54 protein-coding genes, 4 tRNA genes and 2 pseudogenes are annotated in these 51,955 nt (G+C 62.6%); 46 read left to right on the plus strand and 14 right to left on the minus strand.

What is annotated here, in order from left to right; genetic code table 11:
• Positions 1-191: 191 nt before the first annotated feature.
• A complete protein-coding gene (locus tag B597_RS43690) occupies positions 192-755 on the minus strand; it encodes a hypothetical protein (protein WP_003294712.1) in 564 nt (187 codons plus the stop codon).
• Between the two features lie 29 nt (positions 756-784).
• Positions 785-1,636, minus strand: a complete 852-nt coding sequence (locus B597_RS43695; RefSeq protein WP_003294713.1) for an SIR2 family protein — start codon at positions 1,634-1,636, stop codon at positions 785-787.
• Between the two features lie 418 nt (positions 1,637-2,054).
• Here B597_RS43695 and nifH point away from each other — a divergent pair, with 418 nt between their 5' ends.
• The 15 genes and pseudogenes from nifH (at position 2,055) to B597_RS43765 (ending at position 13,959) form a co-directional block, all read left to right on the plus strand.
• Positions 2,055-2,936 carry a nitrogenase iron protein gene (gene nifH / locus B597_RS43700; RefSeq protein WP_003294714.1) on the plus strand — a complete coding sequence of 294 codons (882 nt, stop codon included), beginning with the start codon at positions 2,055-2,057 and terminating at the stop codon, positions 2,934-2,936.
• 116 nt (positions 2,937-3,052) lie between these two features.
• Positions 3,053-4,534 carry a nitrogenase molybdenum-iron protein alpha chain gene (nifD, locus tag B597_RS43705; protein WP_003294715.1) on the plus strand — a complete coding sequence of 494 codons (1,482 nt, stop codon included), beginning with the start codon at positions 3,053-3,055 and terminating at the stop codon, positions 4,532-4,534.
• 102 nt (positions 4,535-4,636) lie between these two features.
• A complete protein-coding gene (gene nifK, locus B597_RS43710) occupies positions 4,637-6,208 on the plus strand; it encodes a nitrogenase molybdenum-iron protein subunit beta (protein WP_003294716.1) in 1,572 nt (523 codons plus the stop codon).
• Between the two features lie 91 nt (positions 6,209-6,299).
• Positions 6,300-6,521: a putative nitrogen fixation protein NifT gene (gene nifT, locus B597_RS43715; protein WP_003294718.1), complete on the plus strand. Its 222-nt coding sequence runs from the start codon at positions 6,300-6,302 to the stop codon at positions 6,519-6,521.
• 3 nt (positions 6,522-6,524) lie between these two features.
• On the plus strand, positions 6,525-7,262 hold the full coding sequence (locus B597_RS43720) for a dinitrogenase iron-molybdenum cofactor N-terminal domain-containing protein (RefSeq protein WP_024162478.1): 738 nt from the start codon (positions 6,525-6,527) through the stop codon (positions 7,260-7,262).
• Complete coding sequence (locus B597_RS43725) at positions 7,259-7,528, plus strand: DUF6129 family protein (RefSeq protein ID WP_003294722.1); 270 nt, start codon at positions 7,259-7,261, stop codon at positions 7,526-7,528. The genes B597_RS43720 and B597_RS43725 overlap by 4 nt, the downstream gene beginning before the upstream one ends.
• 8 nt (positions 7,529-7,536) lie before the next feature.
• Entirely contained in the window at positions 7,537-8,268 is a 732-nt protein-coding gene (locus tag B597_RS43730) for a 4Fe4S-binding leucine-rich repeat protein (RefSeq protein ID WP_024162479.1), read from the plus strand.
• A gap of 464 nt (positions 8,269-8,732) precedes the next feature.
• Positions 8,733-10,148, plus strand: coding sequence for a nitrogenase iron-molybdenum cofactor biosynthesis protein NifE (gene nifE, locus B597_RS43735; RefSeq protein WP_003294725.1), 1,416 nt, complete (start codon positions 8,733-8,735; stop codon positions 10,146-10,148).
• Between the two features lie 10 nt (positions 10,149-10,158).
• Positions 10,159-11,535, plus strand: coding sequence for a nitrogenase iron-molybdenum cofactor biosynthesis protein NifN (gene nifN, locus B597_RS43740; RefSeq protein WP_024162480.1), 1,377 nt, complete (start codon positions 10,159-10,161; stop codon positions 11,533-11,535).
• A 3-nt stretch (positions 11,536-11,538) separates the two neighbouring features.
• The gene (locus B597_RS43745) at positions 11,539-12,018 is read left to right on the plus strand and encodes a NifB/NifX family molybdenum-iron cluster-binding protein (RefSeq protein ID WP_003296308.1); all 480 of its coding nucleotides are present in this window, start codon (positions 11,539-11,541) and stop codon (positions 12,016-12,018) included.
• 37 nt (positions 12,019-12,055) lie between these two features.
• The gene (locus B597_RS43750) at positions 12,056-12,538 is read left to right on the plus strand and encodes a NifX-associated nitrogen fixation protein (protein ID WP_003296310.1); all 483 of its coding nucleotides are present in this window, start codon (positions 12,056-12,058) and stop codon (positions 12,536-12,538) included.
• Positions 12,539-12,554: 16 nt separating this feature from the next.
• Positions 12,555-12,737 (plus strand): annotated as a pseudogene (locus B597_RS47865) (CCE_0567 family metalloprotein); the annotation flags it as partial.
• A gap of 91 nt (positions 12,738-12,828) precedes the next feature.
• Positions 12,829-13,125, plus strand: coding sequence for a ferredoxin III, nif-specific (gene fdxB / locus B597_RS43755; protein ID WP_003296312.1), 297 nt, complete (start codon positions 12,829-12,831; stop codon positions 13,123-13,125).
• Positions 13,126-13,137: 12 nt separating this feature from the next.
• Positions 13,138-13,458 (plus strand): (2Fe-2S) ferredoxin domain-containing protein, encoded by a 321-nt coding sequence (locus tag B597_RS43760; RefSeq protein WP_003296313.1) that lies wholly within the window; start codon positions 13,138-13,140, stop codon positions 13,456-13,458.
• A 3-nt stretch (positions 13,459-13,461) separates the two neighbouring features.
• Positions 13,462-13,959, plus strand: coding sequence for a tetratricopeptide repeat protein (locus tag B597_RS43765; RefSeq protein WP_003296315.1), 498 nt, complete (start codon positions 13,462-13,464; stop codon positions 13,957-13,959).
• Positions 13,960-14,313: 354 nt separating this feature from the next.
• On the opposite strand, the gene B597_RS43770 is transcribed toward B597_RS43765, so the two are convergent.
• The 5 genes from B597_RS43770 to B597_RS43790 all read right to left on the minus strand — a co-directional run bounded on the left by B597_RS43770 (position 14,314) and on the right by B597_RS43790 (position 18,047).
• Positions 14,314-14,586, minus strand: coding sequence for a Nif11-like leader peptide family natural product precursor (locus tag B597_RS43770; RefSeq protein WP_330216724.1), 273 nt, complete (start codon positions 14,584-14,586; stop codon positions 14,314-14,316).
• Positions 14,587-14,693: 107 nt separating this feature from the next.
• Positions 14,694-15,791, minus strand: coding sequence for a molybdenum ABC transporter ATP-binding protein (gene modC, locus B597_RS43775; RefSeq protein ID WP_003296320.1), 1,098 nt, complete (start codon positions 15,789-15,791; stop codon positions 14,694-14,696).
• Complete coding sequence (gene modB / locus B597_RS43780; RefSeq protein WP_003296322.1) at positions 15,788-16,468, minus strand: molybdate ABC transporter permease subunit; 681 nt, start codon at positions 16,466-16,468, stop codon at positions 15,788-15,790. The genes modC and modB overlap by 4 nt, the downstream gene beginning before the upstream one ends.
• 7 nt (positions 16,469-16,475) lie before the next feature.
• The gene (modA, locus tag B597_RS43785; RefSeq protein WP_003296323.1) at positions 16,476-17,228 is read right to left on the minus strand and encodes a molybdate ABC transporter substrate-binding protein; all 753 of its coding nucleotides are present in this window, start codon (positions 17,226-17,228) and stop codon (positions 16,476-16,478) included.
• A 12-nt stretch (positions 17,229-17,240) separates the two neighbouring features.
• Positions 17,241-18,047: a TOBE domain-containing protein gene (locus B597_RS43790; protein ID WP_003296324.1), complete on the minus strand. Its 807-nt coding sequence runs from the start codon at positions 18,045-18,047 to the stop codon at positions 17,241-17,243.
• A gap of 388 nt (positions 18,048-18,435) precedes the next feature.
• On the opposite strand from B597_RS43790, the gene B597_RS43795 reads away from it, so the two are divergent.
• The 12 genes from B597_RS43795 (at position 18,436) to B597_RS43850 (ending at position 28,048) form a co-directional block, all read left to right on the plus strand.
• A complete protein-coding gene (locus tag B597_RS43795; RefSeq protein ID WP_003296325.1) occupies positions 18,436-18,759 on the plus strand; it encodes a HesB/IscA family protein in 324 nt (107 codons plus the stop codon).
• 87 nt (positions 18,760-18,846) lie between these two features.
• Complete coding sequence (gene nifU / locus B597_RS43800) at positions 18,847-19,788, plus strand: Fe-S cluster assembly protein NifU (protein WP_003296326.1); 942 nt, start codon at positions 18,847-18,849, stop codon at positions 19,786-19,788.
• Position 19,789: 1 nt separating this feature from the next.
• Entirely contained in the window at positions 19,790-20,998 is a 1,209-nt protein-coding gene (nifS, locus tag B597_RS43805) for a cysteine desulfurase NifS (protein WP_024162481.1), read from the plus strand.
• A 32-nt stretch (positions 20,999-21,030) separates the two neighbouring features.
• Positions 21,031-22,176, plus strand: coding sequence for a homocitrate synthase (gene nifV / locus B597_RS43810; RefSeq protein WP_003292012.1), 1,146 nt, complete (start codon positions 21,031-21,033; stop codon positions 22,174-22,176).
• Positions 22,173-22,916, plus strand: coding sequence for a serine O-acetyltransferase (gene cysE, locus B597_RS43815; RefSeq protein ID WP_003292013.1), 744 nt, complete (start codon positions 22,173-22,175; stop codon positions 22,914-22,916). Before nifV ends, cysE begins: the two co-directional genes overlap by 4 nt.
• 11 nt (positions 22,917-22,927) lie before the next feature.
• The gene (locus B597_RS43820; protein ID WP_003292014.1) at positions 22,928-23,467 is read left to right on the plus strand and encodes a hypothetical protein; all 540 of its coding nucleotides are present in this window, start codon (positions 22,928-22,930) and stop codon (positions 23,465-23,467) included.
• A complete protein-coding gene (gene nifW / locus B597_RS43825) occupies positions 23,464-23,799 on the plus strand; it encodes a nitrogenase-stabilizing/protective protein NifW (protein WP_003292016.1) in 336 nt (111 codons plus the stop codon). Before B597_RS43820 ends, nifW begins: the two co-directional genes overlap by 4 nt.
• A 101-nt stretch (positions 23,800-23,900) precedes the next feature.
• Positions 23,901-24,371: a nitrogen fixation protein NifZ gene (locus B597_RS43830; protein ID WP_003292017.1), complete on the plus strand. Its 471-nt coding sequence runs from the start codon at positions 23,901-23,903 to the stop codon at positions 24,369-24,371.
• Positions 24,361-25,242: a nitrogen fixation protein NifM gene (gene nifM, locus B597_RS43835; protein WP_003292018.1), complete on the plus strand. Its 882-nt coding sequence runs from the start codon at positions 24,361-24,363 to the stop codon at positions 25,240-25,242. The genes B597_RS43830 and nifM overlap by 11 nt, the downstream gene beginning before the upstream one ends.
• Positions 25,235-26,551 (plus strand): ATP-dependent Clp protease ATP-binding subunit ClpX, encoded by a 1,317-nt coding sequence (gene clpX / locus B597_RS43840; protein ID WP_024162483.1) that lies wholly within the window; start codon positions 25,235-25,237, stop codon positions 26,549-26,551. Before nifM ends, clpX begins: the two co-directional genes overlap by 8 nt.
• A 266-nt stretch (positions 26,552-26,817) precedes the next feature.
• Positions 26,818-27,360 (plus strand): flavodoxin, encoded by a 543-nt coding sequence (locus B597_RS43845; RefSeq protein ID WP_003292019.1) that lies wholly within the window; start codon positions 26,818-26,820, stop codon positions 27,358-27,360.
• A gap of 139 nt (positions 27,361-27,499) precedes the next feature.
• Positions 27,500-28,048 (plus strand): glutathione peroxidase, encoded by a 549-nt coding sequence (locus B597_RS43850; RefSeq protein WP_003292020.1) that lies wholly within the window; start codon positions 27,500-27,502, stop codon positions 28,046-28,048.
• 47 nt (positions 28,049-28,095) lie between these two features.
• Here B597_RS43850 and B597_RS43855 read toward each other — a convergent pair whose 3' ends face one another.
• Complete coding sequence (locus tag B597_RS43855; protein WP_003292021.1) at positions 28,096-29,343, minus strand: OmpP1/FadL family transporter; 1,248 nt, start codon at positions 29,341-29,343, stop codon at positions 28,096-28,098.
• Between the two features lie 197 nt (positions 29,344-29,540).
• On the minus strand, positions 29,541-30,386 hold the full coding sequence (locus B597_RS43860) for a sulfurtransferase (protein ID WP_003292022.1): 846 nt from the start codon (positions 30,384-30,386) through the stop codon (positions 29,541-29,543).
• 139 nt (positions 30,387-30,525) lie between these two features.
• On the opposite strand from B597_RS43860, the gene rnd reads away from it, so the two are divergent.
• The 12 genes from rnd to B597_RS43920 all read left to right on the plus strand — a co-directional run bounded on the left by rnd (position 30,526) and on the right by B597_RS43920 (position 40,315).
• Positions 30,526-31,650 carry a ribonuclease D gene (gene rnd, locus B597_RS43865; RefSeq protein WP_024162484.1) on the plus strand — a complete coding sequence of 375 codons (1,125 nt, stop codon included), beginning with the start codon at positions 30,526-30,528 and terminating at the stop codon, positions 31,648-31,650.
• Positions 31,647-31,940 carry a YcgL domain-containing protein gene (locus tag B597_RS43870; RefSeq protein ID WP_003292024.1) on the plus strand — a complete coding sequence of 98 codons (294 nt, stop codon included), beginning with the start codon at positions 31,647-31,649 and terminating at the stop codon, positions 31,938-31,940. Before rnd ends, B597_RS43870 begins: the two co-directional genes overlap by 4 nt.
• A gap of 86 nt (positions 31,941-32,026) precedes the next feature.
• Positions 32,027-32,434: a hypothetical protein gene (locus tag B597_RS43875; RefSeq protein WP_003292025.1), complete on the plus strand. Its 408-nt coding sequence runs from the start codon at positions 32,027-32,029 to the stop codon at positions 32,432-32,434.
• Positions 32,435-32,560: 126 nt separating this feature from the next.
• Positions 32,561-33,010 (plus strand): YcgN family cysteine cluster protein, encoded by a 450-nt coding sequence (locus tag B597_RS43880; RefSeq protein ID WP_003292026.1) that lies wholly within the window; start codon positions 32,561-32,563, stop codon positions 33,008-33,010.
• A gap of 75 nt (positions 33,011-33,085) precedes the next feature.
• On the plus strand, positions 33,086-34,306 hold the full coding sequence (locus B597_RS43885) for a hypothetical protein (RefSeq protein WP_003292027.1): 1,221 nt from the start codon (positions 33,086-33,088) through the stop codon (positions 34,304-34,306).
• Between the two features lie 46 nt (positions 34,307-34,352).
• Complete coding sequence (gene ltaE, locus B597_RS43890) at positions 34,353-35,369, plus strand: low-specificity L-threonine aldolase (protein ID WP_003292028.1); 1,017 nt, start codon at positions 34,353-34,355, stop codon at positions 35,367-35,369.
• A gap of 170 nt (positions 35,370-35,539) precedes the next feature.
• Complete coding sequence (alaS, locus tag B597_RS43895; RefSeq protein WP_024162485.1) at positions 35,540-38,164, plus strand: alanine--tRNA ligase; 2,625 nt, start codon at positions 35,540-35,542, stop codon at positions 38,162-38,164.
• A 59-nt stretch (positions 38,165-38,223) separates the two neighbouring features.
• Entirely contained in the window at positions 38,224-39,462 is a 1,239-nt protein-coding gene (locus B597_RS43900; RefSeq protein ID WP_003292032.1) for an aspartate kinase, read from the plus strand.
• Between the two features lie 178 nt (positions 39,463-39,640).
• Positions 39,641-39,826 carry a carbon storage regulator CsrA gene (csrA, locus tag B597_RS43905; RefSeq protein WP_003283978.1) on the plus strand — a complete coding sequence of 62 codons (186 nt, stop codon included), beginning with the start codon at positions 39,641-39,643 and terminating at the stop codon, positions 39,824-39,826.
• 62 nt (positions 39,827-39,888) lie between these two features.
• Positions 39,889-39,979: transfer RNA gene (locus B597_RS43910), tRNA-Ser, on the plus strand.
• A gap of 111 nt (positions 39,980-40,090) precedes the next feature.
• Positions 40,091-40,167: transfer RNA gene (locus B597_RS43915), tRNA-Arg, on the plus strand.
• Between the two features lie 71 nt (positions 40,168-40,238).
• Positions 40,239-40,315, plus strand: a tRNA-Arg gene (locus tag B597_RS43920).
• Positions 40,316-40,361: 46 nt separating this feature from the next.
• On the opposite strand, the gene B597_RS43925 is transcribed toward B597_RS43920, so the two are convergent.
• On the minus strand, positions 40,362-40,847 hold the full coding sequence (locus B597_RS43925) for a DUF4124 domain-containing protein (RefSeq protein ID WP_003292033.1): 486 nt from the start codon (positions 40,845-40,847) through the stop codon (positions 40,362-40,364).
• A 341-nt stretch (positions 40,848-41,188) separates the two neighbouring features.
• On the opposite strand from B597_RS43925, the gene mgtE reads away from it, so the two are divergent.
• From mgtE to B597_RS43945, 4 genes are all read left to right on the plus strand, one after another.
• Positions 41,189-42,631, plus strand: coding sequence for a magnesium transporter (gene mgtE / locus B597_RS43930; RefSeq protein WP_024162486.1), 1,443 nt, complete (start codon positions 41,189-41,191; stop codon positions 42,629-42,631).
• 140 nt (positions 42,632-42,771) lie between these two features.
• Positions 42,772-43,014 carry an OadG family protein gene (locus B597_RS43935; RefSeq protein WP_003292034.1) on the plus strand — a complete coding sequence of 81 codons (243 nt, stop codon included), beginning with the start codon at positions 42,772-42,774 and terminating at the stop codon, positions 43,012-43,014.
• 22 nt (positions 43,015-43,036) lie between these two features.
• A complete protein-coding gene (gene oadA, locus B597_RS43940) occupies positions 43,037-44,818 on the plus strand; it encodes a sodium-extruding oxaloacetate decarboxylase subunit alpha (protein ID WP_003292035.1) in 1,782 nt (593 codons plus the stop codon).
• A gap of 10 nt (positions 44,819-44,828) precedes the next feature.
• A complete protein-coding gene (locus B597_RS43945; RefSeq protein WP_003292036.1) occupies positions 44,829-45,965 on the plus strand; it encodes a sodium ion-translocating decarboxylase subunit beta in 1,137 nt (378 codons plus the stop codon).
• Between the two features lie 335 nt (positions 45,966-46,300).
• On the opposite strand, the gene B597_RS43950 is transcribed toward B597_RS43945, so the two are convergent.
• A complete protein-coding gene (locus B597_RS43950) occupies positions 46,301-46,627 on the minus strand; it encodes an Arc family DNA-binding protein (RefSeq protein ID WP_003292038.1) in 327 nt (108 codons plus the stop codon).
• Between the two features lie 196 nt (positions 46,628-46,823).
• Positions 46,824-47,009: a PA3371 family protein gene (locus B597_RS43955; RefSeq protein ID WP_003292039.1), complete on the minus strand. Its 186-nt coding sequence runs from the start codon at positions 47,007-47,009 to the stop codon at positions 46,824-46,826.
• A 525-nt stretch (positions 47,010-47,534) separates the two neighbouring features.
• Here B597_RS43955 and B597_RS43960 point away from each other — a divergent pair.
• A tRNA-Arg gene (locus B597_RS43960) sits at positions 47,535-47,611 on the plus strand.
• A gap of 102 nt (positions 47,612-47,713) precedes the next feature.
• On the opposite strand, the pseudogene B597_RS46735 reads toward B597_RS43960, so the two are convergent.
• Positions 47,714-48,515: pseudogene (locus B597_RS46735) on the minus strand (IS5 family transposase).
• A gap of 75 nt (positions 48,516-48,590) precedes the next feature.
• Positions 48,591-49,892 carry a tetratricopeptide repeat protein gene (locus tag B597_RS43975; RefSeq protein WP_082321582.1) on the minus strand — a complete coding sequence of 434 codons (1,302 nt, stop codon included), beginning with the start codon at positions 49,890-49,892 and terminating at the stop codon, positions 48,591-48,593.
• Between the two features lie 74 nt (positions 49,893-49,966).
• On the opposite strand from B597_RS43975, the gene B597_RS46740 reads away from it, so the two are divergent.
• Both B597_RS46740 and B597_RS0223815 read left to right on the plus strand, forming a co-directional pair.
• On the plus strand, positions 49,967-50,812 hold the full coding sequence (locus tag B597_RS46740; RefSeq protein WP_082321583.1) for a YadA-like family protein: 846 nt from the start codon (positions 49,967-49,969) through the stop codon (positions 50,810-50,812).
• Between the two features lie 91 nt (positions 50,813-50,903).
• Positions 50,904-51,955: cadherin-like domain-containing protein (locus tag B597_RS0223815; RefSeq protein WP_031323769.1), on the plus strand; the 1,052-nt coding region annotated here is incomplete at its 3' end.

Genomic DNA, 51,955 nt, shown 5'->3' on the forward strand with positions numbered 1-51,955 from the left:
AAACCTGAAGCCTGACAAAACCTCGCCCCGAGGTCGGGTCTCCCACAAAAGCGGCCGGTGCACACCAAGACTTGTGGGAGGCGCGCCCCCGCGGCGACGCAGCCCAAAGGACTGCGAAACCTGAAGCCTGAAAAAGCATCGCCTCAGCCTGGGCTGCCCAGAAACAGCATCTGGAGCCCGCCGAGGGGGAGTCAGACCGGCCCGCGCGCCTCGCGACGGTGGGCAACGGTGCAGCCGAGGGCGGCCTCGTAGCTCAGGGTATCCAGCTTCGGCTGGTAGTCCTGGAGCGCGGCGTAGACGGTGAGCACCTTGTCCTCGGCGCTCTGGCCCTTGAAATCCTCCTTGTCCAGGCGCAGGTCATCGGCGAGGGTGTTCCACACCGCCCCTTCCTCGTGCGCCTGCAGCAGCAGGCGCACGCCTCCTAGTTCGGTGTACAGCGACTTGCCGAGGTTCTCGACATAGAAGATCAGCGGCGCGCCGTCGGCCAGGTCGCCGCGGTAGCGCTCGATGAACATGGGCAGGTGGGCCAGCTCGATTAGCGCGCCGGCCATCATCGCCAGTTTCCCCTGCCGCTCCAGCATGACCGCCTGCTTGACCACGGCGGTCGGTGGCAGGCGGCGGCCGGAGGCGTCGGCGATTTCGCCTTCTTCGAGCACCAGGTCGCCGCGGAAGGCGTAGGTGTCCGGCTTGGTGGTCGCGCCATTGACGCTGACGTTGCACAGCAGGTTTTGCGTTTCGTAGGTTTTCAGCAGCATGGTCGTGCTCTCTGGTGGGGACAAACGGATCAGGCTACCTGCGAGGCGCCCCGGGCCAGGCCGAGCAGGTCGTGCCAGTCGGTCTCGACCAGATCGAGCTGCTTGCGCAGGCAGACCTTGCGGTCCTTCTCGCTGGGCGAGGGGATCAGCGCCCAGCCGGCGGGCGTGGCCGCATCGTGGATGAGGTCGCTCATCACCATGCGTTCGGTATCGCGGTTGAACTGCATGCCGAGGAACAGGTAGCGGCAGGCCTTGCGCTGCTGCTTGAGCCAGGAGGGGATGGCGAAGCCGCCCATCAGCTCGGTGATGTAGTCGACGAAGTCGGCATCGCTGGCGACGTAGGAGGGCGTCGGCTGCGGCGTACCGAGTGGCTTGAACAGCACCGGCAGCGCGGGATCGACCTCGGCCTGGTCGATGCGCTGGTAGCGGCCGTCGTCGAAGCGGTAGATGTCGAAGCGGTAGGGGCTGGCGGCGATGCGTGCGGCGCCGACCACCAGGGTGTGCACGCGGTCGGCATAGCAGCGCTGCAGCTGGGTGTCGCGGTTGCAATCGATGACGTACGGCAGGTTCAGCCCGGCCAGCCAGCGGTGCAGCGGTGCGGGCGTCCAGTTGTCGCCGCCGTAGGTCTGGGTCAGAAAGCGCTCGATGAAGCTGCGCCCCTTCTTGTTCTCCAGGTGCATGGCCGCGCGAGGGAACTCGTACATCAGTCGCGGTGCCATCGGTTGTCCGCCGGTCATCGCGAGAATCAGGCTTTCATTGTCGGCCGGTAGCGGCTGGCCGGTGTGGCAGTCGACTACGCCGCGCAACACGCCTGGTCCCAGGTAGGGCACCAGTTCGTGGGCGGTAAGGCGGGCGACGATCTGCTTCAACGGATCGTTCACGGCAAATCTCCTGCTGCGGCCAATGGAGTCCGCATAGCCGATCGCAATAACCGAGCCATTCCGGTTATGGCGTGCAAACCATTGATATATATGCGGCGTCAGTGCCGTGATAGTTGCCGTTTCGCTGATCAGGAAGAGTGGCGAACGCGACAATTGTCATGTTCGTAACAGTATTCGACGAGAACCGAAGTTCGGTTCCTGGTTTGTTCGCTGTTTGTAGCCATTGCAACAGTGACGGCTGCCGATTGTTAACTATCGAACTGTTTAAAATTTCTGTTGATTAATAATTAAGTCAATAAAAACAAAAGCATAAATCTTTGGTTTGGCGCTGGCACAAAGGCTGCTATTGCCCTGTTGCGCAGGCTTGTTCGTGCCTATAGCCCACGTCAAGTGGTAACGAAACCTGAGGAACTTAATTATGGCAATGCGTCAATGCGCTATTTACGGGAAGGGTGGGATCGGCAAGTCCACCACGACCCAGAACCTCGTGGCGGCCCTGGCCGAACTCGGCAAGAAGGTGATGATCGTCGGATGCGACCCCAAGGCCGACTCTACCCGTCTGATCCTGCACTCCAAGGCGCAGAACACCATCATGGAAATGGCCGCCGAGGCCGGTACCGTGGAAGACCTGGAACTCGAAGACGTGCTCAAGACCGGCTACGGCGACATCAAGTGCGTCGAGTCGGGCGGCCCTGAGCCGGGCGTGGGCTGTGCCGGCCGCGGCGTGATCACCGCGATCAACTTCCTCGAGGAGGAAGGCGCCTACGAGGATGACCTGGACTTCGTCTTCTACGACGTGCTCGGCGACGTGGTCTGTGGCGGCTTCGCCATGCCTATCCGTGAGAACAAGGCCCAGGAAATCTATGTCGTCTGCTCCGGCGAGATGATGGCGATGTATGCCGCCAACAACATCTGCAAGGGCATCGTGAAGTACGCCAACTCCGGCAGCGTGCGCCTCGGCGGGCTGATCTGCAACAGCCGCAATACCGACCGCGAGGACGAGCTGATCATGGCCCTGGCGGACAAGCTGGGCTCGCAGATGATCCACTTCGTACCGCGCGACAACGTCGTGCAGCGCGCCGAAATCCGCCGCATGACCGTCATCGAGTACGACCCCGCAGCCAGGCAGGCCGATGAATACCGGACCCTGGCGCAGAAGATCGTCGACAACAGGAAACTGGTCATTCCCACCCCGATCAGCATGGACGAGCTGGAAGCCCTGCTCATGGAGTTCGGGATCATGGACGAGGAAGACATCAGCATCGTCGGCAAGACCGCTGCCGAGGAAGTCGTTGCCTGAGCGCATCGTTTCAGTTGGACGGGGCAGGGCGGATGGGCCCTGCCGGAGCGTCGCACTGCGCAGTCTGCAGTGCGGGGCGTCCGTGACCCGCACATGAACGCAAGAGGAGGTCAATCATGACCGCTATGTCCCGCGAAGAGGTGGAATCCCTCATCCAGGAAGTTCTGGAAGTCTATCCGGAAAAGGCCCGCAAGGACCGCGCCAAGCACCTGTCGCCAAACGACCCGACGCTTGAGCAATCGAAGAAGTGCATCACCTCCAACAAGAAGTCCCAGCCGGGGCTGATGACCATCCGTGGCTGCGCTTATGCCGGCTCCAAGGGGGTGGTCTGGGGGCCGATCAAGGACATGATCCACATTTCCCACGGGCCGGTGGGCTGCGGCCAGTATTCCCGCGCCGGGCGGCGCAACTACTACATCGGCACCACCGGCGTGAACGCCTTCGTCACCATGAACTTCACCTCGGACTTCCAGGAGAAGGACATCGTCTTCGGCGGCGACAAGAAGCTGTCCAAGCTGATCGACGAAGTCGAGACGCTGTTCCCGCTCAACAAGGGCATCTCCGTGCAGTCCGAATGCCCCATCGGCCTGATCGGCGACGACATCGAGGCGGTCGCCAAGAAGAAGGCCGCCGAGCACGAGACCACCGTGGTGCCAGTGCGTTGCGAGGGCTTCCGCGGGGTGTCGCAGTCGCTCGGCCACCACATCGCCAACGACGCCATCCGTGACTGGGTGCTGGACAAGCGCGACGACGACACCAGCTTCCAGACCACCCCGTACGACGTCTCCATCATCGGCGACTACAACATCGGCGGCGATGCCTGGTCCTCGCGCATCCTGCTCGAGGAAATGGGTCTGCGCGTGGTCGCCCAGTGGTCCGGCGACGGCACCCTTTCCGAGATGGAACTGACGCCCAAGGTCAAGCTCAACCTGGTCCACTGCTACCGCTCGATGAACTACATCTCGCGGCATATGGAAGAGAAGTACGGCATCCCCTGGATGGAGTACAACTTCTTCGGCCCGACCAAGACCGCCGAATCGCTGCGGGCCATCGCCGAGCACTTCGACGACAGCATCAAGGCCAAGTGCGAGGACGTCATCGCCAGGTACCAGCCGGAGTGGGAAGCGGTGATCGCCAAGTACCGCCCGCGCCTGGAAGGCAAGCGCGTGATGCTCTACGTCGGCGGCCTGCGTCCGCGCCACGTGATCGGCGCCTACGAGGACCTGGGCATGGAAGTGGTCGGCACCGGCTACGAGTTCGGCCACAACGACGACTACGACCGCACCCTCAAGGAAATGGGCAGCGCCACGCTGCTCTACGACGATGTCACCGGCTACGAGTTCGAGGAGTTCGTCAAGCGCGTCAAGCCCGACCTGATCGGTTCCGGCATCAAGGAAAAGTACATCTTCCAGAAGATGGGCATTCCCTTCCGGCAGATGCACTCCTGGGACTATTCCGGCCCGTACCACGGCTTCGACGGTTTCGCCATCTTCGCCCGTGACATGGACATGACCCTGAACAATCCGTGCTGGAAGAAGCTACAGGCGCCCTGGCAGAAGGCCGAGGAATCGGCCGAGAAGGTCGCCGCCATCGCCTGATCGTGCGCAGTCGTACGCAACGTCCGCGGCGACCGGCACAGGCCGGTTGCCGCCGATATCCGTGATCGCCGTTCACAGATGAGTGAGGCGAAGGAGAGAGTCATGAGCCAGCAAGTCGACAACATCAAACCCAGCTATCCGCTGTTCCGCGACGACGAATACAAGGACATGCTCGCGCGCAAGCGCGACGACTTCGAGGAGAAGCACCCGCAGGACAAGATCGACGAAGTCTTCCAGTGGACCACCACCCAGGAATACCAGGAACTCAACTTCCAGCGCGAAGCCCTGACCGTCAACCCGGCCAAGGCCTGCCAGCCGCTGGGCTCGGTGCTGTGCGCCCTGGGTTTCGAAAAGACCATGCCCTACGTGCACGGCTCGCAGGGTTGTGTCGCCTACTTCCGCACCTACTTCAACCGGCATTTCAAGGAACCCATCTCCTGCGTGTCGGACTCCATGACCGAAGACGCGGCGGTGTTCGGCGGCCAGCAGAACATGAAGGACGGCCTGCAGAACTGCAAGGCGACCTACAAGCCGGACATGATCGCGGTGTCCACCACCTGCATGGCCGAGGTCATTGGCGATGACCTCAACGCCTTCATCAACAACTCGAAGAAGGAGGGGTTCATTCCCGAGGATTACCCGGTTCCCTTCGCCCATACCCCGAGCTTCGTCGGCAGCCACGTCACTGGCTGGGACAACATGTTCGAGGGCATCGCCCGCTACTTCACCCTCAACCACATGGACGACAAGGTGGTGGGCAGCAACCACAAGATCAACGTGGTTCCCGGCTTCGAGACCTACCTGGGCAACTTCCGCGTGATCAAGCGCATGCTCAAGGAAATGGACGTTGGCTACAGCCTGCTCTCCGACCCCGAAGAAGTGCTCGATACCCCGGCCGACGGCCAGTTCCGCATGTATGCCGGCGGCACCACCCAGGACGAGATCAAGGATGCGCCCAACGCCCTGAACACCCTGCTGCTGCAACCCTGGCAACTGGAGAAGACCCGCAAGCTCATCGACGGCACCTGGAAGCACGAGACGCCCAGGCTCAACATCCCCATGGGCCTGGACTGGACCGACGACTTCCTGATGAAGGTCAGCGAGATCAGCGGCCAGCCGATCGCCGAGAGCCTGGCCAAGGAACGCGGCCGGCTGGTGGACATGATGACCGACTCGCACACCTGGCTGCATGGCAAGCGCTTCGCTCTCTGGGGCGATCCGGACTTCGTCATGGGCATGGCCAAGTTCCTCCTGGAACTGGGCGCCGAGCCGGTGCATATCCTCGCCCACAACGGCAACAAGCGCTGGAAGAAGGCCATGGACGCGATCCTGGAATCTTCGCCTTACGGCAAGAACAGCACCGTGTACATCGGCAAGGACCTCTGGCACATGCGTTCGCTGGTGTTCACCGACAAGCCGGACTTCATGATCGGTAACAGCTACGGCAAGTTCATCCAGCGCGACACGTTGCACAAGGGCAAGGAATTCGAGGTGCCGCTGATTCGTCTCGGCTTCCCGATCTTCGATCGCCATCACCTGCATCGCCAGACCACCCTGGGCTACGAAGGCGCCATGCAGATGCTGACCACCATCGTCAATGCCGTGCTCGAGCGCCTCGACGACGAAACCCGCGGCATGCAGAGCACCGACTACAACTACGACCTGGTTCGTTGACCTCGAACGGGGAGGGTGACCTCCCCGCTTTCTGTTCGGCCGCCGCACTGCAACGGTCGCCGGCCGGCCAGCCCCATTCAGGAAAACTCCCATGCCCAGCGTCATGATCAATCGCAACAGGAATGGCCAACTGACCTTCTACATCGCCAAGAAGGACCAGGAGGAAATCATCGTCAGCCTGGAGCACGACAGCCCCGAGCGCTGGGGCGGCGAAGTCGCCCTGGCCGATGGCTCCCGCTACTACCTCGAACCCCTCTCGGCACCGCCGAAACTGCCGATCACCCTGCGCGCCAGACGGGCCGGCGAGGGCTGAATGATGGCGCCGAATAATGGACGGGCGCCGTTGTCTGCTCACCTGGCCCTGCGCATCGCCCTGGCGGCGCGCGAGCTGAGCGGCGTGGATACCGGGCAACTGCTGCGCAGCCTGCTTGGCGTCACCGGCGAACCGATCACCGAGGCGCGGCTGGCCAGGCTGCGGCTCAATCGCTTGCGCCACTGCCTGCTGAGCACCGTCGACGGGCCGTCGCCGCCGATGACCGAGCGGCAACTGCAGCGTGCGCTCGGCCTGCTCAAGGGGCGCGGCGTACAGATGCCTGAGGAACCGTTGCCGGCCGTCGAGCCCTACCGCGAAGGCGAGCTGCCGGATTCGGTCCGCATCGCCTGCGCCTCCGACGGCGGCGAGCGCTTGGACGGCAGTTTCGGCAGCTGCGTGCGCTTTCTCATCTACCAGCTCTCGCCGAGCGCCAGCCGTCTGGTCGCGCTGCGCGAACCGGGGCCAGTCGCACCAAACGAAGACCGCCATGCCAGCCGCGCCGAACTGCTGCACGACTGCCAACTGCTCTACACCCTGAGCATCGGCGGGCCGGCGGCAGCCAAGGTGATTCGCCTCGGTACCCATCCGATCAAGGTCATGCGGCCGATTCCGGCCCGCGAGATCGTCGAGGAACTGCAGCAGGTGCTGGCCACCGCGCCGCCACCCTGGCTGGCCAGGGCCATGGGCAGCGACCCGGCTACCCGCCGCGCTTCGATTGCCGAAACAGAGGACACCCCATGATCAGTCAGACCCAGCTTGACGCCGTTATCCACCAGGCCGAAAGCGGCCCGCTCGACGAAGCGCTACTCGCCAGGCTGCGCAGCGCCCACCCCGGCGTGCACTTCACCTGTTGCCTGGACGATGACGTGGTGGTCAATGCCAAGCCCATCGCCGAACGGCCGGGCTTCAATGTCTACCTGGTCAATTCCAGCCAGCACTGCTCGGTGCTGAGCAACGACCTGGACGCCGCCTCGGGCATCGTCCTGGCCGAAGTGATCGCCGACTGAGCGCGCTCGTGCACAACGACAGTAGCGCGGACATCACCCCTCTGGCGGACTGCCGCGATTGCAGCTTTCGCGGCAGCCTGCTGCCAAGCGGCCGCTGTATGCCGGGCGACAGCTGCGTGGCGATCCACAGCGGGCGGCAGATCGACCGCTTCTTCCGGCACAATCCGCAGCTGGCCGCGCAGTACCTGACCGACCCGTTCTGGGAGCGGCGCGCCATCGCCGTGCGCTACGCCCCGGTGGAGGCGCTGCTGCCGATGATCCGCGACGTCGATGAAGCGGTGAGGCGCGCCGTCGCCTACCGCCTGCCACGCGAGCGTTTGGGCGAACTCATGCATGACCCTGATCGCGAAGTGCGCATCACCGTCGCCGACCGCCTGCCGGCCGAGCAACTGGAGCAGATGGCCGCCGACCCGGACTATCTGGTGCGCGCCTACGTGGTCCAGCGCATCGCTCCGGGCCGGCTGTTCCGTTTCATTCGCGACGAGGATCGCCAGGTGCGCAAGTTCGTCGCCCAGCGTCTGCCGGAGGAAAGCCTCGGGCTGATGGTCATGGACCCCGAACCGGAAGTCCGCCGCCTCGTCGCTGCGCGCCTGCATGGCGAGGATGTGCTGGAAATGCTCGGCGACCCCGATTGGACCGTGCGCCTGGCCGCCGTGGAAAACGCCCCCCTCGACGCCCTGCGCGAACTGGACGAAGACGACCCCGAAGTCCGGACCGCGATCGAAGAGCGGTTGGGGTAGGTTGGGTGGAGGCCCGTCCCGAGATGATGCTTTTTTAGTCTTGGCAGGCCTGCCGGCCTGCATCGCCGCGAGGGCGCGCCTCCCACAGGTCCGCAGGCTGCCTGCTGCTCTTGTGGGAGGCCGCGCCCGTTCCCGACGGGCTTGCGGCATTCACCACATCCCTGTGGATTGCCTGCCCCCAGGGCGATGCTTTTCAGTAGGGTGGGCCGGGCGGCGTTCCGCTTCAGCCCACCAGGGGTGACATCGCTGGCCTGGATCTGGTGGGCTGAAGCCCACCCTACGGAGCTGCGCCGCACGACCCAAGCTACGATGAGACCGTTGAATACTTTGTTGCGAACCCGACATCCGGATGCGTTTGCGACAATCCGGGTTCTATATAAGTTCTTATAAATCAATAAGTTGTATTTTGGTACACGCATTGCACCCGTCTCGTTACGCATGACCACGACGATCCGGAGGGTGCGATGAAAGCCAAGGACATTGCCGAGCTGCTCGACGAGCCCGCCTGCACCCACAACAAGAAGGATAAGTCCGGCTGCGCCAAGCCGACGCCGGGCGCCACCGACGGTGGCTGCGCCTTCGACGGCGCGCAGATCGCGCTGCTGCCGATCGCCGACGTGGCGCATATCGTCCATGGGCCGATCGCCTGTGCCGGCAGCTCCTGGGACAACCGCGGCACCCGCTCCAGCGGTCCGCAGCTGTACCGCATCGGCATGACCACCGACCTCTCCGAGCAGGACGTGATCATGGGGCGCGCCGAGAAGCGCCTGTTCCACGCCATTCGCCAGGCGGTGGAGGCTTACGCGCCAGCAGCGGTGTTCGTCTACAACACCTGCGTGCCGGCGCTGATCGGCGACGACCTCGACGCCGTCTGCAAGGCCGCCAGCGAGCATTTCGCCACGCCGGTGGTGCCGGTTGACGGCGCCGGCTTCTACGGCACCAAGAACCTCGGCAACCGCATCGCCGGCGACGCCATGGTCAAGCACGTGATCGGCACCCGCGAACCCGACCCGCTACCGGCCGGCAGCGAGCGCCCGGGCATCCATGTGCACGATGTCAACCTGATCGGCGAATACAACATCGCCGGCGAGTTCTGGCACGTGCTGCCGCTGCTCGACGAACTGGGCCTGCGCGTGCTCTGCACGCTGTCCGGCGATGCGCGCTTTAGCGAGGTGCAGAGCATGCACCGTGCCGAGGTAAACATGATGGTCTGCTCCAAGGCCATGCTCAACGTCGCGCGCAAGCTGCAGGAGCGCTTCGGCACGCCCTGGTTCGAGGGCAGCTTCTACGGCATCACCGACACCTCGCAGGCGCTGCGCGACTTTGCCCGGCTGATCGGCGACGCCGATCTCGGCGCGCGCACCGAAGCGCTGATCGCGCGCGAGGAGGCGAAGATTCGCGCAGCGCTGGAACCTTGGCGCGAGCGCCTGGCCGGCAAGCGCGTGCTGCTCTACACCGGCGGGGTCAAGTCCTGGTCGGTGATCTCGGCGCTGCAGGACCTGCGCATGAAGGTGGTTGCCACCGGCACCAAGAAGTCCACCGAGGAGGACAAGGCGCGCATCCGCGAGCTGATGGGCGACGAGGTGAAGATGCTCGAGGAGGGCAACCCGCGCGCGCTGCTGCGCACGGTGGAGGAGTATCGCGCCGACATCCTCATCGCCGGCGGCCGCAACATGTACACCGCGCTCAAGGGGCGCATTCCCTTCCTCGATATCAACCAGGAGCGCGAATTCGGCTATGCCGGCTACGACGGCATGCTGGAACTGGTACGCCAGCTCTGCCTGACCATCGAGAGTCCGGTGTGGCAAGCGGTACGCCGTCCGGCACCCTGGGAGTCGGCGGCGTCGGCACCGCTCCTGGCGGCAGTCGCGAATGCCTGAGGAGAGCGCCATGGCCGAGATCATCAACCGCAACAAGGCGCTGGCGGTCAGCCCGCTGAAGGCCAGCCAGACCATGGGCGCCGCGCTGGCCTTTCTCGGCATGGCGCGCAGCATGCCGCTGCTGCACGGTTCGCAGGGCTGTACGGCGTTCGCCAAGGTGTTCTTCGTACGGCATTTCCGCGAGCCGGTGCCGTTGCAGACCACGGCGATGGACCAGGTCAGCTCGGTGATGGGTGCCGACGACAATGTCGTCGAGGCGCTGCGGGTGATCTGCGACAAACAGCACCCGGCGCTGATCGGCCTGCTCAGCACCGCGCTGGCGGAAACCCAGGGCTGCGATCTGCACAGTGCCTTGCACCAGTTCCGCCGCGAGTATCCCGAATACGGCGACGTGGTGGTGGTGCCGGTGAACAGCCCCGACTTCAGCGGCTGCTTCGAAAGCGGCTTCGCCGCTGCGCTCAAGGCGATGATCGAGACGCTGGTGCCCGAGCGCCGCGACCAGGTCGGCCAGCGGCCGCGCCAGGTCAACGTGCTGTGCAGCGCCAGCCTGACACCCGGCGACCTGGAGTTCATCGCCGAGAGCATCGAGAGCTTCGGCCTGCGGCCGCTGCTGATCCCCGATCTTTCCGGCTCGCTGGACGGCCATCTCGACGCGGCGGCCTTCAATCCGCTGACCACCGGCGGGCTGACCCGCGACGAACTGGCCAGCGCCGGGCAGAGCGTTGCGACCCTGGTGGTCGGGCAGAGCCTGGCCGCCGCCGCCGATGCGCTGACCGCCCGCAGCGGCGTGCCGGACCGCCGTTTCGGCCTGCTGCTGGGCCTGGAAGCGGTAGACGTCTGGCTGATGGCACTAAGCGAGATCAGCGGCAACCCGGTGCCGGAGCGCTGGCAGCGTCAGCGCCGGCAACTGCAGGACGCCATGCTCGACACCCATTTCATGCTCGGCGACGCACGCCTGGGCATCGCCGCCGACCCCGACCTGCTGCTCGGCTTCGACGGCCTGGCCCGCGGCATGGGCGCGCAGCTGGTGGCTGCGGTGGTGCCGGCACGCGCAGCGGCGCTGACCGACGCGCCGCTGGCGCGCATCCAGGTCGGCGACCTGGAGGACCTGCAGCAGGCCGCCCGCGACGGAGGCGCCCAATTGCTGCTCGGCAACAGCCATGCGCTGGCCAGCGCCCAGCGCCTGGGCATCCCGCTGCTGCGCGTGGGCTTCCCGCAGTACGACCTGCTGGGCGGCTTCCAGCGCTGCTGGAGTGGCTACCGGGCCAGTGCGCAGGCGTTGTTCGACCTGGCCAACCTGCTCACCGAACACCATCAGGGTATCGCGCCGTACCGCTCGGTCTATGCGCACAAGCCCGCCTCCGACCATTCGCAACGGAGCCACTGAGCCATGGCCAGTCCGATCCGACAACTGCAGGTACTCGACAGCGACAAGGACGGCACGCTGCTCAAGGTGGCCTTCGCCTCGTCCGACCGGCGCACGGTCGATCAGCATTTCGGCTCTTCACGGTCGTTCGTCTTCTATGGAATCGATCCGGAGCGCGTCGAGCTGCAATCGGTGGTGGAGTTCGGTGAGCTCGATCAGGACGGCAACGAAGACAAGCTGGCGGCCAAGCTCGAGCTGCTCAGCGGCTGCATCGCGGTGTACTGCCGCGCCTGCGGCGCCTCGGCGGTGCGCCAACTGCTGGCGATCGGCGTGCAGCCGGTCAAGGTCAGCGAGGCCGAAAGCATCGCAGGGTTGATCGAAACGCTGCAGGCCGAGCTGCGCGAAGGCCCTTCGGCCTGGCTGGCCAAAGCGATCCGGCGCACCCGCGGCGCGCCGGACCAGCAGCGCTTCGAGGCCATGGCCGGCGAAGCCTGGGACGAATAGAGCGATACCCGCACCTTTCCCAATTGAGGACAGCGTTATGTACGCAGTGGAAGAGCAGCAGGCGGTCGTCCGCGACGACGACCCCGCCCTGCAGGACCCGGTGATCAAGCAGATGGTCGTGCAATTGCGCGCCATGGACAGCTACGGCACCTATGACACCTGGAGCGACGCGCGGGTGCTCGACCCGCTGGTGCTGACCCGCGAGCGGCGCCGGGCGATTCCCATCGTCGGCGATCCGGACGAAATTACCCTGTCGCGGGTCAAGGCCTTCTACAACGCCCTGGCGCAGATGATCGAACGCGAGACCGGGCTGTTCGCGGTGCCGGTGATCAACATCACCCACGAAGGCTTCGGCCGTGCGCTGATCCTGGTCGGCAAGCTGGTGGCGCTGGACAAGACCCTGCGCGACGTCCACCGCTTTGGCTTCGAGTCGCTCGAGGCGCTGTCGCTCGAGGCGCAGAAGCTGCTCGGCAAGGCGAGCGCGCTGGTCGCCGAGCACCGTGCGGTCGCCGAGCTGTGACGGGGAGGGCGAATCGATGAGCGAAGAGGAACTCAAGGCGCTGAAGAAGGAAGTCAGCCAGAAGAAGCGCATCGCCACCGAATGGGCGTCGCAGATCCACGACCTGGTCGAGGACCGGCTGCTGATCGATTACCGGCAACTGCCGGAACTGGCGGCACAGGCGCACCAGGCCTGCCTCGACTGGGCCGAGGCCAACGCCCGGCTGGAAGCACCCATACAGAGTGGGCCCGAGCCCGCCGTATCCCTAACCGTAGGCTGCCGCCATGCCATTGGCGGGCAGGAGATGACAGATGGAAGCAGTGATAACCGGGCGTACCCGTGGTGGCAGCGAATGGGTGCCGCAGTTCGTCACCGCCGTCGATGCGCAGAAGTGCATTGGTTGCGGGCGTTGCTACAAGGTGTGTCCGCGCGACGTGTTCGAACTGGTGGAGCGCTCGGGCATGGTGGATGAGGATGATGATCTCTATGACGAGGACGACGAGATGATGGTGATGGCCATCGCCAACGGCCTCGACTGCATCGGCTGCAAGGCCTGTGCGGCGGTCTGCCCGAAACAATGCCATACCCATCAGGCCCTGGCCGGCTGAGGAGTTGCTGACATGCCAAGACCCGACCATCACATCTTCGTCTGCATGCAGCGCCGAGCCGAAGGGCACCCGCGCGGTTGCTGTGCGGCCAAGGGCGGCGAAGCCCTGCTCGATGCATTTTCCCAGGCACTGATCCGGCGCAACCTGACCGGGCGCATCGCGCTGACCAGTACGGGCTGCCTCGGCCCCTGCCAGGCCGGTGCCAATGTGCTGATCTACCCGGGCGCATTGATGTACAGCTGGGTGGAGCCGGCGGATATCGAGAGCATTCTCGCGCATCTGCTCGAGGGGGTGCCCTTCGCCGACAAGCTGACGCCCGCGGAGCTCTGGTGACGAATGGGTGAGGTGGTGCTGCTGGATGCCGGCCAGGCGTTCTTTTCCGACCGTACGCCGAGCGGGCTGCGCTACCTGCTGAACAGCGCACGCAACCTCGGGCATCCGGCGGCGATCGAAGCTCTGCTGCTGGAGGCCAGGCGGCGCTGGGCCGAGGAGCCGGATGCACACATCGGCCTGTACAAGTTCTATTTCCGCCAGGCCCGCTATGCCGAGGCGGAAGCGGCGGTGTGGGCCGCCCTGCGCAGCGCCGCCGGCCGCGCCGGCTTCAGCCGCAACTACCGCCGCCTGCACCCTGCCAGCGCCGACTGGCAGACGCACCGGGGCGCCGAACGGCTGTACCTGTTCAGCCTCAAGGCGCTGGGCGTGATCCGCCTGCGCCGTGGCAAGGTGGACAATGCACGGCGGGTGCTGGAGAAGCTGCTGGAGTTGGATCCGGGCGATGAAATCGGCGGCGAGGCGTTCCTGCAGATCGCCCGTGCCTTTGAAGAGGAACGCTGATGGAGCTTTCGTTCGAAGCGCGCCTGCTCGATCTGTCGCGCCAGATTCAGTGGTGTTGAAGGGGGTCGAGCCTGCCCTGGCTCGGAGATTGGCGGCGCTTCGGCGTGTCTGTTCGCCGGGCCCGTGGAATACGCCTTGCCAGCGTTCGACAAATGATGGCGCCACAGGCGCGGGCATTTCGCAGCTCCGGTGGACTTCAGCCCACCAGTGAAGCCCACCCTTGAATATCAGGTTCGGTGATGGCGAAGTGTTGCCGGATGCTTCTCTCGTTGGGCGTCGCTGCGCTCGACCCAACCTGCGACGGTTGCCGTGTGAAGAGGCTGTGCAGGCTGGGCTTTCGGTCACCGCCGCATATCAGGCGCGCAACAGCGCCTTGGCCATCTTCGGCGACAGCTGGGCTTCGCTGAATTGCGGTTCGTTCGGTGGGTAGAGCAGGTCCTCGATGATGCGGTAGCCATGTTCCTTGCCGAGGGCGATCACGTCGCGGACCTTTTCGCAGGCTTTGAGCTTTTCGCCAAGGACCGGGTCGCTCATGGCTTGGCTCGAGAAGGCTTGGATTTCCTTGATGGACATAGGGTTCTCTCTATTGCTGTGGCTATAGCCAGCTTCGAATGGCTGGCGAGGCATGCCATAGCAACATCGATGCCTAAGATTATTTATTTAATATCAACAAGTTATTGGCATTTCGCCGGCTTTTCGATTGTCGTGTTGGCGACAATCGAACAATCCTCGGTTCAACCCAGCAGGGCCACGGCCTTGATCTGTGCCCACACCGGCAGGCCGGGGACGATACCGAGCTGGTCGACCGAGCGGCGGGTGATGCGCGCCAGGATCGGCGTCCCTCCGGCATCCAGGCGCACCAGCATGTGCGCCGGGGTGTCCGCCGCGGCCAGTGCCTCGACTCGCGCCGGCAGCAGGTTGGTGATGCTGCTGCCTTCGGCACGCTCCAGCGCCAGGCTGACGTCGCGGGCATGAACGCGGAAACGCAGGCGCTGGCCGATGGCCTCCGGTCGCTGCGCCACCAGCACCTCACCGCCCGGGAAGGCCAGGCGCGTCAGGTGGTAGCTATCATCGTGCCCGGCCACCTGCGATTCGACGACCACGCCGGCGTCGTCGTCCAGGGCGGTGGGCAGGTCCAGCCGTGCGAGGGTTTCGCGCATGCCACCCGCGGCGACTACCCGGCCCTGGTCGAGCAGTACCACGTGGTCGGCCAGGCGGGCCACTTCGTCCGGCGAGTGGCTGACATAGAGCACCGGGATGTCCAGCTCGTCGTGCAGGCGTTCGAGGTAGGGCAGGATTTCGTTCTTGCGCTTGAGGTCCAGCGCTGCCAGGGGTTCGTCCATCAACAGCAGCCGCGGGCTGGTGAGCAGCGCGCGGGCGATGCCGACACGCTGACGCTCACCGCCGGAGAGCCTGTCCGGCATGCGCTCGAGCAGATGGCCGATGCCAAGGAGTTCGATCGCCTGGTCCCAGGCCACACGCCTTTCGGCAGCTACCACGCGCTTCAGGCCGAACTCGAGGTTTCTTCGTACCGAGAGGTGCGCAAACAGATTGGCTTCCTGGAACACGTAGCCCAGGGCGCGTCGATGGGGCGGCACGAATAGCCCACGGGCGCTGTTCTGCCAGCACTCGCCGTTGACCTCCAGCCGGCCATGCCCGGCACGCTCCAGGCCGGCGACGCAACGCAGGCAGGTGGTCTTGCCGGAGCCGGAATGGCCGAACAACGCCGTGACGCCGCGCCCCGGCAGGCGCAGGTCGACATCCAGCCTGAACCCGGCATAGTCCAGGCGGAAGCTTGCCAGGATCTGGTTGTCCGCTGCGGCTTCGCTCATCCGCGCCACCCCTGCTTGAAGCGGCTGCTGTACAGCACCAGCAGCACGATGAAGGAAAACAGCAGCATACCGCCGGCCAGCCAGTGGGCCTGGGCATACTCCATGGCTTCGACGTGGTCGTATATCTGCACCGACACCACGCGGGTCTTCTCCGGAATGTTGCCGCCAATCATCAGCACCACGCCGAACTCGCCGACGGTATGGGCGAAGCCGAGGATGCTGGCGGTGACGAACCCCGGCCGTGCCAGCGGCAGTACGACACTTAAGAAACAGTCCCAGGGGCTGGCGCGCAGGGTCGCGGCAGCTTCCAGCGGGCGCTCGCCGATGGCTTCGAAGGCGTTCTGCAGGGGCTGAACGACGAAGGGCATGGAATAGAGCACCGAGCCCACCACCAGGCCGGCGAAGGTGAATGGCAACAGGCCCAGGCCCAGGTTCTGGGTCAGTTGCCCGAGCAGGCCGTTCGGCCCCATGGCGACCAGCAGATAGAAGCCCAGAACGGTCGGCGGCAGCACCAGCGGCAGCGCCACCACCGCGCCGATGGGGCCCTTGAGCGGCGAGCGGGTACGCGCGAGCCACCACGCCAGCGGTGTGCCGAGCAGCAACAGCAGCACGGTGGTGATGCTGGCCAGCTTGAAGGTCAGCCAGATCGCCGCGAGGTCGACGCTGTCGAGCATCATCGCCCCTTCACTCCACGTCGTAGCCGTAGCTGCGGATCAGCGCAACGGCGCGTTCGCTCTTGAGGTAGTCGAGCAGGGCCCGTGCTGCCGGATTGCCCTCGCCGTGGCGGAGCAGCAGGGCGTCCTGGCGAATCGGCGCGTGATGGTCGGCCGGCACTATCCAGGCCGAGCCGCTGGCGATGCGCCCGCCCTCGGTCACTTGCGACAGCGCGACGAAACCGAGCTCGGCGTTGCCGGTGGCGGCGAACTGATGGGCCTGGGCAATGTTCTCGCCCTGCACGAAGCGCGGCTGCAGCTTCTCGCGCAGACCCAGATGCTCCAGCGTAGCGAGCGCAGCGGCACCATAGGGGGCGGTCTTCGGATTGGCCAGGGCGAGGTGGCGGAAGTCGCCGTCGGCCAGGATGCGGCCCTGCGGGTCGACGTAGCCCTCGCGCGCCGACCACAGCACCAGGCTGCCGATGGCATAGGTGAAGCGACTGCCGGGCACACCGAGCCCTTCGGCCTCGATGCGCGCCGGCGTGCTGTCGTCGGCCGCGAGCAGGACCTCGAAGGGGGCGCCGTTGTTGATCTGCGCATAGAACTTGCCGGTGGCTCCGAACGCCAGCAGCGCCCGGTGGCCGGTGTCGCGGGCGAAGGCCTCGGCGATCTTCTGCATCGGCGCGGTGAAATTGGCCGCTACGGCCACCTGCACCTCATCGGCGATGGCGGTCAGCGGCAGGCAGAAAAGCAGGGTGGTGCAGAAACGGCGAACGACATGCATGTCGGCTCTCCTTCAATCGACGGCGATGATGACGTGGGAGGCCTTGATCAGCGCGGTGCAGGGCTGTCCCAGGGCTAGGCCGAGTTCCTCGGCGCTTTCGTTGGTAATGACCGCGCTGAGGGTGCGGCTGCCTGGCAACAGAAGCTTGACCTCGCAGTTCACCGCCCCCGGCATCAGGGCGCTGATGGTGCCGGTCAGGCGATTGCGAGCGCTGATCTTCACGTCCGGGTCGGGCGAGAGCAGCACGAAGCTGGCCTTGATCAGGGCCATGGCGATCTTGCCCGCTGCCAGCTGCAGTTCGTCGATGCTGTCATTGGTCAGGGTGGCGCTGATCTCCAGGCCCGAGCCGATGTCCAGGCTCAGGCTGCCGTTGACGGCGCCTCGGCTGACGGAGGTAATGCGGCCACGGAACTGGTTGCGTGCGCTGGTCTTCATGGCGATGGCCCTGAGCAGTCGGTCGATGTCGTCGAAGCCTTCGATACCTTCGGCGACCTGGGCGAGGAAACGCTCGTACTCGGCCTGCATGCGCCGCCAGACATGCAGCATTTCCCGGCCGAAGTCGGTCAGCCGCGTGCCGCCGCCCTGGGCTCCGCCCGCGGAGCAGATCACCAGTGGCCGTTCGGACAGATTGTTCATGGCGTCCACCGCATCCCAGGCGGCCTTGTAGCTCAGCTTGATCGCCTTGGCAGCGCGGCTGATGGAGCCAGTGGCCTCGATCTGCTCCAGCAGGTCGATCCGCTTGCCGCCCAGGTAGCCCTTCTCGCCACGGTTGAACCAGAGCTGGCCGTCGATGCGCAGGGGTCGATCCGCTTCATTCATGTCGTTTCCTCGGGCGCCTGTTGTGGCCACTGGCGAGCAAGAAAGCATCCAGCCGTGGATTTTCTCGCAAATCCATATTTATCAAGCCGTTAAGGAATCAGTCAGCGCTCTGCGGGCTGTCGGGCAGGCGACATTGTGTAGTGCGCTATATCGTTTTGTATATAGCGCTACAGCGGCATTCGGCCAGCTGGGCGAAGCGCGGCATGCGCTGTCGCAAAGCCGACATTGCGTTCCATGCGTACCGTTCACGACAGCCGGAGGGTTCCGTGACGTTTATTTATGTCATTGAAATTAAAGGACTTTCATTGCGGATAAGGGTGGGCATGGGGGTTGCAGAAGGACTTGTGCCGGGTGGCCAGGGCGCCGCCACAGCCGAGGAGACACGCCGATGATTACCCTGACTGAAAGTGCCAAGAGTGCGATTAACCGCTTCATCAGCAACGCCGAGAGGCCCACCGCGGGCTTGCGCATCCGCGTCGAGGGCGGCGGCTGTGCGGGGTTGAAGTACAGCCTGAAGCTGGAAGAGCAAGGTCTCGACGGGGACCAGCGGGTCGACTGCGGCACCTTCACCGTGCTGCTCGACGACGCCAGCGCGCCGTTGCTCGACGGTGTGACCATGGACTTCGTCGACAGCATGGAAGGCAGCGGCTTCACCTTCGCCAATCCGAATGCCAGCAGCGGTTGCAACTGCGGCAAGTCCTTCGCCTGCTAGCGTCCGCTCGAGTTCCGAGCAGGCGCCGGCCACTCGAGGCGGCCGGCCAAGACCGGCCGCCCAGTATCCACCGGGAGATCAGCCGTCATGTGGGATTATTCGGAAAAGGTCAAAGAGCACTTCTACAACCCGAAGAACGCCGGCGCCGTGGCCGAGGCCAATGCCGTCGGCGACGTCGGCTCGCTGAGTTGCGGCGATGCCCTGCGGCTGTCGCTGAAGGTCGACCCTGACACCGACGTGATTCTCGACGCCGGCTTCCAGACCTTCGGCTGCGGTTCGGCGATCGCATCAAGCTCGGCGCTGACCGAGATGATCAAGGGATTGACCGTCGACCAGGCACTGAAGATCAGCAACCAGGACATCGCCGATTTTCTCGACGGCCTGCCGCCGGAGAAGATGCATTGTTCGGTGATGGGCCGCGAGGCTCTGCAGGCGGCGGTGGCCAACTACCGCGGCGAGACGCTCGAGGATGACCACGAAGAAGGCGCGCTGGTGTGCAAGTGCTTCGCCATCGACGAGGTGATGGTGCGCGAGACGATCCGCGCCAACCACCTCACCAGTGTCGAGGACGTGACCAACTACACCAAGGCCGGCGGTGGCTGCTCGTCCTGCCATGAAGGCATCGAGCGCCTGCTCGTCGAGGAACTGGCTGCCCGTGGCGAAATCTTCGTGCCGGCCGGCACCGGCGCCAGGGCGGCGAAGAACAAGGCCAAGGCGCCGTTGGTGACCCTGGAGGCCCCGCAGGCGGCGCCCGCCGCGCCGCGCATGACCACCTTGCAGCGCATTCGCCGTATCGAAGCGGTGCTCGAGTCGATCCGCCCGATGCTGCAGCGCGACCACGGCGATGTCGAGTTGCTGGATGTCGAAGGCAGGAACATCTACGTCAAGCTGACCGGCGCCTGCACCGGTTGCCAGATGGCCAGCATGACGCTGTCCGGTATCCAGCAGCGGCTGATCGAGGACCTCGGCGAATTCGTCAAGGTGGTCCCGGTCGGTTCGGCGGCTCACAGCCAGATGGCGGAGGTGTGAGATGAGCGGCATTTATCTCGACAACAACGCGACCACCCGCGTCGATGAAGAAGTGGTGCAGGCCATGCTGCCGTTCTTCACCGAACAGTTCGGCAACCCGTCGTCGATGCACAGCTTCGGCAACCAGGTCGGCATGGCGCTGAAGAAGGCGCGCCAGAGCGTCCAGCGGCTGATCGGCGCCGAGCACGACTCGGAGATCGTATTCACCTCCTGTGGCACCGAGGCGGACTCCACCGCGATTCTCTCGGCGCTCAAGGCCCAGCCTGAGCGCAAGACCCTCATTACCACGGTGATCGAGCATCCGGCGATCCTCAGCCTGTGCGATTACCTGGCCGAGGACGGCTACACCGTGCACAGGCTCAAGGTGGATAAGAAGGGCCGCCTGGACCTGGCGGAGTACGCCGCGCTGCTCGACGACGACGTCGCCATCGTCTCGGTGATGTGGGCCAACAACGAGACCGGCACGCTGTTCCCGGTTGAGCGGATGGCGCAGATGGCCGACGATGCCGGGATCATGTTCCACACCGATGCCGTGCAGGCGGTCGGCAAGGTGCCGATGAACCTGAAGGACAGCGCCATCCACATGCTCTCGCTGTCCGGGCACAAGCTGCATGCGCCCAAGGGCGTCGGCGTGCTCTACCTGCGCCGCGGCACGCGCTTCCGGCCGCTGCTGCGCGGCGGCCACCAGGAGCGCGGGCGGCGCGCCGGCACCGAGAACGCGGCATCGATCGTCGGCCTGGGCGTGGCGGCCGAGCGTGCACTGGCCTTCATGGCGCATGAGAACAGCGAAGTCAGGCGCCTGCGCGACAGGCTCGAGGCCGGCATCCTCGCCGCGGTGCCGTATGCCTTCGTCACCGGCGACCCGGACAATCGCTTGCCGAACACCGCCAACATCGCCTTCGAGTACATCGAAGGCGAGGCCATCCTGCTGCTGCTGAACAAGGTCGGCATCGCCGCCTCCAGCGGTTCGGCCTGCACCTCCGGTTCGTTGGAACCTTCCCATGTGATGCGCGCGATGGACATTCCCTACACGGCGGCCCATGGCAGCGTGCGCTTTTCGCTGTCGCGCTACACCACCGAGGAACAGATCGACTACGTGATCCGTGAGGTGCCGCCGATCATCGCCCAGCTGCGCAAGCTGTCGCCCTACTGGAGCGGCAACGGTCCGGTCGAGGAAGTGGGCGATTCGTTCGCACCGGTTTACGCCTGATTGCCGCGCGGCCATGGCCGAGGAGGTTCCGCATGTCCATCGTGATCGACGACACCACCCTGCGTGACGGCGAACAGAGCGCCGGGGTCGCTTTCAGCGCCGAGGAGAAGATCGCCATCGCCCGCGCTCTGGCGCAACTCGGCGTGCCGGAGCTGGAAATCGGCATCCCGAGCATGGGCGAGGAGGAGTGCGAGGTGATGCGTGCCATCGCCGGCCTCGCCCTGCCGGTACGGCTGCTGGCCTGGTGCCGGCTGTGCGACACGGACCTGCTGGCTGCCTGTGGCACGGGCGTGGACATGGTCGACCTGGCACTGCCGGTCTCGGACCTGATGCTCCAGCACAAGCTCGGTCGTGACCGTGACTGGGCATTGCGCGAGGTGGCGCGGCTGGTAGGCGCGGCGCGCGACGCCGGGCTGGAGGTGTGCCTGGGCTGCGAGGATGCCTCGCGCGCCGACGCGGAATTCATCGTCCGCGTCGCGGAAGTCGCCCAGACCGTCGGTGCACGGCGGTTGCGCTTCGCCGACACGGTGGGCGTGATGGAACCGTTCGGCACTTACGAGCGCTTTCGCTTCTTGTCCGAGCGCCTGGACTTGGAACTGGAGATGCACGCCCACGACGACTTCGGCCTGGCCACGGCCAACACCCTGGCGGCAGTCAGGGGGGGCGCCACGCACATCAATACCACGGTCAATGGCCTGGGCGAGCGGGCTGGCAACGCCGCGCTGGAGGAGTGCGCGCTGGCGCTCAAGCACCTGCATGGCATCGATTGCGGCATCGACGTGCGTGGCATTCCTTCGATCTCGGCGTTGGTGGCGCAGGCCTCCGGGCGCCAGGTGGCCTGGCAGAAAAGCGTGGTCGGCGCCGGGGTGTTCACCCACGAGGCGGGCATCCACGTCGATGGGCTGCTCAAGCACCGGCGCAACTACGAAGGGCTCGATCCCGACGAACTCGGGCGCAGCCACAGCCTGGTGCTGGGCAAGCACTCCGGCGCGCACATGGTCGAGCTGAGTTACCGCGAACTGGGCATCGAGCTGCAGCAGTGGCAGAGCCGGGCGCTGCTGGGCTGTATCCGGCGATTCTCCACGCAGACCAAGCGCAGCCCGCAGAGCAGCGACCTGCGGGGCTTCTACCAGCAGCTGTGCGAACAGGGCCTGGCCCTGGCCGGAGGTGCGGCATGAGCCTGTACCGCGAATGCCGCGACGACGTGCGCTGCGTGTTCCAGCGCGATCCTGCCGCACGTTCCACGCTGGAGGTGCTGACCACCTATCCGGGGGTGCACGCGATCATCCTCTATCGCCTCGCGCATCGCCTCTGGTGTCGCGAATGGCGCTATGCGGCGCGTCTGCTGGGGTTTTTCGGAAGATTGCTGAGCAACGTCGATATCCACCCCGGCGCCCGCATCGGCGCGCGTTTGTTCATCGACCATGGTGCCGGCGTGGTGATCGGCGAGACTGCCGAGATCGGCGACGACGTCACCCTTTATCACGGCGTGACTCTGGGCGGTACCAGCTGGCGCAAGGGCAAGCGTCACCCGACCCTGGGCGACGGTGTGCTGGTCGGTGCCGGGGCGAAGATTCTCGGGCCGATCAGCATCGGCGCCAATGCCCGGGTGGGCGCCAACTCGGTGGTGGTGCAGGACGTGCCGGACGGCTGCACGGTGGTCGGTATCCCGGGCAAAGTGGTGCGCCTGCGCGAGGCCGGCCAGCGCAATGCGCATGGCGTCGATCTCGATCATCACCTGATCCCCGACCCGGTGGGCAAGGCCATCGCCTGCCTGCTGGAGCGCCTCGACAGCCTGGAGAAGCTGGTGGAGCAGGGCGGTCTGGTCGCTGCCGGCAGCCAGCAGCGGCGCTACCAGAGCTGCCAGCCGGACAACAGCCTGTGTGAAAACGATTGTCCGGCCGTGGCCGGTCAGTGACGGAGCGCGCCATGGACCTGCAGGATTTCGGCGGCACCGGCCTGTATTTCGACGAGCCGCGCCCGCCGCGCGTCGCGGTACTGCTGGACGCAGCGTCCGCGCAGTACGCCACCGGCACGGCGGAGCAGCCGCTGTTGGCCGCACAAGCGCTGGCACCGGGCGATCTCAGCGTGCTGGTCGGGCTCTACCGGTTCTATTTCTACCAGCATCGCCATGCCGATGCCCTGCGCATCGCCGAGCAGGTACTGGAAGTGGTCGCGCCCCGTCTGGGGCTGCCCACGGCCTGGGGCGAACTCGATGCCGATTGCCTGGCGTGCGTGCCGCCCGAGGCCATCGGCCTGTTGCGTTTTCATCTACTGGCGCTCAAGGGCGCCGGCTACCTGAGCTTGCGCCTGGGCCTGTTCGGCCAGGGCAAGGCGATGCTGAGCAAGGTCGCCGAGCTCGATGCGGACAACCGCCTTGGCGCGCATCTGCTGCTCGAGGTACTGGCAGCCAACAGTGCCGCCATTTTCACCTTTCCCCCTGCCGCCACCGTGGAGACACGCCCATGAACGAACAAACCGCCGACATGACGCTGGACGAGGCGCTGCAAGAGCTGGTGTCCGCCGAGGACTTCCTGAGCTTCTTCGGCGTGCCCTTCGTGCCGTCGGTAGTACAGGTCAACCGCCTGCACATCATGCAGCGCTATCACGACTACCTGTGCCAGGCCGGTGACATCGAGCACCTGACGGACGAGGTGCGGCATACGGTCTATCGCCAGTTGCTGGGCCGTGCCTACGAGGACTTCGTCGTCTCCGACGCGCAGACCGAAAAGGTCTTCAAGGTCTTCCACATGCACGAACCGCAGACGACCTTCGTGCCCATCGATCAACTGCTGGGCTGAACGCGTGGGAGAGCTTTTTCCCACCGACTGCGGACCGCTACCGAACGCCCTCTGCTGCGTTCGAGTTTTTTTCAAGCTCTGACCGGCAGGAGGTGAGCGCCATGAGTCTGCCGCTCTACGAATATGGCCAGGCCGTAAGGCTGATCCGCAACGTGCGCAACGACGGCACCTACCCCGGCAAGGATACCGGCGCCCTGCTGATGCGCCGCGGCGCGGTGGGCTGCGTCTATGACGTCGGCACCTACCTGCAGGATCAGTTGATCTATCGCGTGCATTTTCTCGATCAGGGCCGCACGGTGGGCTGTCGCGAGGAGGAGCTGATTCCCGCATCGGATCCATGGATAGCCAACCTGTTCGAGTTCCGCGACCAGGTGATCGCCAGCCGCAGCCTTGCCGTGCGCGGCGAGGTGGTGGTGGAGCAGGGGCGCGCCGGCAGCATCGAGAAGGTGCTGCGCGACCTGCCTGGAGGCATCCAGTACCACGTGTATTTCGGCGACGGCAGGGTGTTGCAGGTGCCCGAGGAGAGCCTGGCCTGGGCCGACGCGCAAACGGGAGGCGAGCATGAGCATTGATCCCGTCGCCAACGGCGCCCGCTACCAGTTGCTGAAGATCGCCCACGAGCGCTTCGGTTGTGCCCCGGCCGCCCTCAGCACGCCGCAGCGCGAGCAGGCCGAGCGCATCGTCGGTCGCCAGTTGCAGCTGGAGGATGCCGTGCTGCACAGCGCCGAGGCCAGCGGCGTGGTGATCCCGGACGAGCAGGTCGACGAAGCCTGGGCGCAGATCGCCGCCCGCTACGAAGACCCGCTCGCGCTGCGCAATGCGCTGCTCGACAGCGGCCTGGACGAAGCCGGGCTGCGCCAGCTGCTGGCCCGCGAGCTCAAGGTCGAGACGGTACTGCAGCGGGTCTGCGCCGGGCTGCCGGAAATCACCGACACGGATGTCAGCCTGTACTACTTCAATCATCCGGAGCGTTTCATACGGCCCGCCACGCGGCTGGCGCGGCACATCCTGATCACCATCAACGAGGATTTTCCGGAGAACAGCCGGGCCTGCGCCTGGAGCCGCATCAACCTGATCGCCGAGCGCCTGCGGCGCAAGCCGCAGCGTTTCGCCGAACAGGCGCTGAAGCATTCCGAATGCCCCTCGGCCATGGAGGGTGGAAGCCTCGGCCTGGTGCGCCCCGGCGTGCTCTATCCGCAGATCGAAGCCTGCCTGTTCGTCCTGCGTGAAGGCGAGATCGGGCCGGTGGTGGAGACGCCGATGGGCTTTCACCTGGTGCTCTGCGAGGCGATCCATCCGGCCGGCCCGCTGACGTTGCAGGAGGTGCTGCCGCAACTGCGCGAGAAGCTCCGGGCCCGTCAATACGAGCGGCACCAGCGAGCATGGCTGGCTAGCTTGCTGCTGTCCGCCCCGACCTCAGTGGAGATGCTGACTCATGACTGATAGCGACAAGCCCTGCTGTTCGTTCTGTGGCGCGGAGAAATCGCCGTCGGTCCCCCTGATCGCGGGTAACGAAGGGCGCATCTGCGAAGCGTGCGTCAAGCTCGCCCATCAGGTGGTGACGAGCTGGGGACAGCGGCGCAAGGCCCAGCAACTGGCTCCGCAGCTGCTCACCCCGGCGGCCTGCATGCAGCACCTGGACGAGTCGGTGATCGGCCAGGAGGCGGCCAAGCAAACCCTGGCAGTGGCGGTCTACAACCATTACCTGCGCCTGCTCAACTGCACCCGCGAGCCGGTCTGCCAGTTGGGCGGGGCGGTCGAGCTGGAGAAATCCAACATCCTCATGGCCGGCCCGTCCGGCACCGGCAAGACGCTGCTGGTGCGCACCCTGGCGCGCATCCTCGGCGTGCCCTTCGCCTCGGCCGATGCCACCACGCTGACCCAGGCCGGCTATGTCGGGGATGATGTCGACAGCATCATCGCCCGCTTGCTGGATGCCGCTGGCGGTGACGTACAGAGGGCGCAGTGGGGCATCGTTTATATCGACGAGGTGGACAAGCTGGCGCGGCGTGGCGGGGGCGGCACGGCGGTGCGCGACATTTCCGGCGAAGGTGTACAGCAGGCATTGCTCAAGCTGGTCGAGGGCAGCGAGGTGCGCATCGGCAAGGGCAGCCGGCGCGGCGAACAGGGCGAGGAGCAGGTGGTGGACACCCGCAATATCCTGTTCATCGCCGGAGGTGCCTTTCCGGGCCTGGAAACCCTGGTCGGCAGCCGCGTGCATCCGCGCAGCAGCGCGATCGGCTTCCATGTGCGGCCGCAGCAGCAGACGCCTTCGATCAACGAGCTGCTGGCGGCGTTGCTGCCGGATGATCTCCACGAGTTCGGGCTGATCCCCGAATTCATCGGCCGTTTCCCGATCATCACCTTTCTCCGTGAGCTGGATCACGCCACGCTGCTGCGCATTCTCAGCGAGCCGCGCAATGCGCTGGTCAAGCAATACCGGCAGTTGTTCGCCTACCAGGGCGTGAAGCTGGAGTTCAGCCCGGCGGCGCTCAGCCATATCGCCGACCTGGCGCTGCTACGCGGCACCGGTGCGCGCGGCCTGCGCGCAGTGATGGAAGGTGCGCTGCAGCGCACCATGTTCGAGATGCCGGCGCAGCCGCAGCTGCGCAGTTGCCTGCTCGATCTGGATGAGGGCGCTTGCGAACTGGTGGTGCTCAGGCAGTTCGACGAGCACGCCGAGGCGCAACCTGCTGACATCCGAGTGGCCGCGCCGTCCGCTCAGCGTGCCCAGCTGGTGGTGGATGGCTAGGGTCTGCTGACAGACCTAGGCTCTGTACGAAAATTGCCTGCGCTCGACGACTTTTCGTACAGAACCTAGTGTCGCAATGCCGACAGCGACAAGCTGCCCTCGGCGGCCGGCTTGTGCGGTTTGCGACAGGAAGGCTCTATAAAAACGCTTTATTTTCAATTGCTTAAAAGAGAAATGCGGCTGGCGTGCTTCCTGCTATGAAATTTTTGCCGAGCGGGCGCGGACCCGGCGAGGTGCACATTCATCCAACAGCATGAGGTGGCGTGATGGCCAGGATCGGACTTTTCTTCGGCAGCAACACGGGTAAGACGCGCAAGATCGCCAAGATGATCAAGAAGCGCTTCGACGACGACATCCTGGCCGATCCGCTTAACGTCAATCGCACGACCCCGGAAGATTTTGCTGCCTTTTCCCACCTGATTCTCGGCACGCCGACTCTGGGCGAGGGATTGCTGCCAGGGTTGAGCGCAGACTGTGAGAACGAAAGCTGGGAGGAGTTCCTGCCGCAGATCGAAGGGCTGGATTTCACCGGCAAGACCGTGGCCATCTTCGGCCTTGGCGATCAGGTCGGCTATGCCGACGAGTTCCTCGATGCCATGGGCGAACTGCACGAGTTCTTTCGCGAGCGTGGCGCCACCCTGGTAGGGGAGTGGCCGACCACCGGCTACGAGTTCACCCACTCCGAAGCGGTGCAGGAGGGCCGGTTCGTCGGTCTGGCGTTGGACCTGGACAACCAGAGCAATCTGACCGAAGAGCGACTGGACGTCTGGCTGCGGCAGATCGCGCCTGCATTCGACCTGCCGCTGTGACCTTGCGTCGGGCTTCGCTGTGCTCAGTGAAGCCCAACTCAAATGAAGTGTTGCCCAACGTTTCACGGACTCGCAGCAGTCGTTGCCCGGCGCTCGCTGGCGGAGTAGCGTGACTGCAAACCGAGGACGGAGAATCGACATGAAGGTTTGCACGCTCATAGCCCTGCTGGCGCTTGCATTGCCGGCAGCGCAGGCATCGGCCAGCGAATGCCCGGCGCTGCTGCAGCATGAATTGCCCAAGCTGCGCTCCAAGGAAACCGTCGATCTGTGCAGCCAGTTCCAGGGCAAGGCCCTGATGGTGGTCAATACCGCCAGCCATTGCGGCTTCACCGGGCAGTTCAAGGGGCTCGAAGCACTCTATCAGCGTTACAAGAACGACGGCCTGGAGGTGCTCGGCGTGCCCTCGGATGACTTCTTCCAGGAGGCCGATGACGAGGCCGAGACGGCCGAGGTCTGCTACGTGAATTACGGTGTGACCTTCACCATGACCCAGACCCAGCCAGTGCGTGGCGGTGATGCTACTCCGCTGTTCCGCCAGTTGGCCGAGCAGGCCGGGCAGGCGCCGCGCTGGAATTTCTACAAGTACGTGGTGGATCGCGAAGGGCGCGTCGTCGCGCATTTTTCCAGCAAGGTGAAGCCGGACGATCCGCGCGTGATCGCTGCGGTAGAGAAGGCGTTGCAAAGGTAGAACGAAAAAGCCCCGGAGAACCGGGGCTTTTTCGTTCTTTCGCTACGTCAGAAGCGGTAGCTCAGAGCAGCGCCAAAGCCGTGGGCGCTGTTTTCGTAGGTGGCGTTGTAAAGGCCGCGGGTATTGGACTGACGGCGGACCTTCGTATCGTCTTCCCAGAGATAGGAGTAGGCCAGATCGACGGTAACGTCGTCGGTAGGGTTCCAGGCCAGGCCGAAGCTGACGGCAGTCCGATCTCCAGTAGGAATGCGCGGCGAGCGGTGCACGTTGTTGGTCGGGCTTTGATCAAAAGCTAAGCCGCTACGAAGCGTCCAAGTGCGGTTCAGCTTATAGGCCGCGCCGAGGGCGTAGGACCATGTGTCGTGCCAATCTTGCTCTTCGACGATGGTTTGGACGGAGGTTGGGAGCATAGCCGACATGCCGTCGTTCTCGATGACGATGGCCTCGAAGCGGCTCCAGCGTGTCCACATGGCACCGGCGTACAGCGTCCAGTCATCGTTCAGTTCGTGGGTGAGGGACACGTCCACGGACTCGGGTGTGGTCAGGTCGAGTGAGGCATCGTACTTGCCCACGAAAGGCTCGAAGCCTGTGCCTGAGAGCTGGGTGTCGCCTTCCAGCTCGAACTCGACTTTAGAGTGGTAGGCGACGCCCATGCGGGTCTCAGGAGTTATTTCGTAAAGCACGCCGGCGTTGAAGCCCATCGCCGTGTCGTCGCCCTTGACCTTGACTCGGCCGCCGTTAAGTGTCGCGCTCTGCAGTTCGCCATCGATGCGGTTGAACGTAGGGCCGAAGCCGATCGACAACTTGTCATTGAATCGATAGCTGACGGTGGGCTGCACCGTGATCACACGAACTTCACTGTAGTCACCGAAAAAGCGGCCTTGGAAGCCGTTTTCATAATCCGTGATCATGCCGAACGGCACATATACACCTACGCCAGCGGCCCACTTATCATCGATCGGTTTGACGTAGTAACCCATTGGCACTGCAGTGAACGGGACCATATCGCCATCGTTACTGCCCGTCGGGACCGGAGCACTGTTGGCATCCTCGATATCCGTCTTCGCATGAATCGCCGCCATACCGAAGCTGACTTCCTCACGCTTCAGGCGGGACATGCCGGCCGGGTTGCCGAACAGGGTGGTGGCATCGTCGGCGGAAGATGAGCGACCTGCGAAGGAGGTGCCCATGCCGCTGATGCTTTGCTCGTTGAGGGCGAAACCGGCGGCCATGACCTGGCTGGACAAGGCGCCTACGGCTACCGCAAGCGCGGTCTTCAACCATGTTGTTTTCATTGTTCTACTACTCCGGGATAAAAGCGGGTCGGAACCTAGCAACTTTCTCGGACAGGTAGCAAGACAATGAATTGCAATTTTTCGTAAAGATGACGACTAACGGTTGTGAAAACAAATGTAACTTCGGTGAAACCGACGCGACCCATTGTGACTGGACGGCCACGCTGCGCACGTCGCGCAGCGGGTCGCCTGGCCAGTCAGGCGCGCGGTCGCTGCGGGTCGGTGATCCACTCGCTCCATGAGCCCGGATACAGCGCCGCCAGCGGGTAGCCGGCCAGGCACAGCGCAAACAGATTGTGGCAGGCAGTGACGCCGGAGCCGCAATAGGCCACTGCGCTTTGCGGCGGCTTGTCGCCGAGCAGGCGAGCGAACCTGCTGCGTAGCTGTTCAGGGCAGAGGAAGCGCCCGTCGCCGTCCAGGTTTTCGCTGAACGGTGTGCAGGTCGCGCCGGGAATGTGCCCGCCGACTGGGTCGATGGGTTCTACCTCGCCAAGGAAGCGGGGCAGGGCCCGGGCGTCGAGCAGTGTCAACTGCGGACTTTCCAGGCGCTGCTGCAGGGAGGCGGCGTCAACGATCATGCTGCTGTCGGCGTGGCCGGAAAATTCGCCCGGCTCGCTCGTGGCTGGCAGGTCGTCCATTGGGAGTCCAGCCTCCCGCCAGGCTTTCAGGCCACCATCGAGCAAGTGGATACCCTCGCGTTTGCCGAGCCACAACAACAGCCACCACGCTCGTGCGGCGAATGCGCCAGGGCCGTCGTCATAAAGTACGATTTCGCTGTGCGCATTCACTCCCAAGCGGCGCAAGCGGCTCAGCAACTGTTCCGGTTCCGGCAACGGATGCCGGCCGGTCACGCCGGGCGTCACCGGGCCGGACAGGTCCTTCTCCAGATCGGCGAAACGGGCGCCAGGGATGTGCGATTGCCGGTGGCTGCGCTCGCCGTAGGTGGGGTCCTCCAGTGCGAACCGGCAATCCAGGATCAGCAGTTCAGGGTCATTCAGACGCTGGGCAAGCTGCGTGGCAGTGATGAGTTGGGCGAGAGGCATCGGGCGACTCCTGAGCGAATGTTGCTGAACACTACCAGCGCGCGCGCCTGCCATGAATGCCCCGGCCGGTCGGGTGCCCGATATATACTGCACGCCTCGTTCGGCCGCGCGCCGGTCGTCAGCCGAAAAGGAGGGCCGTGTGGCCATCGAAACTCAATGGGTCCTGGATGATGAGCATCTGGCCCGCCTGTGCGCCGAATGGCGCCAGCTGCCTTATGTGGCAGTGGATACCGAATTCATGAGGGTCGATACCTTCTATCCCATCGCCGGGCTGGTGCAGGTCGGGGACGGCCGGCGCGCCTATCTGATCGACCCGCTGGCGGTGCGCAACTGGACAGCGTTCGCCGGTGTGCTGCAAGACCCTGCGGTGGTGAAGGTGCTGCATGCCTGCAGCGAGGATCTGGAGGTGCTGCTGCGCCTGACCGGCAGTCTTCCGCAACCGTTGTTCGATACCCAACTGGCGGCCGGTTACCTGAATATCGGTTTCTCCATGGGGTATTCACGGCTGGTCCAGGCCGTGCTCGGCATCGAATTGCCCAAGGGCGAGACGCGCTCGGACTGGCTGCAGCGACCTTTGAGCGAGATGCAGGTGCGCTACGCCGCCGAGGATGCCCAGCACCTGGCCGAACTTTATGAAGCGCTGTTGCCGAAGCTCTCCGAGGACAAGCGAGCCTGGCTGCTGGAGGATGGCGCCGAGCTGGTGGCCAACCTGCAGCGCGAATCCGATCCGGAGGAGGCGTATCGTGAGGTCAAACAGGCCTGGCGACTCAAGCCCCAGCAGTTGGCTGTGCTGAAGGCGCTGACCGCCTGGCGCGAGCGTCAGGCCCGGGCCCGCAACCAGCCGCGCAATCGCGTGCTGCGCGAGGCCAGCCTGTGGCCGCTGGCACGCACCCAGCCGCGCGACCTGGTGACGCTCGCACGAATAGACGAAATGCACCCGCGCACCGTGCGCCAGGACGGCGAGGCGTTGTTGGACATGATCCGCCAGGCAGCCGCCACGCCTGAGCAGGACTGGCCTGCAGTGTTGCCAGAGCCATTGCCGCTGGAGGTTTCGGCGCTGCTGAAGAAGCTGCGTGCGGTCGGCCAGCGTGAAGCGAAGGTGCTGGATATCGCGCCGGAGCTCATGCTGCGCAAGAAGACACTCGAGGCGCTGCTCAAAACCGGCTACCCCGACGGTCCCTATCAACTGCCCGAATCGCTGCGCGGCTGGCGCCGTGAGCGGATGGGGCAGGCCCTGCTCGATGTCCTGGAAAAACGATCATGAAACTCATCTGTTCCATCTATAAAAGCCCACGCAAGGACGGAATGTACCTCTACGTCGAGAAGCGTGATGCACTCAAGCGTGTGCCTGAAGGCTTGCTCGCCGCATTCGGGCCGCCACAGCTGGCCTTCGAAATGGTTCTGACGCCCGAGCGGCAGTTGGCGCGCGAAGACATTTCCAAGGTGCTCACCAACATCGAGAAGCAGGGCTATCACCTGCAGATGCCGCCGGCCGAAGACGACTACATCGAGCATCTGCCCGAAGAGCTGCTGCGGATGAATGATCCGATGTGATCGCGCCGCAAACCCTGATCGAGAACAAGGTTCGTTGCCGCCATCGGGCTACGCTCTGCCGACCGTACACGTATAAGGAGACGGCGATGAAAACGCGTTCTTTGATCATTGGTTCGGTAATGGCAGGTCTGGCGATGTCGGCTGGCGCTCAGCAGGCACCTGCCAGCGACAACGAGGCCTGGCAGCAGCACTGGCAGAAGATGCAGGAATACCGGCAGGCCTGGCAGTCCGCAAAGACGCCGGAAGAACGGCAGAAACTCCGCGATGAGCATTGGCAGAGCATGCAGTCCGGCATGGGCGTGATGGGCGGCTGCCCAATGGGCGGTCCCGGCGCAGGAATGGGCAAGCAGGGCGGCAAGGCGATGCCGGGCGCCATGGGTGGCGGTCGCATGATGGGCGCGCCTTCCAAGGAAATGCTCGACATGCGCATCCAGCACATGGAGCAGATGCTGGATCAGATGCGTAGCCACCGGCAGATGCTCGACAAGCAATAACCCGACGCGGGCCGTCTGCCTCTTCGGCAGACGGTCGGTCCGCGGGCGGCGACTTCTGCCTGCCGGCTATTGGCCGGATATCCGGCAGTGGCTAGACTTGCCGGTTTTACCGGTAGTGACACTCACATGGCGGCCAAAGTCGAACCCTTCTGGATACGCAAGACCCTTGCCGAGCTCGACTCCGTCGAATGGGAATCGCTGTGCGACGGTTGCGGGCTCTGCTGCCTGCAGAAACTCGAAGACGAGGAAGACGGCGCCGTCTATTACACACGCATTGCCTGCAAGCTGCTCGATCTGAAGACCTGCCGGTGCAGCGACTATCCCAACCGGCGTGCCAGCGTGCCGGATTGCGTTCAGCTGAATGCCTCGGATGCGGCCCAGTTCAAGTGGCTTCCACCCACCTGCGCGTACCGTCTGGTGGCCGAGCGCAAGGATCTGCCGCTCTGGCATCATCTGGTTTGTGGTGACCCCGAGGCAGTGCATGTAGAACGGATTTCCCAGGCCGGCAGAATGCTCGCCGAAGGCAGCGTTGCCGAGGAGCACTGGGAAGACCATCTGATTTTTCGCGCCGGTTGAATCTACTCGTCCCTTGCATCGTCTCAAGGCCGGCAAACCCCCTGCGCTTACCCGATTCCCTGGAGTTTTTCTTCGATGCTAGCCCGACTGTTGTCGCTGTCTGCCCTCGTCGTTTTCGTTTGCGCTCAGGCTCATGCGGCCAAGCGAGTCGACCTGGACTATCACGTGCGCTTTCTGCCTGAAGAGGATCAGGCTGAAGTGCAACTGATTCTCGAGAAGGGCGAAGTGGTGCGCCGCCTGGAGTTCAATCTGGGCGACGACGGCTATTACAGCCATTTCGAAGCCGACGGCGAGTGGCAGCAGGATACGCCGCAGCGCGGTACCTGGCGGCCCGCCCAGGGCAAGGCGCAGCTCAGCTATCGCGTGCGCATCAGTCATCCGCGTGCCAACGGCCGCTACGATGCACGGATGACCAGCGACTGGGCCCTGTTTCGTGGCGATGACCTGGTGCCGCCGGCCCGGCTGGACCAGGAGGACGGCGTGACGCTGGTGTCGCGTATCACCTTCGAACTCCCGGACGGCTGGAAAAGCATCGAGACCGGCTGGCCCCGCGTCGGCAAGAATCGTTTTCGGGTCGACAACCGGGAGCGGCTATTCGACCGTCCGACCGGCTGGATGCTGGCGGGCAAGCTGGGGACTCGTCGCGCCAGCCTCGGCGAAACCGACGTCACCATCGCTGCTCCTGTCGGCGAAGGCGTCCGGCGTATGGATATCCTGACGATGCTGACGTTTGTCTGGCCGCAGGTACAAAACGTTTTTCCACGCGATCCGGCGAAGCTGCTGATCGTCGGTGCCGGCGACCCGATGTGGCGTGGCGGCCTGTCCGGCCCGAATTCGCTCTATATGCATGCCGATCGGCCAATGGTCAGCGAAAACGGGACCAGTTCGCTGGTGCACGAGCTGGTCCATGTGTTCAGCCGGATAAAGGACACGGACCGCAGCGACTGGATCAGCGAAGGCCTCGCCGAGTACTACGCCATCGAGCTGGTGCGGCGCGCCGGTGGCATGAGCGAGGATCGCTACCAGGCAGTGCGTGAAAACCTGACGAAGTGGAGCCGCAAGGTCGACAGTCTGCGCACCGAGCGCTCCAGCGGGCCGGTCACCGCCCGCGCAGTGCTGCTGTTGCAGGAGCTGGACAAGGAAATTCGCCAGCGCAGCAAGAGTCGGCATTCGCTCGACGACGTCAGTCGTGGCTTGATGCGCATGGATGCCGTCAGTACCGATAATTTCGTCGAAATGACGGAAACCCTGCTCGGCGGCGGCTCGAAGGTGCTCGACACGCGCCTGCTACGCTGATTGCGCCGCCGCGTTGCGAAACCTGCCCGCTCCCCAAGGACATCTCATGACCATCATCGACCTGCGCAGCGACACCGTTACCCAGCCCACGACAGCAATGCGCGAGGCGATGCTTGGCGCTGAAACCGGCGACGATGTCTATGCCGAGGACCCGACCGTCAGCCGTCTCGAGTGCCGGCTCGCCGCGGACTTGGGCTTCGCCGCGGGCCTGTTCGTTCCTTCCGGCACCATGAGCAACCTGCTGGGCTTGATGGCGCACTGCGAGCGCGGCGACGAATACATCGTTGGCCAGCAGGCGCATACCTATAAGTACGAGGGCGGCGGGGCCGCCGTGCTCGGCTCGATCCAGCCGCAGCCGATTGAGATGGAAGCCGATGGAACGCTGGACCTGGCGCGCGTCGAGGCGGCCATCAAGCCGGACAATTTCCATTTCGCCCGCAGCCGCTTGCTGGCCCTGGAAAACACCATGCAGGGCAAGGTGTTGCCGCTGGAGTATCTGGCCGCTGCGCGTGAACTCAGTCAGCGCCACGGCCTGGCCTTGCATCTGGATGGAGCACGGCTGTTCAGCGCTGCGGTTAAGCTCGGCTGCGATGCGCGCGAAATCACCCGCCACTTCGATACGGTTTCCGTCTGTCTGTCCAAGGGCCTGGGCGCGCCGGTCGGTTCGGTGCTGTGCGGCAGCGACGCGTTCATCGCCAAGGCGCGGCGCCTGCGCAAGATGGTGGGTGGCGGCATGCGCCAGGCTGGCATCCTGGCCGCCGCTGGCTTGTACGCGCTGGAGCACAACATCAAGCGGCTGGGCGACGACCATCGGCGTGCGGAGTGGCTCGGCAACGAGCTGGCAGCGCTCGGCTTCAGCGTGGAGCCGGTGCAGACCAACATGGTCTACGTGGACATGGGCGACCAGGCCGCGGCGCTGACGGCTTTCTGTGCGCAGCGCGGCATCCGCCTGACATCCGGGTCGCAGCTGCGCCTGGTTACGCATATGGATGTGCACGACGAACATGTTCCGGTGGTGGTAAGCGCATTCGCCGAATTCGCCGAAAACATGAGCCGCAGCTGACGTCGAATTGCTTGATTCAATCGCCTTTATCCCCTATACCCGGCGCGCAGGGCCGATATAATGCGGCCCTTTGCCGGCTATCCGTTGGGTAGTTGCGAACCGGCTTTCGGTGGTCTCGCCTCGCCGTGTCGTTTTGCAGCCGTTCGGCCGCAGTCCTCTGGAAGAAATCTATGAAAAGCGCAGAAATCCGTGAAGCCTTCCTCCGCTTCTTCGAAGAGAAGGGCCACACTCGCGTGGCCTCCAGTTCGCTGATCCCGGCGAACGACCCGACCCTGTTGTTCACCAACGCCGGCATGAACCAGTTCAAGGACTGCTTCCTCGGCCTGGAGAAGCGCGCCTACACCCGCGCCACCACCAGCCAGAAGTGCGTGCGTGCCGGCGGCAAGCACAACGACCTGGAGAACGTCGGCTACACCGCGCGTCACCATACCTTCTTCGAGATGCTCGGCAACTTCAGTTTCGGCGACTACTTCAAGCGCGATGCGATTACCTACGCCTGGGAGTTCCTCACGTCCGAGAAGTGGCTGAACCTGCCCAAGGAGAAGCTCTGGGTCACCGTCTACGCCAGCGACGACGAGGCCTACGACATCTGGACGAAGGAAGTCGGCGTGCCGGCCGAGCGCATGGTGCGTATCGGTGACAACAAGGGCGCTCCATATGCCTCGGACAACTTCTGGGCGATGGGCGACACCGGTCCGTGCGGCCCTTGCACCGAGATTTTCTTCGACCATGGCGAGCACATCTGGGGCGGCCCGCCCGGCTCGCCGGAGGAAGATGGCGATCGCTACATCGAGATCTGGAATAACGTCTTCATGCAGTTCAATCGGACGGCCGATGGCGTGATGCATCCGCTACCGGCGCCGAGTGTCGACACCGGCATGGGCCTGGAGCGCATCAGTGCGGTCCTGCAGCACGTCAACTCCAACTACGAGATCGACCTCTTCCAGAGCCTGCTGAACGCCGCGGCCGAGGCCATCGGCTGCCGCAACGAAGGCCAGGCATCGCTGAAGGTCGTCGCCGACCACATCCGCTCCTGCGGCTTCCTGATCGCCGACGGCGTGACCCCGTCCAACGAAGGGCGCGGCTACGTGCTGCGCCGCATCATTCGTCGCGCCTGCCGTCACGGCAACAAGCTCGGCGCCAAGGGCAGCTTCTTCCATCGCATCGTGACTGCGCTGGCGGCGGAAATGGGCGATGCCTTCCCCGAGCTCAAGCAGCAGCAGGCGCACATCGAGCGCGTACTGAAGAACGAGGAAGAGCAGTTCGCCAAGACCCTGGAGCAGGGCCTGAAGATTCTCGAGCAGGATCTGGCAGGGCTTGCCGGCAGCGTCATACCCGGTGAAGTGGTATTCAAGCTGTACGACACCTACGGTTTCCCGGTGGACCTGACCGGCGACATCGCCCGCGAGCGCAACCTGACTCTCGACGAAGCCGGCTTCGAGCGCGAAATGCAGGCCCAGCGCGAGCGTGCGCGTTCGGCCAGCGCCTTCGGCATGGACTACAACAGCCTGGTCAAGGTTGAAGGGGAGACACGTTTCACCGGTTACCAGGGTACTTCCGGCAACGGCAAGGTGTTGGCCTTGTTCAAGGAGGGCGTGGTAGTCGACAGCCTGAGCGCGGGCGAGGAGGGCGTGGTGGTGCTCGATCAGACGCCGTTCTATGCCGAGTCCGGTGGCCAGATCGGTGACTGCGGTTATCTCGAGGCTCAGGGATTGCGTTTCGACGTCCGTGACACCAGCAAGGCCGGCGGTGCTTTCCTGCACCACGGTATCCTCGACAGCGGCACGCTGCGAGTCGGTGCCGAGGTGGAAGCCACCGTGGACTCCTCGGTGCGCCAGGCCACTGCGCTCAACCACTCGGCCACGCACCTGCTGCATGCAGCGCTGCGCGAGATACTCGGCGAACATGTGAGCCAGAAGGGCTCGCTGGTGGACAGCCAGCGGCTGCGCTTCGACTTCAGTCACTTCGAGGCGATCAGGCCCGAACAGCTGCGAGCGCTGGAAGATCGCGTCAACGCCGAGATCCGCCGCAACTCCGCAGTGGAGATCGAAGAGACCGACATCGAGTCTGCCAAAACCAAGGGCGCGATGGCGCTGTTCGGTGAAAAGTACGGCGACACCGTCCGGGTGCTGACCATGGGTGGCGGTTTCTCGGTCGAGTTGTGCGGTGGCACTCACGTAAATCGGACCGGCGACATCGGGCTGTTCAAGATCACCAGCGAAGGTGGCGTGGCGGCCGGTGTGCGGCGGATCGAGGCCGTTACCGGAGCGCAGGCCCTGGTCTATCTGAACCAGGCCGAAGAACAGCTCAAGGAGGCCGCGAGTCTGCTCAAGGGCAGTCGTGACAACCTGCTGGACAAGCTCGGCGGTATCCTCGAACGCAACCGCCAGCTGGAGAAGGAGCTCGAGCAGCTCAAGGCCAAGGCCGCCAGCGCCGCGGGCAATGATCTGGCTGCGTCGGCAGTGGAGGTCAAGGGTGTGCGTGTGCTCGCGGCGCGTCAGGATGGGCTCGACGGCAAGGCATTGCTTGCGCTGGTCGATCAGCTGAAGAACAAGCTGGGTAGCGCCGTCATCCTGCTGGGGGGGGTGCAGGACGACAAGGTGGTGCTGGTCGCTGGCGTGACTCAGGACCTGACCTCTCGCCTGAAGGCCGGTGACCTGATGAAGCAGGCTGCTGCAGCAGTGGGTGGCAAGGGTGGTGGTCGTCCCGACATGGCGCAAGGTGGCGGCAGCGAGCCGGCCAGGCTGGATGATGCGCTGGCGCTGGCCCGCCCGTTCGCAGAGCAGGCGCTTTGATCGTGTTGTCGAGTTCGTTTGTTTAATGATCGCCCCTAGCGGGCTTTAGGCGGCTAACAATGGCTTTGATCGTACAGAAGTTTGGGGGTACCTCGGTCGGCACCGTCGAGCGTATCGAGCAGGTGGCCGAAAAGGTCAAGAAATTCCGCGACGGTGGTGACGATATCGTTGTCGTCGTGTCGGCCATGAGCGGCGAAACCAACCGCCTGATCGATCTCGCCAGGCAGATCAGCGAACAGCCGGTTGCCCGCGAGCTGGACGTGATGGTGTCAACCGGCGAGCAGGTCACCATCGCCTTGCTGGCGATGGCACTGATCAAGCGCGGTGTACCGGCGGTGTCCTACACTGGCAATCAGGTCCGCATTCTCACTGATAGCGCGCATACCAAGGCGCGCATCCTGCAGATCGATGGCCAGCGTATCCAGCGCGATATCAAGGCGGGCCGGGTGGTCGTGGTGGCCGGATTCCAGGGTGTCGATGAAAAGGGCAATATCACCACGCTCGGCCGTGGCGGTTCCGATACCACCGGTGTGGCGCTGGCAGCGGCGCTGAAGGCCGATGAGTGCCAGATCTATACCGATGTGGATGGCGTGTATACGACCGATCCTCGCGTCGTGGCGAAGGCTCAGCGCCTGGACAAGATCACGTTCGAGGAAATGCTGGAAATGGCTAGCCTCGGCTCCAAGGTGCTTCAGATCCGGGCGGTCGAGTTCGCCGGCAAGTACAGCGTTCCGTTGCGCGTGCTGCACAGTTTTCAGGAGGGTCCGGGTACCCTCATTACCCTTGATGAAGAGGAATCCATGGAACAGCCCATCATTTCCGGCATCGCCTTCAATCGCGACGAGGCCAAGCTGACCATCCGTGGGGTGCCGGACACGCCCGGCGTGGCCTTCAAGATACTCGGGCCGATCAGCGCGGCGAATGTGGAAGTGGACATGATCGTGCAGAACGTCGCGCACGATAACACCACCGATTTCACGTTCACCGTGCATCGAAACGACTACAACAATGCCTTGCAGGTTCTGCAGAGCATTGCGAGTGAAATGGGCGCCCGGGAAGTGATCGGCGACACCGACATTGCCAAGGTTTCCATCGTGGGCGTCGGCATGCGTTCGCACGCCGGCGTTGCCAGCCGGATGTTCGAGGCGCTGGCCAAGGAAAACATCAATATCCAGATGATTTCCACTTCGGAGATCAAGGTGTCGGTGGTTATCGAGGAGAAGTATCTCGAGCTCGCCGTACGAGCTCTGCATACTGCTTTCGAACTGGATGCCCCGGCTGGCAATACTGCGGAATGAATCGCAGAGGGCGCGCCAGTGCGCGCCTTCTGTCGTCTTGGGTTGCGCGAAAAGGAACTTTAGGCTCCTGCGCGCGGGTCAATAGCTGGTGAAAGGCTCTAGCTTCAACGTTTTACGGACATGATCCGTATTTTTCTGCAGATTGTTTACTGAACTGAATCCGTTTAAGGAGAAAGGAATGCTGATTCTGACTCGCCGGGTTGGAGAGACCCTGATGGTGGGTGACGATGTGACTGTCACTGTGTTGGGCGTGAAAGGGAACCAGGTACGTATCGGCGTAAATGCCCCCAAGGAGGTGGCGGTGCATCGAGAGGAGATTTACCAACGGATCCAGAAAGAGAAGGACCAAGAACCAAGCCACTAATTTTTCTGTGATTTTTGGCTTTGCAAACGGGGTAAAGATGGGTATGATGCGCCCCGTGTTGCGGAGAGGTGGCCGAGTGGCCGAAGGCGCTCCCCTGCTAAGGGAGTACACCTCAAAAGGGTGTCGGGGGTTCGAATCCCCCCTTCTCCGCCATTTTGCGTTCTAGGGTTCTGATGGTCGCGGCAGCCTGCTTTCAATCAAGAAAGCGCAAGTGGCAAAAGACTTGACCGTCAATGTTTACTCCCTATAATGCGCACGCTCAGCGCACTCATAGCTCAGCTGGATAGAGTACTCGGCTACGAACCGAGCGGTCGGAGGTTCGAATCCTCCTGAGTGCGCCATACTTCGAACGATCGACTTTCATGTGGATCTTTCAAGCAACCAGAAGTGATCTGGTCTATCAAGCACTTACGCACTCATAGCTCAGCTGGATAGAGTACTCGGCTACGAACCGAGCGGTCGGAGGTTCGAATCCTCCTGAGTGCGCCAACTAGAAGAAGGGCCTGCAGCGATGCAGGCCCTTTTTCGTTTCCGTTCATTTGCGCCCGCCCAGTACGCAGCCGTTCTCGTCAAAGCTGACTGTGCGTACCTGGCCACTGCTGTCGCGAAAGCGCAGGCGTTGCCTGCCATTGTTGCTGGTGATGCTCTCCGGTCGACCCAGTGCACTTTCGACATCGTTGCGGGTCATTCCGGGGCGGACGCGCTTGCCGATGATCGCGCTGCGCCGGGCGCTCCCGGTCACTCTGTTTCCACAGCCATCATCCTTTTCCGCGACAATCGCCAGCTCATTGTCCGCCTGGCGGCTGGCATCTCCTTTGGTTCGTGAGGGTGCCATGGGTACTGCCTTGCCCGAGCTGGGCGTCGGGTTGGTTGCACGTTGCCGTTGCTGATGCTGTTCTTCTGGGCATCCTTGCTGGCTGAAGGTGACATGCCCCGATGGGTCGATGCAGCGAAACACGTTCGCGGAAAATGCCGGGTTCGCCAGCAAGAGCAGGCTTGTGCAGATAGCCATCGCTTTCATTCTCGTCCTCCGTGACTGAGCAATCGCTTGTGCAGGCTACTCAATAAAACCTGTCATGACATCCGTGTCTCCTCGCTGCGTGAAGGCGTCGACACAATGTCGGCTTTGCCGTAACGGTTGGGTGGTTTGCGTCGTTTGTGTACAGGTCGCCGAGAATGGCTGTACTTGAGCGCATCGAGCCCGCCATCACGATGTTATGATTGCCGCATTCGCCCATTAGGGTCTGTGGAATAACCTTTCCTTATGGACTTACCCAGTAGTCGCTCACGTTTTCCGGTTGCCAATCACCTATTGATTGAATGATTCCCCTGGCGCGCTCCAGGCCGGGGGTGGAGTGCGCCATGACAGAAGTAGAAGCAAAAAAGCCCCAAGAAACCTTGCAGGACCGCCTGGCGCAGGTGGTCGAGTTGCTGCAGCGACGCCGCCTGGGTGAGGACGGAGGGTCGCGCCAGGACGGCCAGCAGGCAGATCTGGGTGACAGCTACGACCAACATCAGATCCTCTCTGAGTTGCAGCGCAGGCTGGAAGAGCTGCACCCGGCAGACGTTGCTCACATCCTCGAGGCATTGCCGCTCGATGAGCGCCTGACTGTCTGGCAGCTCGTCAAGGCCGAGCGTGACGGCGATATTCTGCTCGAGGTTTCCGACGCTGTTCGGGAAACGCTGATCGCCGATATGGACGATCACGAGCTGCTTGCCGCGGCCAAGGAAATGGACGCCGACGAACTGGCGGATCTGGCACCCGAACTGCCGCGCGATGTCGTGCACGAGTTGATGGAGAGTCTCGACGCTCAGCAGCGCGAGCGGGTGCGCTCGGCTTTGTCCTATGAGGAGGATCAGGTCGGCGCGCTGATGGACTTCGAGATGGTCACCATTCGCGAGGATGTCAGTCTTGAGGTGGTGCTGCGCTATTTGCGCCGCCTGAAGGAGCTGCCTGGGCATACCGACAAGCTATTTGTGGTTGATTATGACGGCGTGCTCAAGGGGGTGCTGCCGATCAAGCGTCTCCTGGTGAACGATCCGGACAAGCAGGTCGCGGAGGTGATGGCCAGCGATCCGGTCACCTTCCATCCCGACGAAGATGCTTATGATGCCGCCCAGGCCTTCGAGCGCTATGACCTGGTTTCCACGCCGGTCGTCGACAAGGGTGGCAAGCTGATCGGCCGCCTGACCATCGATGAGATGGTCGACCTGATCCGCGAGGAGAGTGAAAGCGAAGTCCTCAACATGGCGGGTCTGCGCGAAGAGGAAGATATCTTCGCATCCGTCTGGAAGTCGGTACGTAACCGTTGGGCCTGGCTGGCCGTCAATCTGATCACTGCATTCATTGCCTCGCGTGTCATCGGACTGTTCGATGGTTCGATCGAGAAGCTGGTGGCGCTGGCCGCCCTGATGCCAATTGTCGCAGGCATTGGCGGCAACTCCGGCAACCAGACGATCACCATGATCGTTCGCGCCATGGCACTGGATCAGGTGGGTACCGGCAATACAACGCGTCTGTTGCGCAAGGAGGTCGGGGTAGGGTTGGTCAATGGCGTGGTATGGGGCGGTGTCATCGGTGCTGTCGCCTGGTGGCTGTATGGCAGCTGGTCGCTCGGGGTGGTGATGACTACCGCGATGACGCTGAATCTGTTGCTGGCCGCGCTTATGGGAGTGCTGATTCCGATGACCCTGGCGCGTCTGGGGCGCGATCCGGCAATGGGGGCCAGCGTGATGATCACGGCCATGACCGACAGCGGCGGATTTTTCATTTTCCTCGGGTTGGCAACCATTTTTCTCCTGTAAGAGCGGTTTTCGTACCTTCTTCAGGTTTGCCTTGCTTCCTTGTTTCGGGCTAAGGTTCGGCCGTTTCGCCTGTCGCGAAACGCGTCCGAACTAACGCAGCGAATAACAAGCGGCCTGAGCTGCTGATAAGGGAATTCCCGATGACCCCTAGCCAACTCCTGCTCGAAGGCGTGGAAATCATGCTGTTCGGCATCGGTTTCGTCTTTGCCTTCCTCGTCCTGTTGATCCTCTGCATTCGCCTGATGTCTTACCTGACCGCTCGCTTTGTCAGTGTTCCGGCACCTCAGCTGGCGGCTGCGCCGGCTGCTAGCGCAGAGGCAGATGCGGACATTCTTGCAGCCATCCAGGCCGCTATTCATCAACACCGCGCGCGGCGCGGTTGACCCTGGAAAGGGAGTTCCTTCCATGACCGTTGCTAAACAGCCGCTCGGCATCACCGATGTGGTGCTGCGTGATGCGCACCAATCCATCCTCGCCACCCGCGTCCGGCTGGAAGACATGCTGCCGATTGCAGCCAAGCTTGATCAGGTAGGTTTCTGGTCGGTGGAAAGCTGGGGTGGCGCGACTTTCGACGCCTGCATTCGCTATCTGGGTGAGGACCCCTGGGAGCGTATCCGCGAGCTCAAGAAGGCCATGCCCAATACTCGCCAGCAGATGCTGCTGCGGGGGCAGAACCTGCTGGGATACCGGCACTATGCTGACGACGTGGTGGAAAAATTCGTCGAGCGTGCTGCTGTCAACGGCGTTGACGTGTTCCGCGTATTCGACGCGATGAACGATCCTCGCAATCTCGAGACGGCCTTGCGCGCGGTCAAGCGGAACGGCAGGCATGCGCAAGGCACGATCTCCTACACCACCAGTCCGGTGCACACGCTTGAAATGTGGGTCGACCTGGCCAAGCAGATCGAGGACATGGGTGCTGATTCGGTGGCTATCAAGGACATGGCCGGCATTCTCACGCCCTACATGGCGTTTGAGCTGGTATCGCGCCTGAAGAGCAGTCTCTCCATTCCGGTTCATATGCAGTGTCACGCTACGGCGGGGTTGTCCACTGCTGCGATCCTGAAGGCCGTCGAAGCCGGCATCGACAACGTCGATACCGCCATTTCCTCGCTCTCGATGACCTACGGGCATTCGCCGACGGAGTCGGTGGTTGCGATTTTCCAGGGCACGGACAGAGACACGGGCCTGAATCTGGAATTGCTCGAAGAAATCGCGGCGTACTTCCGCGAGGTGCGCAAGAAGTATGCGAGGTTTGAGGGCACGCTGCGCGGGGTCGATTCGCGGATTCTGGTAGCCCAGGTGCCTGGCGGCATGCTGACGAACATGGAAGGCCAACTGAAGGAACAGGGCGCTCTGGACAAGTTCGATGATGTGCTTGCGGAGATCCCGCGGGTCCGGGAGGACCTGGGGTTCATCCCGCTGGTGACACCGACTTCGCAGATCGTTGGCACCCAGGCGGTGATCAATGTGCTGACCGGCGAGCGCTACAAGTCGATCACCAAGGAGACGGCCGGTGTGCTCAAGGGTGAGTACGGTGCGGCTCCAGCCCCGTTCAATGCAGAGCTGCAGGCGCGGGTGCTGGATGGTGCGCAAGTCATCACCTGTCGTCCGGCAGACCTGCTGCAGCCGGAGATGGACCGTCTGACTACCGAGCTGCAAGGGTTGGCCGATGAAAAAGGCATCGAGCTGGCGACCGACTCGATCGATGACGTTCTGACCTATGCCCTGTTCCCTCAGATTGGTTTGAAGTTCCTTGAGAATCGGGGTAATCCGGCTGCATTCGAGCCAGTGCCGACCGGCAACGATGCAACTGTCCTCGAGCCGGGCAAGCCGCAGGCGTATACCGTCGAGGTAAATGGAAAGACGTATGTCGTACAGGTCACCGACGGTGGCGATATCGAAGGTATCAAATCGCTGGGTGCTGGAGCGGTAAGTGCCTCGACGGGCGCATCCTCATCCGTTCCGGAAAGCGGCGAAGCGCAACCTGCGCCATTGGCGGGCAACATCTTCAAGGTTTTGGTAAAGCCTGGCCAACTTGTGCAGGAGGGCGACCTGGTGGTGATCCTCGAAGCCATGAAGATGGAAACCGAGATACGAGCGTTCAAGGCCGGCACTGTTGCCTCGGTCAACGTCAAGGTTGGCGACTCGGTTTCGGTCGGCGACAGCCTGCTGAGCATCGCCTAAGGGGAGTCGCATGGATAAGTTGCTCAAGCTGTGGCAGGGCACCGGGTTGTATCACCTGGAGCCAGGCCAGGCGTTGATGATAGTTGTCTGCCTGGGGCTGATCTACCTGGCGATCCGCAAGGGTTTCGAGCCGTTGCTGCTGATACCGATCGGTTTTGGCGGCATCCTGGCCAACATTCCGGTCGCCAACATGGCCGAGGGTGCGGGCATCCTGCACCTGTTCTACGAAGTGGGCCTGCCAACCAGTGTCTTCCCTCTCCTGATCTTCATGGGTGTGGGAGCGATGACCGACTTCGGGCCTATGCTGGCCAATCCGAAGACCCTGTTGCTTGGGGCTGCGGCGCAGTTCGGCATATTCGCGACCTTGCTCGGTGCGCTGGCGCTCACTGCGGCGGGCATACCGGGCATGGAGTTCACGCTGCGTGAAGCCGCTTCGATTGCGATCATCGGCGGCGCTGACGGTCCGACCTCGATTTTCGTGACCTCCAAGCTGGCCCCCGAGCTGCTCGGCCCCATTGCGGTGGCGGCATATTCATACATGGCGCTGGTGCCGCTGATACAGCCGCCGATCATGCGGGCCATGACGACGAAGGAAGAGCGTGCCATCGTCATGACTCAGCTTCGTCACGTCAGTCAGACCGAGAAGATCGTCTTCCCTTTGGTGCTCTGTCTGTTGGTCGGCTTGTTGCTACCGGACGCGGCTCCGTTGGTAGGCATGTTTGCGTTCGGCAACCTGTTGCGTGAGTGTGGCGTCGTGGATCGTCTGGCGGACACCTCGCGCAACGCGCTGATCAACATCGTCACGATCGCGCTAGGCCTGACAGTAGGATCCAAGCTGTCGTCAGAAGCTTTCCTGCAGTTGAAGACGCTGGGGATATTGGTGCTGGGTATGGTCGCGTTCTGTGGTGGTACTGCGGCGGGAATATTCATGGCCAAGCTGATGAACCGTTTCAGCCAGAACAAGATCAATCCATTGATCGGCTCTGCGGGTGTATCGGCCGTGCCAATGGCTGCGCGTGTATCGAACAAGCTTGGATTGGAGGCGAATCCACAGAATTTCCTGCTGATGCACGCGATGGGCCCGAATGTCGCGGGGGTGATCGGTTCTGCCGTCGCTGCCGGTGTCCTGCTCAACTTCGTGGGCTAGCTTGGTCCAGGCTTCGGGGCGGGTGCCTTTGCGCTGAGGTGCCCGTCCGGGCCGCTCAATCTTAGGATGTTGCAAGGCTCGGTCCGGCCTGTCGGCATCCATGTGTCAGCCTGCGGCTCAAGACGGAACGCGTTCCGCTCATTTGCGCAACGATGTTGACCGGGTGAGCGAAACCGGCGTGGGCGCAAAGCAAGGGCTTAAGGCGCAGTAGAAAGACTGATAGTAGCGGGCACACGCCCTGTACCGACTGGTAGGTGAGTGCATGCTGGATCACCGTGGTGGTTTATGGGCCGCGGTGATCGTGCAGGGCTCCGCAGAGCCCTTGTAATTGCGTATCAGCCTTCTTCTTTGACGAGTTCGGCGTCCTGCGCGATCAGTGCAATGAGCGCGTTCTGCTGACGATGGGCGAGCTGGCGAAAGCGCTGCAGGAGCTCCCTTTCATGCAGCGACAACTCCGGGCTGTCGAGGCGCATGCTGAGATCGTCATCGAGCGCGCCTTCCTGTAGCAGGCTTTGCTCCAGTCTCGCGATGATTTCCGAATTCATGCTGCGGTGGTGATTGCGCGCCACTTCAGCGATGCGTTCGCGCATGCCGTCGGGGAGTCGTACTACGAATTTGTCAGCCGTGCGGCTGGAGTAAATTGCCTGTTTCATGGGGCGCATAATTAACCGGTTAGTCAGGTGGGAGTGCTGGCGTATTGCCGGGGTGGTCACCGGTCTGACAATCATCAGCACCTACTGTTCCGTCTGCCGGCGAAAAATTGGAGACGGGTTCATGGCGCCAATTGTACGGCGTTCCGCTGATTAGTAAAGACGTTGTAGTATCAAAGTGCCTTTACTGTGATGCAATCCCATATTCCTACCGCAGCACCGGATCGAACTTGATTCGGCGGCCAATCACCATTGCCACTAGGAAAAGCAATCCGAAGATTCCCAGTCCTGCCTTCCAGGCTGGCGCCAGTACGCCAAGGCTTTGAGGAAAGAGAAACGTGCCGCACGCGCTGATCATCGTCAGCACCAAGCAGATGTATGCAAATCTGGACATGGCAACTCCTTTTTGCTGATTGCGAAACCTGTCGACAATCGTCCTTAGAAGACCCAGCGTTGTGGCTGCGTGTGAATGATGGGTTCGATGACGCTGAGAGTGTTTGCCGCCGCCCGATAGGTGGTGGCGGTGGGCTGTGCCGACAGTCGAGGAGATGAGTCGTGGTTAGATTGTTGTATTTCGTCTGGGAGCTGCATTGAGATCAGGACCGCAAATGCCAGTCCTGCGCAGAGAAGAAAAGCCGGCGTGCTCATGAGCGTTATCCCTTGCGCCATATTTGATTTTTTCTTCTGTAGTGCAGCAGTTGTGCCAAGCTTTAAATTTAAAAAAGTCTTTATAAATCAATAAGTTATCTTGTATTCCTCCATGAGGTTGCTTGCGTTTTGCACGGCCGCTCCTGTGGGTTAATGCAAATTGCACGACGGCGAGATTTGCTCGCTGTGTATTTCGCCTGTCGGCCACGTTGAGGACAGCTATAGGGGCATGACAAACCGCGCTCGTCTCGTTAACATGCCGCCGCGTACTGTCCCAGTAGCTCAATTGGATAGAGCATCCCCCTCCTAAGGGGAAGGTTGTGAGTTCGAACCTCGCCTGGGACGCCAATAAAAGCAAGGTCGTAGTTACCCCTTCCATTTTCTTTTTTACTTTTCACTTTAGGTTCTGTACGAAAAGTACTGCCGTAGGCGCCGTAGCGTGCAAGCCCGTCAGACCATTGCAGCAAAACTTCTTGCCAGCTTGTCGTAGCGAGTGCCGATTCTGCGGCTCTCCTTCAGCCAGCCGAACATCCGCTCAATGCTGTTGCGCTGCCGGTATTTGGGGCGGTCGAACAGCCTTGGCAGGCCGGGCTTGGGCTTGCGTTTCATGGTTCGCAGCGCAATCACAGGCTGCATCCGGTAACGGTCGCAGTACTGGCGCAAGTGCTCGGCATCGTAGCCTTTGTCTGCCAGCAACCAGCGGCAGCGCTTGCGGGACCAGCCTGGCTTGCCAGGGATGCGAACCTGATCCAGGAGTGCCTGGGCATTCGTGATGTCGCTGGCCTGGCCCGGCGACAGCAAAAAGCGCAGAGGCACACCGTTGGCATCGCAGACCATTTGGATCTTGGTGGTCAGGCCGCCTCGGCTACGCCCCAATGCATGGTCTACCGGTTCTTCTGGCCCCCCTTTTCCCGGTGCCAGAAGAGGCTCGGGTTGCTCGCACCGCTGGGGAGTCGATCATCCAAGTATCCAGATCGATCAGTCCTTCCTGATTCAGGTGAATGTGCAAACGCTCAAGAACCTGCTCGAACGTGCCGTCATCCCGCCAGTCACGAAACCGCTGCTACACCGTCGACCAGGGGTCGAACCGCTCTGGCAGGTCGCGCCAGGCTGCACCTGAGCACAGTACCCAGAAAATGCCGTTGAGCATCAGTCGGTCATCGCTGCGAGGTCGCCCCATCTTCTGTTCGGGGGAAACCAAATCAGCGATCAGCTCCCAAGCTGCATCCGGGAGTTCGTAACGCTTTGCCATGCGCGCCGCCTCCAGCCTGTCATGGCGCCGATTCTGCCCGTTCAGACTTTTCGTACAGAACCTAAGGCTGGAAATTTAATTTCTTGCTGTCGCCTCTTGAATGAGGCGGCCATACAGCTGCTCCAGATTCGTCCAGGCGGTTGCTGTCTGGGTGCTTTGGGGGCCTGTTTGGCTGTGTGTGACTGCAGCCGCGTGCCGTAGCAGGGGTAGTGCTTCCTTTAGGCGGTTCCTATGCATCAGGAATATGCCCAGGTTTGTGCAGCTCTCTGCTACCAGTAGGTGGTTGCTTCCAAGGCTGTTCTCGCGCACGGTCAGTGCCTTGCGTAGCTCTGCTTCGGCTAGCTCCATGGCGCCGGTCCGACTGTGGAGTATGCCAAGTCGATTGTGTATGTCCGCTACACCAACGGCGTTTGGTCCCTGAAGTTGTTTCCTGATATTCAGTAGTTGAAGCAGTAAAGGCTTTGCAGCGGTGTACTGCTTTTTTTCAGTGAGTACGGTGGCGAGATTGAGTAGCGGGCCTGTCAATTTTCGCTTGTCGTTGGGGGTGGTGCGCTCCAGCATTCTTACGGCGCTACGATAATAGCTTTCGGCCTGATCAGTTTGGCCGGCGCGTTGGCGCAGAATTCCTAGATTGTTGTAGGCGATTGCTGTCGCTGGCGAGCCTGATGGGTAGAGTCGTTCAAGTATAGTGATCTCCTTGCGGAACGAGCTTTCTGCCTTGGACGCGTTGGTGCGCGTATAAAATACTCCTAGCGCGTGGTGGGTTTGGGCTGCTGCTTCGGAGTGTGATCCCAGGCTGCTTTGTCTTAGGGCTAGGGCCTTTAGCAATAACGACTCGGCTTCGGCGGTTTTGCTCTGCAAGGTCAGTGCTTCTGCAAGTGGAAGCATCGAGATGGCTTGAAGGTGATGGTTTCTGCCAAACGCCTTTTGCCGCGCTGCCAGGCTTGCTCTGTACTGTGCCTCTGCCTCCCTGTGTTCTCGCCGAAGCATATAGAGGCTGCCAAGGTTGTCGTGCGCCCTTGCTAGTGCCTCTAGTTCCGTTTTTTTTCCGTTTCGGGCGGCTGCCTGTTGTGCGACCAGTTCCTGGTTGCATATCGATTGCGCGCTCGCTAAGTCACGCTTTCGTAGCAGTGATTGACACTCTGTGTTTGTCGCGCTGGCTGGGTCGCTGGTTATTCCCGTGATCGTGACGAGCAGGGCGATTGCCAGGGTTTGCCAGCGCGAGTTCGGCTTGGTATGTCCGGTGGGAAGGGGGCGGGTGTGGTTTGAGCGGAGCGCTTTGCTGAGCCCTTCCGAGACTGAAAATTGCCGCTTTAATCTGAAATCTATCATTTTTGATATATTTTTGACGCCTGAAAAATTGCGATGAGGCATCATCTCGATGTTGAAATGATGCCATTATGCTGCGATATTGATCACTGTAGCCATCGATTTTTCAAGGGACTAATCCAATGCAAAAGCACGTTTGTACAGACAATCTGGAATGCACCCAACATCTCGCGATTGGCCGCAAATCGCTGCTCGCGTGCGCGATGCTGGCGATGCTGGCAGGGGGTGGGGCTTCGGCTGAAGTGATGACAGATGTCGGGGGGACTGCTCTAGACAACCAAGACGTGACGACGATTTACATTGATGACGCCGTCGGTGGCGTGCCTGGGCTGGGTAACTCGGTTTCGGTCGATGGTTCAAACGCTACGGTAAGCGTCACTGATGGAGTTACTGGTGAAAATACAACCATTGGTGCATCTCAGAGCGATTTTTCTGGCAACGTGAATGTTAACTCGGGTCAGTTGAGTGTAACAAATGGCGGCTCTCTCACTGTGAGTGGGGATACAAGTGTTACGACGCTTACGGCAAGCGATATCACTGCTGATACGGTGACTGCTTCGATTAATGCAAACGGCGATGTTATCTCGAATGTAGCTGATGGGCAGGCAGATACCGATGCAGTCAATATTCGCCAGCTAAATGCGATGCAGTCAGGCTCATCTGCTGCCCTGAATGAATTCTCAAACCGTGTCGATGCGCGCTTCAATGCTTTGGATGAGCGAATCGATGAAATTGCAGAGCGAGCTTACGGCGGTGTTGCCTCCGTTGCTGCTCTGGCTGCCATTCCTGCGCCTGCTCCAGGGAAGCGCTTCACTGTCGGGGCTGGTCTTGGTTCTTATGCCAGTGAGAGTGCGGTCGCCATCGGTTTCCGTGCTGCGGTTACCGAGTCTACTTCCGTGACGGCCGGTGTAAGCCGCAATACCGCCTCGAAAACCGCCGCTAGTGTTGGCGTTGGTTACAGCTGGTAATTCGTGATTGTGGCGGCGGAGAGGCGTTCTGCCGTCTTCTTTAGGTTAAAAATTTATTGCACTCTTTCAGTGAAAGAGGGTGGAGAGCGACATGGCTGTGACTCTAACCAAAGTTAATGCATTCAGTGGTGCGGTTGAAGATCAATACTATGCAATTAGCTATAGCTTGTTGCAGTTGCGTGCAAACGAATCAAGCAATACCGATGGGTTCCTCCTCTCTGATGGGGCTGATGGGTCTCTCTGGTATAAAAACGCTGACGGCGTAATGAGTGAGGTTGATTTTTCGGCTGGTAATGTAGTTTTCCGCAGCGCCGGTTTGTATATCAATAATGTTTTGGTTACTGGCTCGGATACTCGTATCTATTGGCTGACTGGGGAGCACGTGCAGGGAGGGAATGTTGCTGATGCCTTCAGAGTGCAGGCTATCGATACGATAAGCGGTAGCTGGGGCGTGGGTGCGGCAGGGATGCCTGTATATGAGGTCAGTGGATCTTATGTCCCCGTTGCCATGAACAACATTACGCCGGTCAACGATGCACCCAAGGCAGGAGTAGTAACGCTGAGTGCTATCGCGGAAGACAGCGGTGCACGGTTAATCACTTCAGCCGAACTACTTGCTGCGGCCAGCGACGCTGATGGCGATGCGCTAACGGTGAGCAGTCTCCAAATTGCCTCAGGCAATGGCGTTCTGGTAGCCAACGGCAACGGTACATGGAGCTACACCCCGGCACTGGATGACGATACCAGTGTTACATTCAGCTATGTGATTTCCGATGGTGCCTTAACCACCACAGGCACCGCCACCCTTGACATTACTCCGGTGGACGACACGGCCCCGAATCAGTCGCCTGTGGTGGCTGGGCCAGTTACTCTAGATGCGACTGAAGATGGCAATCCGTTCGTCCTTGATCTCCTCCAGGGCGCTACAGATGCTAATGGTGACGCACTAGTAATTATTCCTGGGGTTATTACCGTAAATGGGCAACAGGCGGAGATGTTGCCGCCGGGATTCTCGCCAATATCGGAAAACGCTTTTACTTTCGATCCTGCTGAGTATGGCTTCCTCGCGGAAGGTGAAATTTTTACCATCGTTTTGAGTTATGCGATTACTGACGGAAATGGCGGTTCGGTTAACCAGGTTGC

The sequence above is a fragment of the Stutzerimonas stutzeri KOS6 genome (assembly GCF_000307775.2).
Classification (GTDB): Bacteria; Pseudomonadota; Gammaproteobacteria; order Pseudomonadales; family Pseudomonadaceae; genus Stutzerimonas; species Stutzerimonas stutzeri_B.

Excerpts from the sequence above, each read along its gene's own strand:
- B597_RS43745 (WP_003296308.1), top strand. The coding sequence starts at position 11,539 with ATGGCCAGTCCGATCCGACAACTGCAGGTACTCGACAGCGACAAGGAC.
- nifV (WP_003292012.1), top strand. The coding sequence starts at position 21,031 with ATGTCCATCGTGATCGACGACACCACCCTGCGTGACGGCGAACAGAGC.
- B597_RS46740 (WP_082321583.1), top strand. The coding sequence starts at position 49,967 with ATGCAAAAGCACGTTTGTACAGACAATCTGGAATGCACCCAACATCTC.
- B597_RS43820 (WP_003292014.1), top strand. The coding sequence starts at position 22,928 with ATGGACCTGCAGGATTTCGGCGGCACCGGCCTGTATTTCGACGAGCCG.
- B597_RS43880 (WP_003292026.1), top strand. The coding sequence starts at position 32,561 with ATGGCGGCCAAAGTCGAACCCTTCTGGATACGCAAGACCCTTGCCGAG.
- B597_RS43900 (WP_003292032.1), top strand. The coding sequence starts at position 38,224 with ATGGCTTTGATCGTACAGAAGTTTGGGGGTACCTCGGTCGGCACCGTC.
- mgtE (WP_024162486.1), top strand. The coding sequence starts at position 41,189 with ATGACAGAAGTAGAAGCAAAAAAGCCCCAAGAAACCTTGCAGGACCGC.
- B597_RS43720 (WP_024162478.1), top strand. The coding sequence starts at position 6,525 with ATGGCGCCGAATAATGGACGGGCGCCGTTGTCTGCTCACCTGGCCCTG.
- oadA (WP_003292035.1), top strand. The coding sequence starts at position 43,037 with ATGACCGTTGCTAAACAGCCGCTCGGCATCACCGATGTGGTGCTGCGT.
- B597_RS43760 (WP_003296313.1), top strand. The coding sequence starts at position 13,138 with ATGCCAAGACCCGACCATCACATCTTCGTCTGCATGCAGCGCCGAGCC.
- nifE (WP_003294725.1), top strand. The coding sequence starts at position 8,733 with ATGAAAGCCAAGGACATTGCCGAGCTGCTCGACGAGCCCGCCTGCACC.
- B597_RS43725 (WP_003294722.1), top strand. The coding sequence starts at position 7,259 with ATGATCAGTCAGACCCAGCTTGACGCCGTTATCCACCAGGCCGAAAGC.
- nifM (WP_003292018.1), top strand. The coding sequence starts at position 24,361 with ATGAGCATTGATCCCGTCGCCAACGGCGCCCGCTACCAGTTGCTGAAG.
- B597_RS43885 (WP_003292027.1), top strand. The coding sequence starts at position 33,086 with ATGCTAGCCCGACTGTTGTCGCTGTCTGCCCTCGTCGTTTTCGTTTGC.
- nifS (WP_024162481.1), top strand. The coding sequence starts at position 19,790 with ATGAGCGGCATTTATCTCGACAACAACGCGACCACCCGCGTCGATGAA.
- B597_RS43795 (WP_003296325.1), top strand. The coding sequence starts at position 18,436 with ATGATTACCCTGACTGAAAGTGCCAAGAGTGCGATTAACCGCTTCATC.
- ltaE (WP_003292028.1), top strand. The coding sequence starts at position 34,353 with ATGACCATCATCGACCTGCGCAGCGACACCGTTACCCAGCCCACGACA.
- B597_RS43750 (WP_003296310.1), top strand. The coding sequence starts at position 12,056 with ATGTACGCAGTGGAAGAGCAGCAGGCGGTCGTCCGCGACGACGACCCC.
- B597_RS43955 (WP_003292039.1), bottom strand. The coding sequence starts at position 47,009 with ATGTCCAGATTTGCATACATCTGCTTGGTGCTGACGATGATCAGCGCG.
- nifD (WP_003294715.1), top strand. The coding sequence starts at position 3,053 with ATGACCGCTATGTCCCGCGAAGAGGTGGAATCCCTCATCCAGGAAGTT.
- B597_RS43770 (WP_330216724.1), bottom strand. The coding sequence starts at position 14,586 with ATGCCTCGCCAGCCATTCGAAGCTGGCTATAGCCACAGCAATAGAGAG.
- B597_RS43870 (WP_003292024.1), top strand. The coding sequence starts at position 31,647 with ATGAAACTCATCTGTTCCATCTATAAAAGCCCACGCAAGGACGGAATG.
- clpX (WP_024162483.1), top strand. The coding sequence starts at position 25,235 with ATGACTGATAGCGACAAGCCCTGCTGTTCGTTCTGTGGCGCGGAGAAA.
- nifU (WP_003296326.1), top strand. The coding sequence starts at position 18,847 with ATGTGGGATTATTCGGAAAAGGTCAAAGAGCACTTCTACAACCCGAAG.
- B597_RS43855 (WP_003292021.1), bottom strand. The coding sequence starts at position 29,343 with ATGAAAACAACATGGTTGAAGACCGCGCTTGCGGTAGCCGTAGGCGCC.
- modC (WP_003296320.1), bottom strand. The coding sequence starts at position 15,791 with ATGAGCGAAGCCGCAGCGGACAACCAGATCCTGGCAAGCTTCCGCCTG.
- B597_RS43945 (WP_003292036.1), top strand. The coding sequence starts at position 44,829 with ATGGATAAGTTGCTCAAGCTGTGGCAGGGCACCGGGTTGTATCACCTG.
- B597_RS43875 (WP_003292025.1), top strand. The coding sequence starts at position 32,027 with ATGAAAACGCGTTCTTTGATCATTGGTTCGGTAATGGCAGGTCTGGCG.
- B597_RS43690 (WP_003294712.1), bottom strand. The coding sequence starts at position 755 with ATGCTGCTGAAAACCTACGAAACGCAAAACCTGCTGTGCAACGTCAGC.
- nifT (WP_003294718.1), top strand. The coding sequence starts at position 6,300 with ATGCCCAGCGTCATGATCAATCGCAACAGGAATGGCCAACTGACCTTC.
- nifW (WP_003292016.1), top strand. The coding sequence starts at position 23,464 with ATGAACGAACAAACCGCCGACATGACGCTGGACGAGGCGCTGCAAGAG.
- B597_RS43860 (WP_003292022.1), bottom strand. The coding sequence starts at position 30,386 with ATGCCTCTCGCCCAACTCATCACTGCCACGCAGCTTGCCCAGCGTCTG.
- B597_RS43790 (WP_003296324.1), bottom strand. The coding sequence starts at position 18,047 with ATGAATGAAGCGGATCGACCCCTGCGCATCGACGGCCAGCTCTGGTTC.
- B597_RS43935 (WP_003292034.1), top strand. The coding sequence starts at position 42,772 with ATGACCCCTAGCCAACTCCTGCTCGAAGGCGTGGAAATCATGCTGTTC.
- B597_RS43765 (WP_003296315.1), top strand. The coding sequence starts at position 13,462 with ATGGGTGAGGTGGTGCTGCTGGATGCCGGCCAGGCGTTCTTTTCCGAC.
- alaS (WP_024162485.1), top strand. The coding sequence starts at position 35,540 with ATGAAAAGCGCAGAAATCCGTGAAGCCTTCCTCCGCTTCTTCGAAGAG.
- csrA (WP_003283978.1), top strand. The coding sequence starts at position 39,641 with ATGCTGATTCTGACTCGCCGGGTTGGAGAGACCCTGATGGTGGGTGAC.
- nifK (WP_003294716.1), top strand. The coding sequence starts at position 4,637 with ATGAGCCAGCAAGTCGACAACATCAAACCCAGCTATCCGCTGTTCCGC.
- B597_RS43950 (WP_003292038.1), bottom strand. The coding sequence starts at position 46,627 with ATGCGCCCCATGAAACAGGCAATTTACTCCAGCCGCACGGCTGACAAA.
- modB (WP_003296322.1), bottom strand. The coding sequence starts at position 16,468 with ATGATGCTCGACAGCGTCGACCTCGCGGCGATCTGGCTGACCTTCAAG.
- B597_RS43845 (WP_003292019.1), top strand. The coding sequence starts at position 26,818 with ATGGCCAGGATCGGACTTTTCTTCGGCAGCAACACGGGTAAGACGCGC.
- fdxB (WP_003296312.1), top strand. The coding sequence starts at position 12,829 with ATGGAAGCAGTGATAACCGGGCGTACCCGTGGTGGCAGCGAATGGGTG.
- B597_RS43850 (WP_003292020.1), top strand. The coding sequence starts at position 27,500 with ATGAAGGTTTGCACGCTCATAGCCCTGCTGGCGCTTGCATTGCCGGCA.
- nifH (WP_003294714.1), top strand. The coding sequence starts at position 2,055 with ATGGCAATGCGTCAATGCGCTATTTACGGGAAGGGTGGGATCGGCAAG.
- cysE (WP_003292013.1), top strand. The coding sequence starts at position 22,173 with ATGAGCCTGTACCGCGAATGCCGCGACGACGTGCGCTGCGTGTTCCAG.
- modA (WP_003296323.1), bottom strand. The coding sequence starts at position 17,228 with ATGCATGTCGTTCGCCGTTTCTGCACCACCCTGCTTTTCTGCCTGCCG.
- B597_RS43925 (WP_003292033.1), bottom strand. The coding sequence starts at position 40,847 with ATGAAAGCGATGGCTATCTGCACAAGCCTGCTCTTGCTGGCGAACCCG.
- nifN (WP_024162480.1), top strand. The coding sequence starts at position 10,159 with ATGGCCGAGATCATCAACCGCAACAAGGCGCTGGCGGTCAGCCCGCTG.
- B597_RS43975 (WP_082321582.1), bottom strand. The coding sequence starts at position 49,892 with ATGATGCCTCATCGCAATTTTTCAGGCGTCAAAAATATATCAAAAATG.
- B597_RS43830 (WP_003292017.1), top strand. The coding sequence starts at position 23,901 with ATGAGTCTGCCGCTCTACGAATATGGCCAGGCCGTAAGGCTGATCCGC.